Genomic DNA, 46,319 nt, shown 5'->3' with positions numbered 1-46,319 from the left:
ACGAAACAGCGCCGATGATAGTGTAGCATTTGCTATGTGAAAGTAGGACATTACCAGGCTTCAAATTGTAGAAAGCCCGAATCTAACGATTCGGGCTTTTTTACGTCTGCAGAAAAGTGAAGTGTGCGCAATTAATGTACACTCGTCAACACCTAGCATGTAGGTCGAGCGTAGCGACTCCCGACGCTAGAATCACAACAAAAACCCTCAATACCCCATTCGGCCAATAAATTAGCATTTGCTACGTGACTTTCTACTGCGTAGCGCACCGACTTCACATTGTAGCGAGCCCGGATCTAACGATTCGGGCTTTTTTACGTTTGCAGAAAAGTGAAATATGAGTAACTAACATTACGCACTCGATTTCTCTCCAATTTATCTAAATGTACAAGTCGAGTAGAATAGCTCCTTACTTCAGTACTAAAGTTTATAACCAAATCTAACAACTATTTAAAATAGTCCGTAAGCTTGAGTTTCTTCACTTTCAGATTCTTCTAGTTGTGTTGGTTTAAATATTACGCTTGGATCAATTAATACACTGTGCTTTTGTGTAAGCTTGATTAATCCTCGCATCATATTTTTAGTTTGTGGGTCTAGATCAAAACCAACCTCAGTGAGCTTATCTAGTGGTTTAATGTCTTCTTTTTTATAGTCGATATTATCTTCGACTTTATCTACCAATAACCCTACGTGTGGGTTTAAGCCGTCTTTAGTGGTAAAAACAATAATAGGTTTATAGTCTAAGGTTATTTGCTCTTTAGCTGATTCGAATAAACGCTCTAGCTGAATTAGGTTACTACGCTTAATTTTTTCGAGCAGAGCTGATACTTGTTTATAATCGCTTTGATTATGAGCTGATATAGCTTCTTTTACCGTTTCTAGCAATGATTGGAAAGGTTCGTTAAGTCGAGACATTGTTAGTTTTAAGTCTTCATTATCGGTGTTGAACTCTTTGTAAAACAGAACAAAATCTTGTAGTTCTGCATCATTGCTTGAAATAGAAGCCGAGCTATTTAGCAAGTTACTTTGAAGGGTATTGAACCAGTTTAATAGTTTTTCTTGCCATGTTCTTAGTTGTTTTAGTACATGCGCATTACTTTGTTCGGTTGAGATATTATTTAAAATAATACCTAAATCAAACACAGGCGTTGGTATATCCATATAATCTTTAACACCAATAAAGCTTTTATTATTGTTGGGTAAAGTTGTTAGATTATTGTCAAAGCGCTCTGTTAATAAAATATCGAGTATTTTAAGTGAAATTGTTTTGCAGCCCACTTTAAAGTTTATTAATTCCATGCCTTTATCTTAATTTACCTGTTAATGCTTTAAGGATAGAACAAATTAAATAAATAGCTTAAAGATGGATAAGATTTAATAGAGATAGGTAACTAGGAGTTATTAGATGGCACTAGTGAGGTTTTTTATGGCACGTTTAAATTGATTCTCAAGCTGCTTTTTTCCTAATAAACCTAAGTGTTGAATCACTTTTTCATTACATTCATTTTGCAGCACTAACTTTATTAAAAGTTGTTTATCAGACTCTGTTAATTGAGACATACAAGAAGGAGACTGATTCACTACCTGCCAGAGAGTCGCAGAGATATTAAATTGAGTGAAGTTACTGTTTACGAGTAAGGCTAATCGTTCGCGAGTCTCGGGGCTTACTAACTCATCGCTAAATCCTTCAATTAAAATACTTACAAGTTGCCAATCTAGTGTTTTAAAATGTGTTAAAAGAGCATAAAAAAAGTCGTTTTTAAACTGCTTTTTCAAAGGTTGGATAATTGCACTTTTATTGCTTAAGCATTTAACCACAAGCGCTGAATGTTCAGCTGTGCTTTTATCGCGTTGATAACCCAGTTTTACGGTATCAAACCCTTGTTTTTGCCAAAAGTTAAGTAGCTGCGCTGTTGCGCCAAAGCTTGCACCAAACCAACTACATTGGCTTTTTACTTGCGACTCGCAATAGCTAAGTAGCTTTTTACCAAAACCCATATTGTGAGAACTCGGATCAATCGCTATTCGTACAACGCGAGCGCTCAACTGTGTTAAGTAGTCATTATTAAAACTAAGTTGTGAGAGGGTTTGAGCCATTAAATGACCCTGTGGGCGGCGCTCTCCGCTTATAACCTGTAGAGCAAGTTCTTCACTTAAACCACCTTCTATTGCGATTAAACATACACCAACTAATCGATTGTTAATTTTGCTGATGAATATTCGTTGCGATGGTGCGTCTAGTAGTTGGCGTAAATCGTTTACACTACTTTGATAGTGAGCCAATGCAAGCAGGGCAATAACTTGTTGCAGTAAAGGCTCATTGTTTACAAGGGATTGCTGAGTTATTTCGCTGTGAACTGGCTGCTCTAATTGCTCACTACTTAACTCTTTATATTGTGCATCGAGTGCAAGCAAGGTGCGAATGTGCTTCTCGAGGGGATCGTGTTTAGCAAAACGCAGTGGCTCATCAAGCGTTACAACTTTAGAGGCTTTATAGTGCGCTTTTATATAGTTACTAAAGCGAATGGTATAACCCCTACCATTGCCCTCATACCCAACCAGTGTACTTGCAAAGACTATACGAGGGTAATGAGCTAGCATTTTTAGCAATAACGGTACAGGGATCGCGGCAGCTTCATCAATGAGTAATAAATCGCACTCAGGTAATGCATTTAATAACGCGTCAGGTGCAACGTAGTGCAAGTTGGCGAGCTGTTTATGTTGAGCGTTGTATTGCAGGTCTAACTCGTTGGCTAAATGTTTAAAGCTACTATGGGTCGCTTTAAACTGAGTGCTGCAAATAATTACTTTTTTATCAGTCAATTTTGCGGCAGCTAAGCCAAGTGCTGCCGATTTGCCTCTACCTCTATCAGCATTAATGAGTAAAGGCCTGTTGGCACGACCATTAGCTATTTTTACTATTTGTTCAACGCAGTTTTGCTGTGGTACATAATCAATTTTATTATGCGTAACAGAGCTGACGAGATTACTAATACAGCCATTTTTTTCACTAAAATGAAAAGCGGGTAATTGCTTAATAATAGCCGCGAAACGTTGATTAAATAAACTGTATTCAATACTCTGACCGTGTGATTGCACTGTACTTAATGAGGGGTCTTGCCAAGAGGCTAAATCATTTAATTCGGGCAGTAATAAAAACAGTATACCGCCTGCTTTAACGGTGCCGGTAAGTGCTGCAAGTTTATCAGGGTGTAAACCACTAAAACCATCGTAAACAGCATGAGCAAATTCTTGCCCTAAAATTTGGTGAGTGCGAGTAGGCCAGTACGAATTTTTAATCGCGCACTGCTTTGATACAACAAGTGTATTGTTTTCATCTATTAATGAGTTAAGTAATTCATAACACCAAGCAGGGCTGCCCGTAATCAACACTAGCTGACGATGATACGCGCCAGCTAGTTGTTGTTCTAACTCATTTAGGTGAGCTTTATACAGCTTGTAATCGTGCATAGGCCGTTACTAACCATTTACTGCCAAGGTCATCAAAGTTAACTTGTACGCGAGATTGCGCGCCACTGCCTTCGTAATTAAGTACGGTACCAACACCAAACTTAGCATGCAAAACTCGTTGCCCTAAGTTAAAGCCACTGTCTTCAAATGCGGCATGGCTAACTGATGCGCTAAAACGCCCGGCGGCAGGCGGGCGAGAAACCTGTGTTTTAATACGAATTTCTTCAACGCAGTCCTCAGGTATTTCGCGTAAAAAGCGTGATGGGCTATGGTATTTTTCTTGCCCGTATAAACGGCGACTCTCAGCATGGCTAATGTATAACTTATCCATTGCTCGTGTCATGCCTACATAACAAAGGCGGCGCTCTTCTTCCAAACGACCAGACTCTTCGTTACTTTGCTGAGAAGGGAACATGCCTTCTTCTACGCCCACCATAAACACTAACGGAAACTCTAAGCCTTTAGCTGAGTGAAGTGTCATCATTTGAACGGCGTCTTCGTGCTCTTCTGCTTGTCCTTCACCCGACTCAAGTGACGTATGTGCTAAAAAGCCTTGTAAAGGCGAGCTGTATTCTTCGTCTTCAGGAAGTTCGTACTGGTCACATGCGCTAATTAGCTCTTCTAAGTTTTCTACGCGAGCACGGCCTTTTTCACCTTTTTCAGCTTGGTACATTGCCATCAAGCCTGAGGTTTGAATTGTGTACTTGGCTTGCTCATGCAAAGTTAGATCGCTAATTTTATCTTCTATTTGTTCGACTAGTTCTACAAACTTACTTACTGCACCAGAGGCACGACCAGATAAGTGCTGTTGTTCTACAATTGCTTTTGCGGCATACCAAAGCGGTAACGATTCTGCTCGTGCACAATCTCGTATATGGCTCAATGTTTTATCACCAATACCGCGTGCTGGCGTATTAATTACACGCTCAAACGCGGCATCGTCTTGACGATTACCTACTAGGCGTAAATACGAAAGCGCATCTTTAATTTCTTGTCGTTCGAAGAATCGCATACCACCATAAATACGGTATTTTAAGCCTTCTTGCAGCATGGCCTCCTCAAGTACACGAGATTGCGCGTTACTACGGTATAAAATTGCGGCATCTTGTAGGGCATTACCTGCATTTAACCAGCTTCGTAGTTTGCTACTTACAAAGCGTGCTTCGTCTAACTCATTAAATGCTGCATAAATAGAGATTGGCTCGCCGTCGTTACCGTCGGTCCACAAGCTTTTACCCATACGTTCTGAGTTATTTTGAATTAATGCGTTAGACGCTTTCAAAATAGTCGCTGTTGAGCGGTAGTTTTGTTCAAGACGAATGGTTTCTGCGCTAAAGTCAGTTAAAAAACGTTTAATGTTTTCGATTTTAGCACCACGCCAACCATAAATGCTTTGGTCATCGTCGCCTACAATCATAATGCTGTTAGTATCGCCAGCAAGTAATTTTAACCAAGCATATTGAATGGTATTTGTATCTTGGAACTCGTCTACGAGCATATGCGCAAAGCGTTGCTGATAATGACGCAGTAACGTAGGGTTATTTTTTAACACTTCGTAGCTGCGTAGTAATATTTCAGCAAAATCAACTAGGCCCGCTCTATCACAGGCCTCTTGATAGGCGGCATAAACACGCAGCATCATTTGCTCATTAATATCGTATGCTTGAATATCTTTAGGGCGAAGTGCTTCATCTTTTTTGGCGCTTATGTACCAGCCAAATTGCTTAGCGGGCCATTTTTTATCATCAATATTCATCGATTTTAATAAGCGCTTGATCATCCGAAGCTGATCGTCAGAGTCTAAAATTTGAAAGGCTTCTGGTAAATTAGCTTCACGGTGATGAGCACGTAAAATACGATGCGATAAACCATGGAAAGTACCAATCCACATACCACCTACAGGCGCTTTTAGTGTTTCTTCAACGCGGCCACGCATTTCTTTAGCGGCTTTATTAGTAAATGTAACTGCAAAAATACTGTAAGCGGAGGCTTGCTCAACTTGCATAAGCCACGCAATACGATGAACTAACACTCGTGTTTTACCAGACCCAGCACCTGCTAATACCAGCATGTTTTGTAGTGGGGCTGCAACGGCATCGCGTTGTTTGTCATTTAAGCCATCGAGTAATTGTGAAACGTCCATCGTTACGCCTTTTTAATCAATATTGTGGGCAGTATAACAGGTGTTTTTGTTAGGCTAAATAAAATACTGTTTTTATAAACAGCTATTTATAAAATAGTGTTCAAAACGAGTAACTTGCTAATTAATTAAGCGAATAAAAAAGTGTAAACGGATAACAATAATTGCTAATTTGACCTAATTTTAGCAAAATCTACCAACTCTCTAAATCTAGACTAATTTAACTATTTGATTTGTAAGCTTTAATAAATTGGCATAGAGTGTGTAGGTAAATAATTATAAAATCAAATAAATACAGAGGTTAGTATGGCAGATCAAGGTTCTGGCGGTAACGTAATTGCAGCATTATGTAATATATTTTTTCCTGGTTTAGGGCAGTTAGTGCAAGGGCGTATTTTAGCGGCTATATTTTTTGCACTCGCTATTATAATAAGTTACGCACTAATTTATGTGCTTGTAGGCTTTGTACTTGTGCCTATTATTTACTTATGGTCGATCATTGACGCAGCGCGTTATAGATCGCGAAGTTAACGGTTTTAAAGTTGAGTAAAATAGCGCCCATGTGGCGCTATTTTACTTTATATGTCCTGTGGTTTACGGGCGTTTACGTATATAATTACGCAATTAAAGATTTACAGGCAAACCCTATGGAATATCAATTTATTCGCGACCCTATTAGTGGGCTACGTATTAAAATAAGCAGTGAACACGCTATTATTGGTCGCTGGCTAAACGAAGAAATAGGCAAAGACAAAGTAGCCATGGTGCAAGCGCTTATTGCATCGGTAAGTTCAAGCTATGAGCCGCTAACGCTAAAAGGCCAAGAAATAGATTTAATATTAACGAAAGACGAAGCATTATTTGAAGCCCATGCACTTCATCAAGACAGCGAAGACCTAATAGCGTATCAAGATGACGATTTAGCGCTTGAAGAAAATGGTTTAAGTAGTGGTTGTGGCTTTGAAGATTTCATTGATTTAATTGATTCATGGCATGAGTTTACGACGTCACGATAAACATAACTAGCACACTAATAAAAATATACAGCAATGCACAATCAGCATTTTATCTGTATTATTACACCAACGAAAATTACGCCAACCAAAACGACAGGAATTGATATGTCTGCCAATTTAAACAAGCTAGTAGTGATGCTAGAAATGCAAAACGCCATGAATACTAAAGTACATGAGCAATGGTTTACTCAAGGGTTTGAATGGTACCGCGCTATTTGGGTTGAGTGTGCTGAAATGCTAGATCATCATGGTTGGAAATGGTGGAAAAAACAAACACCAGATACTGAACAAGTTATTTTAGAGTTGGTTGATATTTTTCATTTTGGTCTATCGCTTAGAATTGACGGCGAAACTAGCTACGAAGACTTAGCAAAGCAACTTGAAACTGAGCTTAGTAATGCTCAACAAGCTGATGACTTTAAACAAACACTAGAGATATTAGCGGCGTCTGCTGTTGCTGATAAAACGTTTAATGCAGGTGCTTTTGCCGGCTGTATGGCGCAAATAGGTATGGATATTGATGATTTATATCGCGGCTACGTAGGTAAAAATACGTTAAACTTTTTCCGCCAAGATCACGGTTACAAAGATGGTAGCTATATTAAAGAATGGAATGGGCAAGAAGATAACGAGCATTTAGTTGAAGTAGTTAAAAGCCTTGATACAGAACATGCAGATTTTGCAAAGTTAGTATATCAAGGGCTAGAAGCGCGTTACCCAAAAATTTAAGTCACGTAAGTTGAGTTAGATAATCTTACGATAGTCGGTAACACTTAGGTAATCGGCTATTTCGTTATGTGGTTGTTGGCTATCTGGGTTAGCAACTGCAAGTAAGTGCTCAATGCCGTATTCTCGTGCGGCATTCAAAACCGGCACACTGTCATCTACAAACAAAGTGCGCTGCTTATTAAACCCTAAGTCTTTTTGTACTTGGTGCCACAAACTTTGTTGCTCTTTACTTACTCCATATTCATGAGTAGACACTACGCCATCTAGGTAGTTATCAATCGCTGTATGCTCAAATTTAAGCATGACACTCTCAGGGTGGGCGTTGGTAAGTAAAATTAACTCTTTGCCTGCTTTTTTAAGCTCAGTTAAAAAATGAGGTACGTCTTCGCGCATTTTAATTAAATGCTGAGACTCTCGTTTAAGCTCCATTATAGGCAAGCTTAATTGCTGCTCCCAATAATCTAAACAATACCACTGTATTTGACCGCTCACAGCTTGATAGCGTTTTAAAATATCTGCTTTAGCTGCATCTAGGCTAATGCCCCTTGCTAATGCGTGTTGCGCAGGAATAACGTTAAGCCAAAAATGACTGTCGTAATGTAAATCGAGTAATGTTCCATCCATGTCGAGCAAAACGGTATCGATTTTTGACCAATTTAACATAGGAATTTCAACTTATAAGGTTTATTATTGAACTAACTGCCATGATAGCAAATTAACGCCAATGACACAGAAAAAGCACCCAACACCACCACAAATCCTCAGTAACAATGTTGTCGCTAAAAGCCGCCTGTTTACTGTGGAGTCTTTAGAGCTAAAGTTTTCTAATAACGAAGAGCGTCAGTATGAGCGAATTCGCGGCGGTGGCCGGGGAGCAGTGATGATTGTTCCGTTAAGTGCAGACAACGAATTACTACTTGTACGTGAATACTGTGCGGGCACAAACGATTACCAGTTAGGTTTTCCTAAAGGCTTAATCGATCCGGGCGAAACGCCAGAGCAAGCTGCTAACAGAGAGCTTAAAGAAGAAATTGGCTTTGGTGCTGAGTATTTTAAACCATTAAGAACAGTAACAATGGCGCCGAGTTACTTTAATGCCACTATGCATATTTTATTTGCTAAGCAATTATACCCACAAACCCTTATTGGCGACGAACCAGAGCCGCTTGTTGTTGTTAAGTGGCCATTAACTCAGTGGCAGTCATTATTAGACCAAGAAGATTTTACCGAAGCACGCAGTGTTGCAGCTTTGCTATTATTAGATAAGTATTTAGCGTCTGGAGCTGCCGATGAATAAATTAATCGAACCGTGTATTGAATTAGCTGAGCGTGCTGGCGATGCAATTATGGCCATTTATAAAAAAGGCGATATTGGCCAACAAGAGAAATCAGATAATACGCCTGTTACCAAAGCTGACTTAGCAGCAAATGACGTACTGGTTGCTGGATTAAAAGTCTTAGCGCCCGATATCCCAATTATGTCGGAAGAAACACCTATACCTGCACTTGCCGACAGACAGGACTGGCAGCGTTATTGGTTACTCGATCCGATGGATGGTACAGGCGAATTTATTTTAGAAAGTGGCGACTTTGCAGTAAACATTGCATTGATTGAAAATAATCATCCTGTGCTTGGCGTTATTCATTGGCCTGCAAAAGGTGTGACTTATTTTGCTACAGCTAAAAATGGTGCCTTTAAACGTGAAAACTCAATTGATAAGCAAATATCTGTAGCGCCGCCAGAGAACTTGACGCTTGCAGTGAGCCGCCGCCAAAAAATAGAAGCGGTGAGTCAGTATTTAAATAGTCAGTTTACAACTATTGCTATTGGCTCGTGCTCATTAAAAGCTTGTACTGTTGCAGAAGGTAAAGCAGATTGTTTTTTAAGAATTGGTCCAACGGGAGAGTGGGATACAGGTGCTTCACAAGTTATTGTTGAAGAAGCCGGTGGTTGTATTACCGATGCAGAATTTAACCCGCTAACGTACAACCAACGCGAGAGTACTGAGAACCCTGACTTTATAGTGATGGGGCATCCAGACTGGGAATGGCAAAAAATGATTAATCCGCATCAAAGGTTGAGCGCAGAATAGCAATTTGATTGCTTTTTGTTCGGTTGAACAACTTTAATTAGTTTAGGCCTTGCATTAAATGTTTATTCCTATATAGTAGCGCTCTCTTCAAGGCAGGCTCGTAAATATTACGAAAATGTTTTAAAGAAATTACAGGCGCGGGATGGAGCAGTCTGGTAGCTCGTCGGGCTCATAACCCGAAGGTCGTCGGTTCAAATCCGGCTCCCGCAACCAATTTTTTATAAGATTTGGTTACTGTAAACTCTAGCTTAAGAGATAAAATAAAGTAGTCGATAGACTTAAAATACACAGGCGCGGGATGGAGCAGTCTGGTAGCTCGTCGGGCTCATAACCCGAAGGTCGTCGGTTCAAATCCGGCTCCCGCAACCAATTCTTTAATTGGAAGCCAAGTTGTAATGTAAGCAACTTTAAACAAGTCTACAAATTTCAGGCGCGGGATGGAGCAGTCTGGTAGCTCGTCGGGCTCATAACCCGAAGGTCGTCGGTTCAAATCCGGCTCCCGCAACCAATTTTTTATAAGATTTGGTTACTGTAAACTCTAGCTTAAGAGATAAAATAAAGTAGTCGATAGACTTAAAATACACAGGCGCGGGATGGAGCAGTCTGGTAGCTCGTCGGGCTCATAACCCGAAGGTCGTCGGTTCAAATCCGGCTCCCGCAACCAATTCTTTAATTGGAAGCCAAGTTGTAATGTAAGCAACTTTAAACAAGTCTACAAATTACAGGCGCGGGATGGAGCAGTCTGGTAGCTCGTCGGGCTCATAACCCGAAGGTCGTCGGTTCAAATCCGGCTCCCGCAACCACTGAAATTAAATACATAAAAAGCTAAAACAAAATCGCACTCTTTATCGAGTGATTTTTTGCGTCTGCAGTTTAATTAATTCCTATAATTATAAAACTCACCGTTACTACGCAAAATACTCTGCATAAGTAAGCGAAGGTCGTCGGTTCGCTTTTTACAAACTCATGCTCCCGCAACCACTGAAATTAAATACCTAAAAAGCTAAAATAAAATAGCACTCTTTATCGAGTGATTTTTTACGTCTGCAGTTTAATAAATTCTTATAAATTTAAACCCACTGTTACTGCGCAAAATACTCTGCATAAGTAAGCGAAGGTCGTCGGTTCGCTTTTTATAAACTCAAGCTCCCGCAACCACTGAAATTAAATATCTAAAAATTTAAAACAAAATCGCACTCTTTATCGAGTGATTTTTTGTGTCAGCAGTTTGATAAAATACCTTATATTCTGCTTTATTTAATGACTTTACTCTAATATCTGTGACGTTTAACAAATAACTTATTTTTTAAAAAAGAGTATTTTATGTTAAAACGGTTAAAAGATTTTAAGTAACAATACACATCACATGACAGAACTTTATCACTGGTTTGATTTAATAGGCATTGCGGTGTTTGCTGTGTCGGGCACTTTGCTAGCGTACGAAAAAAAAATGGATGGCTTTGGAGTCGTAGTTTTAGCGACGGTAACTGCTATTGGTGGTGGTACAGTGCGAGATCTAATTTTAGATGTTCCTGTGTTTTGGTTACACGATCAAAGTTACTTTTTTGCCATACTAGCTTCAGTATTTGTTACAACACGCCTTATAAATAAACAAAAGCCGATACCTCATTATATTTTACAAACAGCGGATGCGTTTGGTTTAGCTTTTTTTGCAGTAATGGGGGCGCAAAAAGCGCAGCTTGTTGGTATGCCCGATATGACAGCGGTAATTATGGCTGTAATTACAGGCTGCTTTGGTGGATTAATTCGAGATGTGCTTGCACGCGAGATCCCTATGCTATTAAAAGGTGAGCTTTACGCTATTACCTGTATAGCGGGTGGCACTGTTTATACGCTTGGCATTAGTTTTTCGTTAGTAACCGAAATGGCGATGGTATTAGGTATGTTAATGACCTTATTACTTCGTTTAGCTGCTATAAAATGGCAAATCACATTACACGTTTTTAAATATCCTGACTAAACTGGTGTAATCACACCATTTACTAGGATAAGGAATGTCGTTAGCTCGTATATTTTCTCGTGCTCAAGTGGGTATAAATGCCCCTGAAGTTATTGTAGAAGTTCACCTAGGAAATGGTTTACCCGCTTTTCATATAGTAGGCCTGCCCGAAGCGTCCGTTAAAGAATCAAAAGATAGAGTACGTAGCGCACTCGAAAACTCACAATTTGGTTTTCCCGATCAACGAATAACTGTAAATTTAGCCCCTGCCGATTTGCCAAAAGATGGCGGACGGTTTGATCTTGCTATTGCGGTGGGTATTTTAGTCGCCTCTGGGCAAATAGTGTGTCCTGATATTCACAAGTACGAGTTTTATGGTGAGCTTGCTCTTAATGGTGAGGTGCGTGGTGTAAACGCTATTTTACCTTCGGTACTTGCTGCAAAAGAGCAAGATCGTTGCTGCTTTTTACCTATTGCAAACGACAGCCTAGCAAGCCTAGTTAATGGCGTTAAACGCAAAGCCGTAAGCTCTATTCAAGAAGTGTGGGGGGATTTACTTAATCAACAACCCTTACCATTAAATATAGAGTATCCCGACTGCACACAAGCCCCTGACTTTTTACTTGATTTAAGCGATGTGAAAGGTCAGCCCGGTGCAAAGCGAGTACTCGAAATTGCTGCAGCTGGCGGGCATAATTTATTATTTTTAGGTCCACCAGGCACTGGTAAATCAATGCTTGCTCAGCGAATGGCAACTATAATGCCTACTATGTCGGACGATGAAGCTATTTCGACTGCCGCGCTTTACTCCATTATTGGGCAATCCATAGATTTAACTAATTGGCGACAGCGGCCATTTCGTAATCCGCATCATACATGCTCAGCTGTTGCTTTAGTGGGTGGCTCTTCAAACCCGAAGCCCGGTGAAATTTCATTGGCGCATAATGGCGTACTTTTTTTGGACGAATTACCGGAGTTCGAGCGTAAGGTGCTTGATTCACTGCGTGAGCCAATGGAGACCGGCACGGTTACTATTTCACGTGCAGCAAGGCAAATGGAGTTTCCGGCGCAGTTTCAGCTTATTACAGCATTAAATCCAAGCCCAACAGGGAGCCATACTGATAAGCGGGCAACTCCCGATCAAGTTATGCGTTATTTATCGCGAGTATCAGGACCTTTTATTGACCGTATTGATTTGCAAATAGAACTGCCTCGTCTAACGAGCGTTGAACTACAAAGTACTCAGCCAGAGGAAAGTAGTGCTGAGGTTAGAGCAAGAGTTGAAGCGGCTTATTACCTACAGCTAAAACGCCAAGGTAAGGTTAATGCGAGGCTTAATAATAAAGAAATGAGTGTGCACTGTGTACTGGCGCCAGCAGAGTTGCAGTTTTTAGCTAGAGCAAGCGAGAAGTTATCTTTATCGCCACGCTCTTACCATAGAGTAATTAAGGTGGCGCGTACAATTAGTGATTTAAAAGGCGCTGAAAACATTAGTTTAAATGAGCTTAAAGAAGCACTTAATTACCGCGCATTTGAGCGCCTTATTGCGCAATTAACTAAGTATTAAATAGAAAGCATATAGCCTTTACCGCGAACGGTAACAATACGTTTTTGATCTTTTTCGTCATTTAATTTTTTACGTAAACGACCAATAAGCACATCAACAGTACGATCGTTTGGGCTCCAATCGGGCTGGCCTATTTCTTCTGATATTTTTTCACGGGATGTGGCTTTACCTGCATTACTAATTAAGCAAATAAGCACTTTATGTTCGGCTTCAGTTAAGCGTGACTCAACGCCCGCAGCAGTAATTAGTGTGCGGTTATCGGGGTGAAGCTTAAAGTCAGCATATTCTATAAATTCTTCGCTTTCGTCGTCTTCTAGGTTAACGGCAACACGCTTATAGAGCGCGCGCATGCGAAGTTCTAACTCAAGTAAATCGACAGGCTTACAAATATAGTCATCAGCACCTTGTGCAAGGCCTGCAATACGATCGGCTTGGGAGTCACGACTCGATAATACAATAACGCCAATATCGGTAAGTGTGTTTAATTCTTTTGCCAGCTGAAGCCCATCACGCTTTGGCAAAACAATGTCAATTATGGCTAATGATATAGCACCGCGCAGGTTTACCCGCTGCCTTACAATGTTAAGTGCATCAGCGCCAGTTGGGTCTACCTCTATTGTAAATTCGGTATCTGCAAAGTGATTTTGGATGCGTTTAACGAGTAGTTCATCGTCTTCAACCAATAAAACATTAATAGCCATAGTACTTTATTTTGAATGCTTATAGCTCTGTATGGTAGCACCATTAGGTAAATGCTGAGAAGGGGGTTTATTAGTTTTAAGTAACTTAATATTTCAAAGGTGTATAAGACGTTATTAGAGGATGAGGTTAGCACCTTTAAACTAATTAAAAGGTGCTAAATAATTAATACTACTATTAATAAATCTGTATTAAGTCGTTATTTTAAAGGTTCAGGCTCAGTCATTTTTATACATTGAGTCCCACCATTGAGGTTCATCTTTTAGCTTTTTATCAAAGTATGCGAGCATGGTGTTCCACCAATCAAATCGTTTATCGCGTGCAAAAATTTGGTGGTCGGCGCCTTTGTATTCGATTAACTCTACGTCCTTATTAAGCAGTTTAAGCGCAGTGTACATTGTTAAGCTTTCGCCAACAGGTACATTGGTATCACTATCACCATGAAGAAGTAGCATAGGTGTTGTTACTTTGTCGGCATGAAACACAGGGCTGTGCTTGCTGTAAAGCTCAGGGTTATTCCACGGAAAGCTATTTTTTGATGCTTCGCCAGAATATAAGTAGCCCCACCAACCTTCACCCCAATACGAGGTAATATTAGAAATACCCGCATGAGCTATTGAAGCACTAAATATATCGGTTTTAGTTGCCAATAACATGGTCATGAAGCCACCGTATGATGCCCCTAAATTTCCTACCTTTTCACTATCAACATAGTTGTATTTCTTTAAAAAGGCTTGCGTGCCTTCGATAATATCGTCTGCAGTGTAGTCGCCCCAGGCATTAACATGCTGCGCTGAAAACTTTTGTCCAAACCCTGTTGCGCCAGTAGGCTGTACTACATAAACAACGTAGCCATTTTCTGCCCATAAGTTAAACGGATAACGACCTGTAAAACCACGCGTAACTGGTGAAGTGCCGCCGTAGTAATACACGAGCGCCGGGTGCTTTTTAGTTTTATCTAAGTTGCTAGGAATATAAACGCGGCCAGTGATTTCGACACCATGTTTATTTTTAAAATTAAACTCTTCTAATGTAGGGAGTCGTGTATTTGCATAGCTACTTGGTTTTGAATCCCATATTAAATCTGTTTTATTTTTACTTACGTTAAGGCGCTTTAGCTGTTGTGGCGCTAAAGCGTTAGTGCCACTTAATAAAATTTCGGTATTACGGTCGTGTGAGTAACTAAATTGTTCAACAATATCCAATCCTGTATTTAACTTTTTAAAGCGCTGTTTACTTAAATCAAATAGGTAAAGCGGTTGAGTGTCTTGCTCTGTTACTTTAATGAGCGCATCGCCGTTTTCTAAAACTTGCAGTTGGCCAATAGCAGAATCGAACTGCTTACTGAAAGCTTTTACATTTTTACCGTTTTCGGTAAGTAAATACAGTTGCCCGTCGTAGTTATTGGCAAGCATTGCTTTTGGCAATGCTCTGCCTGCGCCATTTTTAAAATCGGGGCCTGCAATTACATAAATATCTTTATTTGCGTATTTGGCTAAATTAAATGTTTTGAATTTACCAAGCGATGAAAGCTTGTTTGATTTTAAATCGAGTTCGGCTAACTCTGTTTCAGGGTGGGTTGATGCTTGCATTGCCATTACTGGGCGGCTCATTAATATTTTGCCACGGTTACTATTTGAATCTTCAAGGCTGTAAGAAAGAGGACCTTGGCTAAGTGCTTTTGTTAAACCACTTTTAGTATCAAGCATGTAAATTTGGCTGGTGGTACGTGCATACGACCAACGATCTTGTAGACCTTTATAGTGCTTGGTTAAGCTGTTAGTGCTCTCAGGTGATTTAGACCAGCTAAACAAAAGACTGGTGTCGTTATAAAAGGTAAAGCCATTGGCTCCTTCTAAATCGTTTGCTAATGTTTTTATTGAGAAGTTTTTACGGCTAAGTTGTTTAAGTTCACCATTTAACAAATACACTAAAAATTGGTTATCTGGACTCCAAATAATGTTACTTGGTTGGCCTGCTTCGAAGCGATAAAGCGTTTGATTATCTGAATCTTTAAGTACAGTAACTGTATTTGCTTGGTTTTGTGTTTTATCGCTATAAGTGCGAGTAGTAGTAACGTACTGCTTAGCATTAGGTGCGAGTGATAATTGGCTGATTGTAGGGGCATCAAACAATTGTTTTGCAGATAAGCGTTTTGTTTTTGAGGCGCTAAGCGTAATTTTATCAACGTCGCTTTTAGGTGCAAAATCAAGCATTACATCGTGCCAATTAGCTACTTGTTGGGCTACTATTAAAATAGAGTGAGTACTGTTATTTAAAGCTAACTTATAGCTATTTTTATCGCCTGTTTGTAGTTCGCCATTAATAAATAACTGACCTTGCTCAATCCCTTTTAAGGTAAGCGTACCTTGTGTAAAGCGGGTAGTTTCAATATTAAATTTTAGTGCCTGTAACCCACCTAAAGTGAGCGCATTGATTTTATTAAACGGCTGCCAGTTTTGTTTTTTCCCAAATACAGAAAAACTATCTGAGTCTGCTTGTAGTTGCGGCAATAGGTTGTTAATAATCGCACTGCCATGAGGTGTCTGAAAAGGCTTTAACTGCATATCTTCGGCAAGTGGGCCGATAAACTGAATTTTTGATTTATCCAATGGTGCAGCTATTGCAGCAAAGCTTAAGCTGCTAAGCGTTAAAAGAGTCGCTGCGTACTTAAATAGCTTATTTTGATGACACCATGGTGCGCTAAATTTCATTATTATGCCTATTATTATTGGAAGTTTGGCCAAATATAGCATGTATTGATACCATGCTCACATATCCAATATAGAGGAGAGAAAGTGACTTTACTGATAGTTTATATGGTAGTGGCGATTGTTATTTCGTTTTTATGTTCTGTGATGGAGGCTGTGTTATTAAGTATTTCGCCCAGCTATGTTGCATCACTTAGGAAAGATCATCCTGAGCTTGCTAAACAGCTCGAAAAACTTAAAAACAATATAGATCAGCCTTTAGCTGCTATTTTAACTTTAAATACGGTTGCCCATACTGCGGGTGCTGCTGGGGTAGGCGCACAGGCAGCTGTCGTGTTTTCCGATGCGGCTGTAGGTATTGCATCAGCCATTATGACATTCCTCGTATTAATTCTTTCTGAAATTATTCCTAAAACCTTGGGGGCTAATTACTGGCGAGCTCTAACGCCAAGTGTTACTTACGCTTTGAGGTTTTTAGTTATATTGCTAAAGCCTTTTGTATGGTTTGCACAAAAGCTAACAAATTTAATGGGTCCAAAGCACGATGAGGCATACTATATTCGTCAAGAGATAGAGGCAATGGCTGATATAGGTACGGAGTCGGGTGCATTACATCAGGATGAGTCCGAAATAATTCGTAATTTATTGCATTTTAGACATGCAAAATTATGCGACTTAATGACGCCTCGAACTGTAATTTTTAAAATCCACAAAGACTTAACAGTAAATCAGTATTTAAACGATCACGGCTCGTCGTCATTTTCTCGTATATTGGTATTTGATAAAGACAGCGACGATATTGTTGGGTTTGTGCATAAAAACGATATTATGCTGGCATTTCACCGTTTAGGTACCGATTACAAAATTAGCAAATTGATTAAGCCTATTTATACGGTGCCGAGTTCTCAAAATGTATCGTCGTTACTGCAAACTCTTTTAACAAAGCGCACGCATATATGCCTAGTTGTAGATGAGTACGGTGACGTGCAAGGTATTGTAACGCTAGAGGATATGATTGAAGCTTTAATGGGGCTAGAGATTGTAGATGAGCGTGACCAATCTACTAATATGCGCGCAGTAGCAAGGCAGCGTTGGCACAAACGTTTAGCAAGCAGTGCGCATATAGTCAGTGAAGAAGATAAACACACTCGGGGTGATAATTAGTTAACCAGCCCCGATTAAATATTAATACCGCTTTAAGCGGGGCTGCCATCAGTTTTCAGCCAATCTTTAGCCCAAGATATAAATTCGTTTTGTGGTTTAGGGCGGCTAAATAAAAAACCTTGTATGGCTAGTTTTCTTCTATAATGCCTTAAATAAACGAGCTCTTCTGGTCGTTCAACACCTTCTGCTACTAAGTCTAAATTATCTTTACTCGTAATATTAAATAACGAACTTACGACCACTTGAGAAAATAAATCTGTTTCTATATGGCTAATAAGTGAACGGTCTATTTTAATTTCAGTAAAAGGAAGATTTCGAAGCTGATTCATATTAGTAAAACCAACACCAAAGTCGTCTAGCGATATACCAAAGCCATGCATTCTTAATCTGTTTAGTGTTTCTAATTGCATGAGGCTTGAGAGTGCATGTTGTTCTGTTATTTCTATAATTATATTACTAGGCGTGAGTTGGTTTAATTCTAAAATGAGCAGTAATTTATTAGGGCAGTTTAAGTCGTCGAGCTGAGTTGGCGATAAATTAAATGCCATTTTAAAATCATGACCTAGTTGCGCTTTCATATTTTTGAATTCGCTGGTGGCCTTTTCAAAAAGAGAAAATGTAATTTGATTAATTAAGTTGTGTTGTTCGGCAGTGTTTATAAAACGGTTAGGTAAAATAATATTGCCGTCTTTACTTGATAAAATACGTGCTAAGACTTCAACGCTTTCAATTTTATTGTTATCAGCGTTTATTTTTGGTTGGTAAAAAGGCGTTATTTCATCGTTTTTTAATGCATCAATAAGCTCATCTTTTGAAATGGCCGACTCTTTTAATAAAGTGTGGCTGTTTAATTGCGCCACTTTAATAAGTAACCTACTAACCTGAGACAGTTGCACTGGCTTTGAAATATTACCAATGAGGTGAGCGTTATGTTGTTTCGCGAGATTGGCAGCTAAGCTAATAACTTTATGGTCCATTTCAGAAACAATTATAATACCGCCTTGATAATGTAACTCTCCTAAGTGGCGGATTAGTTCCATGCCGTCCATTTCGGGCATATTGAGATCAGTAAAAATAGCATCAAAGTAGTTAACATCTTCTTTTACTTTTTCAAGAGCTTCTTTTGCATTCAGGCACGTAGTTATAGTGTTAGACATACCCAATTCGTTAAGTATAGCTTCCATAACGATCAAAATTGCTTTTGAATCGTCAACAACTAAAATATTAGACACTATTTTGTCCACTGTTATCCCTTTCAATGTATCGCTTGGAGTTACTATAAAAGTAGTAGTGTTTTTTTATTTTGTCAGTATCAAATACTTTTATTTTGAAAATAGTTACCTAGCACCTTCACTCGTGTTTTTAAGCTGATTAGGTATACTAGCGCCATTATTTTAAACGGTCTTAATTATGATAAGAATAGATCTTACCTTAGCCGAGCAACCATTTTCGCTTATGGTGTCTGGGCAAAAAATTGTGCAAGTGTTTCATGGACAACAAGCCATTACCTTTGATAACCCTCGTGAAAACTATTATCAGTTTACTTACGACAACAAAGTAATTGGTATTGATACTGGAGCGGCGGAAGAGCAAAGTATTTCGCTTTTTGTGGATGAGCAATTTGCAACACAGCTTGCGCTACCAGCACCTACAAATGGCTCACCTAAAAAAGGCTTTTTAGGCCTGGCTGCATTAGGCTTTAAGCTTTTTAAAAGTGCTAAGGTCATTAAAGTAGTGCTTGCGGGGGCTTCTGTTGCAGGCTATGCGTGGTTATTTAGTATTGAATTTGCACTGATGCTAATTGGTTGCTTAGTCGTACACGAGTACGGCCATGTGCGAGCAATGAAATACTTTGGCATAAAAACCAAAGGTATTTACTTAATCCCATTTGTAGGTGGGCTCGCTGTAAGTGACGACAAAATAACAACTCGTTGGCAAGATGTCGTTATATCATTAATGGGACCCGCATTTGGTTTAATTACCTCGGTACTGGGTGTCGTTTTATATTACGCCACCGAGATGGAAATATTTGCAGGTGTGGCAGTTCTTAGTGCGTTATTAAATTTATTTAACTTGTTACCTATTTTACCGCTTGATGGCGGGCATGTATTAAAAAGTATTAGCTTTTCAATGCGTTCATGGATTGGTTTAAGTGTATGTTTACTCGGTGTACTGTTTGGTTTATGGCTGAGCTACACATTTGGCTTAATGTTACTGGTATTCTTTTTGTTTGTAGGTGCGCTGGAAATTGTATTTGAATGGCGAGGCCGTCACTATTCACATTTAATGCCACTAGATAAATATGGCCAAGGTTTTTCAGCGGTTATGTATGCAATTGTAGTAGCTGGGCATGTAGCTGTAATGATGCACTTTGCCGATTCGGAAAATCCAATATTGAGCCTGCCGATGACTATTTTATCGAGCTAGTATTTTTATTTTTTCTAACTAAATAAGTTAGTTTTTTGCATTAATATTTTATTTTTCGACTTTTATGTTGATTTATTGTTAATTGAATTCTAGTGTAATATAAATTAGAACAATCTTAGCGGATCAACTGGATGTTATTTAGAAAGGAAGCTGTCGCTCAGCAAAGTGAGCGTTTAACTGGTGTGATTACGCTAGCACAACCACTATCAATAAAACTTATCGTATTTGTTTTGGTATGTATTGCGATTGTAGTGATAAGCTTTTTATTTACAGCAGAGTATTCCCGCAAGGAAACAGTACGGGGGTTTTTAATACCCAATAAAGGGATAATCCAAACCTTTGCTAGTCAAGGTGGTATGATTGAGCTGCTATTTGTACAAGAGGGTGATGCCGTTACTAAAGGTCAGCCGTTGGCGACCATTATTGTGCAGCAAAATAACAGCCAAGGCATAGCCTTGAGTACCCAGCTTGTTGAGCAGCTAAGTATGCAAATACAGTTGCTCAATGATGAGATAACACAAAACCTTACCCTACAAAAGCAAGAGTCACTTAACTTGCACGCGCAAAAACGTGCACTTACTAATGAGCAAGCTGCATTACAAAGTCAACTTGCTCTAGCTGATGAAAAATTAGGGCTACTTAACCGCCAACAAAGCAACCTTAATCAACTTAATAAAAATGGCTTTTTATCAAACATCGAGCGAGAGCAACAGCAGCAAGCCCTCTTAGATGCTAAGCAAGAAAAACAAAACCTAGCGCGCTTGCTTATGCAGCAAGAAAATCAATTAAGTCAACTTAGTTTTAATATTGCTAACGTGCCCCAGCAGTATACTTTGCGTATAAATAGTCTTAAGCGCCAACAAGCGGATATTCAAAACCAGCTCACACAAATTAAAAGTAACTATCAATATACCATAACAGCCAGTAACAGCGGTGTTGTTACTGGCATTCAAGTGGTTGAAGGCGAAACACTTACCCAAGCCAAACCACTGTTGCATATTATTCCCGAAGGCTCAGAGCTAGTAGCAGAGTTGCTGCTACCAACACGTTCAGCAGGCTTTATACAACTAGGTAACGATACGCGCCTGCGTTTTGATGCTTTCCCTTACCAACGCTTTGGTTTTATTAACAGCAAAATTATCCGCATCGACAAGGCGCTCATTACTCCAAATGAAATACGCCTGCCTATTACCCTGCAAGAGCCAGTGTACCGTTTGCGAGCGACACTCAGCCAACAACAAATGCAGGCCTATGGTAAGGCGTTTGAGTTGAAAAGTGGCATGTTGTTTGAGGCAGATATTATGTTGGAGCAGCGCACATTAATCGAGTGGTTACTAGAGCCACTGTACAGCCTAAAAGGGCGCGTAAGTTAAGTGTAGCGTTTTATAAAATAAAGAAAAATTTGAAAGTTTTGGTGGTTTGCTAAATGCAAACAACCGAAAAAGACGGCCAGCTTTAGTTAACTTTAGCGAGCAGCTAAAGCTAGCCTATTAATCGCTCACCTTTATTGAAGGGGAGCATATTAACAACCCGATGACTTAACTAAAAAGCATCGGATTTATGGAGTATAACATTATGCGTGAATTAAATGTAAATGAACTTAAAGAAGTAAGTGGTGGTCCATTCCCCCTGTTTGTAGCAATAGCAGTCTATGGAGAAGTTGCAAGCTTTGCTGCAATCATTAGTGGTATAGCAACTTATAATGCAATTAGAAAATAGGAGGGTCTTGCAATGAGAGAATTAACAAGTAATGAAATACAAGAAATAAATGGTGGCCCACTACCTTTTATTATTGCTGGTCTATATGCTAGCTCGTCGATTACTGCAGGCGGTTTGGCTACTGCAATTGGGATTGGAGCTGGTTTTGGTGCAATTGTAGGTGGTATAGCTGCAGTATATCATAACGCCGCTGAGTAATTATAATAGAGGAGATAGAAGGGGATTTATTCCCTTCTTTATTTAAAATGAAGCTATCCGCGATCGTATCAATTTTTGCAATGTGTTCTTTGATAGTCCTAGGGTCTGTATATGTAATTATAAAAGACGTAAATTTGCTGCTTAGTGATAATGTAATTTCATACGGTGAGCTAGCTTTCTTTACTGTAACTCTTGGGTTTTCTTTAGCTATTCTAACGGGTATATATAAAAATAAAAAATGGGCGTTATATATTTTTATCTCTATGGTTTTCTTTATGGGAGGTAATTTTATTATTTTAAGATTAAGCCTCAATGGTGCCTTAGAGCTAGTTGATTTTTGGATTATTACTTGTACTTTAGGTGTCTCCGCGATAGTAATACGAGTTATGCTGAAGTTAGATTCAATAGCTATTTTCTCAAAAAATGAGCTTGATTAATAAAATGTTGTTTGACTAAGGTAATTATGAACTCTGCAAATGGACTTATAACTTTTTCATTCTCAAAACCAGTCCCAGTGATTCTCCAATCCGAAATAGCCGAATGCGGCCTTGCCTCAATGGCTATGGTGGCATGTTATCGCGGTCATAAGCTGGATATGCCTGCCATGCGAAAACGCTTTTCGGCTAATCTAAAGGGTATGAACTTACAGCAGTTGATTGAGCTAGGTGATAATTTAGGGCTAGCTAGCCGTGCGCTACAATGCCCGCTTGATGAAGTTCATAAACTGCAAACGCCGTGTATATTGCACTGGGATATGAATCACTTTGTGGTATTGACCAAAGTCTCTGGTAAAGGATCTTCAGCTAAGTTTGCTATAAACGACCCAGCTGTTGGTAAACGCAGTTTAAATAGTAATGAGTTTAGTAAACACTTTACCGGTATTTGTTTAGAGCTGACTCCAACCAGTCAGTTTGAAGCCAAACAAGAACAAGCACAGATGAAGTTTACCCAACTTTGGAGCTCAATGAAGGGCTTAAAAGCAGGGCTAATAAAACTGATTGCGTTGTCACTGGTATTGCAATTATTTGCTTTGATGACCCCTTATTATATGCAGTGGGTGGTGGATGAAGTACTCATTAGTTTTGATGAATCGTTATTAACGGTACTTGCCATGGGTTTTGCTCTGATTGCGATAATTTCAGTGGTGACTAATGCGGTACGAAGTTGGCTAATTTTACGGCTTTCGAGTTTGCTCAATATGCAAATGGGCGTGAATTTGCTCAGGCACTTATTGCGCTTGCCAATGAACTATTTTGAGTCCCGCCATATTGGCGATATTGTCTCGCGCTTTGGCTCATTAGCGCAAATACGGGAGCGCATAACTACAGGGTTTGTAGAAACACTGGTCGATGGCGTAATGGGCATTACCGTATTGATTATGATGCTAATTTATTCGCTAAAACTCACTGCGGTAGTTGTTGGTGCAATTGTACTGTATACCTTGGTACGTTTAGCGCTGTATCGTCCACTACATCAAGCCACCGAAGAAATGATTCAATCATCTGCCAAAGAGCAATCGAACTTTTTAGAAAATATTCGGGGTATGCAAACTATAAAATTGTTTGGTAATGAATCGCAGCGCCAAGGAATTTGGCAAAACCGTTATGCAGAGGTAATAAACAGTGAAATTCGTTTAGGGCGTTTAAACATTAGCTTTGATTCATTTAACAAGCTGTTATTTGGCCTTGAAAATGTATTAGTGATTTACTTTGCTGCATTACTAGTTATGAGCAATAGCTTGTCTATTGGTATGGTACTGGCGTTTATTGCTTATAAAAACCAGTTAACCAGCCGCTTTGCCAACTTAATTGAACAAATCATTCAATTCAAAATGATGCGCTTACACTTAGACCGTATTGCAGATATAGCACTCATGAAACAAGAAGCTAATCGTGACGGTGAAATGGCCTATACAGGTGATGACGAAGGTAAAGTGAGAGGTCAGCTTACGCTCGAAAATATTTGCTTTAGTTACAGTGAAGAGCAAGTGCCGATTTTAAACAATGTTAATTTAACGCTGAATTCCGGTGACTCGATTGCGATTACGGGTCCGTCAGGTGCGGGTAAAACTACGTTGATGAAAATAATGCTAGGGTTATTACAGGCAACCTCAGGGACTGTGTTGCTTGATGGCAAAGATATTACTCAGCTTGGCCTTAAAAACTACCGCAAACAAATAGCTGCAGTAATGCAGGATGACACACTGCTAGCTGGCTCAATCGCTGATAACATCAGTTTTTTTGACCCACAGCCGAATTATTTAAAAATAGAGACGTGTGCTCGTCATGCGGCTATTCATGATGATATTACCAAAATGACTATGGGCTATAACTCATTAGTTGGGGACATGGGATCAAACTTATCGGGCGGGCAGGTACAGCGTTTACTTCTTGCTCGCTCATTGTATCAATCGCCCTGCGTGTTGTTTATGGATGAAGCAACTAGTCATTTAGATAAAGACAACGAAGCGAAAATAAGTGAACAAATTCAGCACTTACCCATCACGCGGATTATGATTGCTCATCGCCAAGAAACCATTAACATGGCCAGCAAAGTCTATCAACTGAAAGAGGGTAGGTTGGTGGAGCTACAACAGCAGAACGAGAGTGCATAAAATGACCAGTGCTTGTGTTTTACACGCCTTTTTATTATGTTTACATTTAATAAAAGCTCAATACCAGCGATATAAAAACCCCAGTTACAAATAACTGCACAACACAAAATCCCATAATATCTTTTGCTTTTAAGCCTGCGATAGCAAGGACGGGTAATGCCCAAAAAGGTTGAATTAAATTAGTCCACGCATCACCCCATGCAACGGCCATTGCAACGCGAGATATATCGGCGCCTAGCTCTTGCGCTGCGGGTATTACAATGGGTGCTTGTACAGCCCATTGGCCACCGCCAGAGGGAACAAACATATTAACGAGTCCTGCACTTATAAAACTAAAAAATGGCAAGCTATCAGCATCTGCAACGGCAATAAAGCCACGTGATATCTGTTGTGCTAATCCGCTATCAACCATTACCGCCATGATGCCGGCATAAAAAGGAAATTGAATAACAATGCCAGCCCCGCTTGGAATTGCTTGTTGCAAACTGTTAAGTAAATTATGGGGTGTTTGATGCAGCGTAATAGCTAAAAACAAAAATACGGCAATAACGCTATTAAGGTTTAAGTTTCCGCCAGCAATAAAAAAGTAATAACCTAAATATGCCAAACCTAATAAGCCAATTGTCATACCGAGTAGTTTACTTTGTTCTAAATGTTGGGCGGGTCTGGTTATTGTTGTGGGCTTAGGTGTTGTCTCTTGTAAAAGAGCTGGGTCGATATATACGCTTTCTTGCTCGCTTGGCAGCATATAGCGATTAACGAGCGGCATAATAATGAATAAACCAACTAATATGGCTATATTAAAGCCCGCAAATAAAGTGTGCTCTGTACTAATAATACCAATGCTGGCCTCTGAAAAGTGACTATCGGTTGCGATAGTTAAAGGAATCGAACCGGCTAATCCGCCATGCCATACAACAAAACCTGAGTAAGCGCTGGCTACTAATAATCGATAATCTACACGAGTATGTTTAGCAATTGCTTTGGCAAAAAGAGCACCAATAACTAAGCCAAATCCCCAATTTATCCAGCTCGCTAAAAGCGAAATAAGCGTTACCAATATAATTGCTTTAGGTGCTGTATTTGCGAGTGTTGCTAGTTTTTCTAATAACTTACTTATAGGTGGCGTACTTGCCAACATGTAGCCTGTAATTAACACTAGTAGCATTTGCATAGCAAAACTTAATAAGTTCCAAAATCCACCTCCCCACGCTTGTAATACTTCAATGTTGGTTGCGGTTGTAAATAAGCTCGCACTAATAAGAGTAATTATTGTAAGTAAAATTACAAATATAAAAGGGTCGGGAAGATAGCGCTCTACAATTTTAGTAAAAGGGCGGGCTATTTTATTAAGCATAAGCACAACTGTTTTGGTTATTATTTTAACGCTAATTAATCATGAAAAATCACCATTGGCAAACAGCATTTAGTCTTATATTTGTGGTTAAAAGCTTAAACATTGCTTAAAAGCATCGCTTACAGTAACGTACTGTTTATAGATAATTTACTAACGAAGACTTTGTATTATGCCGGTGATATTTAAAAGGCTAGCGTTACTTGTTCGCGCTCATATAGATCAGTTGAGTTGGCAAGCAGTGGCATTAGCTATTTTGACTCATATGCTATTAACATGGAGCTTACTATTTATAGCGAATGAGAAAGCGTTAACCTCGCTTACTACCTTTTTTTACTATTACACAGTAACAACATCAACAGTGGGATATGGTGACTTTAGTCCAACTACTGATCTTGGTCGTTGGGTGGTAGCATTAATACAAATTCCATTTGGTTTAGCTTTATTTGGTGTTTTGCTAGGAAAAGCAGGACAAACTGTTACTTACTTAATTAGGCGCGCTATGACTGGTGATAAAAACTTTGCCCACAGTAACCACCATATTATTATTTTTGGTTGGCACGACACTCGTACAAAAAAGATGATTGATTACATTTTGGCAGATACGAAACGAACCGATCGTCGTATTTTACTTGCGGTAACCGAGCAAATGGATCATCCTTTTTTAGCTAACGAAAGCGTCGATTTTGCACGTTTAACCAGTTTTACAAACTTAGGAGAGTTAGAGCGTGTTGCTATTCGCCGTGCCGATAAAGTGATTATTGATGGGCAAGATGATGACCAAACATTTACCACAGCACTGCGCATAAGTCGCTTAGTAAAAGATGATTGTCATATAAGTGCTCACTTTTTAGATGAAACTAAAGTTGAGATGATGTTAGAGCATTGCCAAAATGTAGAATGTAGTAGTGCAAAATCAGCTGAGATATTAGTACGCTCAATGCAAGATCCAGGTTCGAGCCGTGTGCAAGAGGAGCTGCTATCTACTTTGCACGGCGATACACAATTTAGCTTGAAAGTACCAAGTGGCTGCAAAGATATGGAGTTTGGTACTTTGTTTCATCATTTTAAGCTTGAGCATGATGCAATACTGTTAGGTGTTGCCCATAATTTAAGTGCGCAAAATATGGATTTAAACCCACCATTAGATTACAAAGTAAGTGAAGGCGATATTTTGCACTATATATCGGTAGATCGAGTATTAAGTAGTGAAGTAGACTGGTCGAGCCTAGAAAAATAATGAATGAAGTTGTATTTTTAATTGTTGTTTTAAGTGCTTACATATTACCTGTCGTTATTGTACTCAACAGTAAGCGTACACAGGGTCATGAAAAGAATGGCTGGCTAATGGGAATCATTATATTTTCTTGGTTAGGTTTAATGATGTACTTTACCATTGTGCCCAAGCATAGGCACAAAAAGAAAAAGGCTAAATAGAGTAGTTAGCCTTTATAGCCGTTTTAGTTGGAATAATTACTCTTCCAACTGTTTGAGTTTATGCTCAATTAGAGGGTCGTCAGGTAGAAGTTGCTGGGCGACTTCTAATAGCTGAATAGCATCATTAGGGTGCTCATCTTGGTGCTTAAGTGCCACATCTATTAATGGCTGAATATCAATTTTTGCTTGATGCTCTTGTACATACACTTCTTTTTCATCAGCTAAAATTTTATGCGCTGTACTCAATAATGCTAAACGATGGGGGGAGTCTGCATTAGCCGTATTGAGACTTTGATAATAATCTTCTTTTAAGCGTAAGGTTTTGGTTTGCAGGCGAAACTGTGCAATATCGATTTGCTGATGTTGAATGAAATCAACGGCTACTTGCTTATAAAACCCAAACTTATTCAAATATGTAGCGTGTGTGCCATGTCCCATACCAAATACTCGCAAGTGAGTTAACTGCTTATAGCGCTTGGCGTGCATTCGGTCTATACGATTAGTAGGATCGTAAATAATATAGCCTTGGGCATCTCCTAAATCTAGATCGTGATAATCTTGTTGCCAGTCAAACTGCTGAGCTATATCGGTACTAGAGCGGTCATCCCAGGGTACTAATTCTTTATTTTTAGTACTTACCGGGTGAAAGAACAGTACTTGGTTTAGCTTTAATAGTTTAGCAAAAGCGCCAACAGCAAATCCGCCACGGCTTAAGCCATAGCCTAATCGACAATTAAACGGCGTAAGTAATGTTGATAATTGCTCGAGAAAAAAGATTAAATTACGATTACGAAACCAATTACTTTTACCTAAATGCTGAAAAGCGATTACGTTTACGTTTTGTTTTTGAGCCAAGTGATAACCCCATGGTGCAAAATCAGGGTGAAGATCTTGCTCTTGCACGTTAGTGCCTGCGGGTGAAAAGGTAAAAAGCAGGGGCTTATTAACGTCAACAAAATCATACTTAACAAATACATCGCCGAGTAAATCACTACCCGTCATGGGTAATCGAGTTTGTTGCTCATTGCGCGGGAGAGTTAACCATTCATCTAACCAATACAGTAATTTCATTAATCCTCCAGCTATAAGTCAGCATAGATCATATCAAACTCAATGAAATTAGGTCAAACCGAGAGGGTGTTACTGCGCCATTTTGATTATTTCATCCCAGTCATTTTTAGTAACAGGCATTATTGATAGTCGTCCGCCTTTTTTAAGTGCGATTTCAGTAATGTTATTATTGGCTTTAATATCTTTAAGGCTAATTAATTTTTTTAAATGGCTTTGATAAGTAACTTCAACAACAACCCAGCGTGGTTTGTCGCTGGTGGCTTTTGCATCGTAATAGTCGCTACTTAAATCAAATTGAGTGGGGTCTGGGTAGGCTTCTTTTGTAACCTCGGCAATACCCGCTACACCTACGTGTTTACAGCTTGAATGGTAAATCATCACTGAATCACCGACCTTAACGCCATCACGCATGAAGTTTCGCGCTTGGTAATTACGCACGCCTTCCCAAAGAGTCGTTTGTTTTGGTGCGTTTTTTAAATCATCTAATGAAAACGCATCGGGTTCAGTTTTAAATAGCCAGTAAGCCATAACAGTATTCCTAACAAATATTTACTTCCCACTATTGTATAGTATCATTTGGATACTAGGGTAATGAGGAAGAAGTAATGAGCCAAGTATTAGATGATTTATTGTCGTTGTTAACACTTGAAGAAATTGAGAAAGGTTTATACCGAGGGCAAAGCCAAGACTTAGGCTTTGGTGCTGTATTTGGCGGTCAAGTTATGGGGCAGGCACTTTCTGCAGCTAAAGAAACTCTACCCGAAGGGCGTATAGTTCACTCATTGCATTCTTACTTTTTACGCCCAGGCGATCCTGCTAAACCGATTGTTTATGATGTCGAAACTATTCGTGATGGGAAGAGCTTTAGTACTCGCCGAGTAAAAGCGATTCAGTACGGTAAGCCAATTTTTTATATGACAGCGTCGTTTCAGGGTGAGGAAAATGGCTTATCGCATCAAGCAACAATGCCTGATGTCCCCGCACCTGAAGACCTGCGTTCATCGCTTGAGTTTTATCAAGAAAATGCTGCGCATATTCCAGAGGTGATCCGTAATAAGTTTACGCGTGAAATGCCGATTGAAATGCGACCAGTTACTTTTCATAATCCATTTAAACCAGAAGCTATGGAGCCGGTAAAGCATATTTGGTTTAAAGCTAATGGTGAAATGCCAGACGATCAACGCATTCATAATTATTTACTTGCTTATGCGTCTGACTTTGAGTTTTTGCCAACTGCATTACAGCCACATGGTGTATCGTTTATGCAGCCAAATATGCAAGTAGCGACTATTGATCATGCAATGTGGTTTCATCGCCCATTTAGAATGGATGATTGGATTTTGTATTCAATTGATAGTCCAAGTGCGAGTAATGGGTGTGGTTTGGTACGCGGGCAGTTTTTTGATCGCCAAGGCAACTTGGTTGCCTCAACAATGCAAGAAGGGGTTATGCGTCAGCGCTAACCCCCTTTTATAGATATAGTGCTAGTTACACTGATCTTGTACTATATCGCTGATTGACTGCCAGACGCGTGCTGGCAGTAATGTTTTAAGGTGTGCATAGGTTTCACAAAGTTGTGTACTACCTACTAAGCCCTTATCACCTTCTGTTATTAATGATTCACCACGCAAGTTTTCAATAAAACTAACAAGTACTTTTTTGTCAAAAAATTCGGGTGTTTTAATACCATGCAGTGTGCCTAAACGTTGCGCTAACACTTGGCTTTCTCGCTCTAACTCAGCTTTTTCAATGCCATCACTTGTTTGAATAAAACCAATCACAATAGCGTATCGTTGCAGAGTAAAGCTAAGTGCTCGCCCAAGCATCTCTAGCTTAGCTAAGCAGTCATTACCGTTTGTTATATGAATATTGTCACCATCAAACTCAATTAAGTTTTGATCTGCAAAGTTCGCTAAAATACGTGTAATGTAGTTTTCATCAAGAGGCTGTAAATACCATTCTTTAGCAAATAACGGATAAAACGTTTTTACAAGTTGCTGGCATTGCTCAATAGTTGTGCTGTGTTGTTTAAATAGATGTAGTGCAATTAAGCTTGGTACTGCAAACAAGTGTAAAATGTTGTTTCGGTAGTAATTAAACAGTACTTTTTCTTTATCGCTAATAGTAATAATTTCGCCAAATTCATCACTGATAACTTCAAACTTATTCAGCTTTAATGCATGCGTTAGTAATTGCTCTGGTGTTTCGTCTGGCGCGGTTACTTTATCGCTATAGCTTGCATCGCGTTGTAAACGCAGGTAAAAATCAAGTTGTGCTAATAGCTTTGGTTTGCTCAATGCTTGTTTATCGTTAACCAGCAATATCATCGCTAGTAAGTTAACCGCATTAAGCGCCGCCGCATTATTAATTTTAACCATCACTTGGTCGGCAAGCTTAGTTACTTGTGGCGCTAACCATTGCGGCTTTTGCACGTCGGTTGGGTGTATTGAATCACGCCAATCTGGTTGGTTATCGTTTAAATATTGGTTTATAGAGATTGGGTCACCAAAGTTTAAATTACCACGACCGTAGTTTTTAAGGTTTTTGATTGCCTTAAAAATTCCAAAAATAGATTCGCCTTTTTTATCTTTACCATCTAGTTCTTTAAGATAAGTATTAATTTCCATTACATGCTCATAGCCAATATACACAGGAACAATAGATATAGGTCTGTCTATTCCGCGTAGCATGGCTTGTAAGGTCATTGAGAGCATGCCGGTTTTAGGCGGTAGCAAACGCCCAGTGCGGCTTCGTCCGCCTTCTGTATAAAACTTAACAGAGTAGCCTTTAATAAATAGCTGGCTTAAATACTCTTTAAATATGGCTGAGTAAAGCTTATTACCGGCAAACGAGCGACGAATAAAAAATGCACCTGAGCGTCTAAATATACCGCCAGCAGGGAAAAAATTAAGATTTACACCCGCAGCAATATGCGGTGGTACTAAACCTAAATGATAAATAGAGTAGGTAAGCAGTAAGTAGTCCATGTGGCTACGATGACAAGGCATATAAATAATTTCATGACCTTTATCGGTTAGCTCATGAATTTGTTCAGCATGTTTAATGTCTATACCGTTATAAAGCTTATTCCACAACCAGGTTAAAAACCTTTCAGCTACACGTATCATCGCCTCAGAGTAATTAGCCGCTATTTCATCAAGTAGCTTAAGTGCATTTTGGCGCGCTTCGGTTTGACTGATATTTTTAGCTTTAGCTTCATCTTGAATTGCTTTTTTTATTGTAGGTGATGCTAATAATGAATTAAATAATTGCTCGCGAGAGGGCATTTTAGGGCCCGTAGCTGCAAGTTTTTGACGCTTAAAATGTACACGTGCAACACGTAACAACTTATGTGGTAATTCACTTACGTCTGCTTTCTCATTCACTAACAGCGATAAGTCGAGAGGCTGACTAAAGCGAATAAAGTTATCGCGACCTGAAAACAACACGACAAAAATCTTTCTAAACCAGCTAGGAGTTAGGGAGTGCGTGATTAAAGTGCGCAATCCTGGCTTTTCTTTGCCTGGGTCGCGTCCCCATAAAATAGTTACCGGAACAACTTGTACATTTTGCTGTCCGCTTTGTATGAGGTACTCAATAATTTGCTTACCTTGAGCTAAAGCATTGGTTGGCTTAGCTTCATCACCAAACAGTGGCGGCGGGTTTTTAATGCCAATAAAGCGGTCTAAATTTTGGTTGCCTAATACTTGCTCTTCGGTTGGACTAGGTAGGCCATTTTTTTTACAAGCATGTGCAAGGGCGGCTAAATCAAATCGCGAATTTAGGCGCACTATATAAAATGTAGGATACTCAGGGTTTAGATCATACTGTTTAATAGGATTTTCTGGCAGCACTTTGCTTTTCACAAATAAGCGGCTAAATCCAGCAGACATAACATTTAAACAATAATTAAAAATACGCATCGACTCACCATATTGAGAGTATTAAGGGCAAAATTAGCGCAGTAGGATACCATAATATCTAAAAATCACTTAGTTTGCGTAATTAAGGTGTTAACTTGTTTATTGACTAGCAAGTAGAGCTATTAGTTCAAGTATAGCGAATAAGCATTTATGGGCGCTTATTTAATCAAATTTACAGCCATTGCATTGTTTCTAAATAGTTGTTGCATTTATCACCAATACCTCTATAATACGCAGGCTTTCAAAATTCCTCTGGGAATTAGAAAGGATAAATTAAGCTTGGATTTCAAGCTAATAAACAGGAGTTCCGATTTGGAACTCAACGTAGATATAATCAAACAGCCGGCATCTTAAGTTTTAAGATTGTTTCGGTCGTTTTTTTATGCTCTTTTATATGCTCTTTATATTGAGGTTAAGAATGTCAAATCAACGCATTCGTATTCGCCTAAAAGCTTTTGACCACCGTTTGATTGACCAATCAACGGCAGAAATCGTGGAAACTGCGAAACGCACTGGCGCACAAGTACGTGGACCAATTCCACTACCTACACGCTTTGAACGTTTTACTGTACTAACTTCACCGCACGTTAATAAAGATGCGCGTGATCAGTACGAGATCCGCACCCATAAACGTCTGATTGACATCGTAGAACCAACTGACAAGACTGTAGACGCGCTTATGCGTTTAGATCTTGCTGCTGGTGTTGATGTTCAAATCAGCCTGGGTTAATCGAAAGATTAGAGAGGTTTTAGGAAAATGGCATTAGGTCTAGTCGGTCGTAAAGTGGGTATGACACGAATCTTCACTGAAGATGGTGTATCTATCCCTGTGACAGTTATTGAAGCGACACCTAACCGCATTGCTCAGATCAAATCTGACGCAACAGACGGTTATAACGCGCTTCAAGTAACCGCAGGCACTAAAAAAGCAAGTCGTGTAAACAAAGCTAAAGCGGGTCATTTCGCTAAAGCTGGTGTTGAAGCGGGTCGCGGTCTGTGGGAATTCCGCCTTAACGGTGGTGAAGGCGATTTTGAAGTAGGCGCTGAGCTTACTGTTGAATTATTCAACGAAATCAACAAGGTTGACGTAACCGGTACTTCTAAAGGTAAAGGTTTCCAAGGTGGTGTTAAGCGCTGGAATTTCAGCATGCAAGACGCTACACATGGTAACTCTCTATCTCACCGTGCTCCTGGTTCAATCGGTCAAAACCAATCACCTGGTAAGGTGTTTAAAGGTAAGAAAATGGCCGGTCATATGGGTGCTGAGCGTGTAACGACTCAAAACTTAGAACTAGTTCGCGTTGACGCTGAGCGTAATTTGCTTTTAGTTAAGGGTGCAGTACCTGGAGCTATTGGCGGTGACGTTATCGTTAAACCAGCTGTTAAAGCATAAGTCCTGGAGATTTAGTGATGGAATTAGCAATTAAAGACGCTTCTGGCGGTCTTGAAGTTTCTGAAGCTACTTTTGGACGTGAGTTTAACGAAGCATTAGTACATCAAGTAGTTGTTGCATACGCAGCAGGCGCTCGTCAAGGTACTCGTGCTCAGAAGACACGTTCTGAAGTAAGCGGTGGTGGTAAAAAACCATGGGCTCAAAAAGGTACTGGCCGTGCACGTGCCGGTACAATCCGTAGCCCAATTTGGCGTTCAGGTGGCGTTAGCTTTGCAGCTAAACCACAAGACCACAGCCAAAAAGTAAACCGTAAAATGTACCGTGGTGCGATTAAAAGCATCTTATCTGAATTAGTTCGTCAAGAGCGTTTAATCGTTGTTGAAAGTTTTGCTCTAGCAGCACCAAAAACTAAAGAACTAGTTGCTAAGCTTAAAGAACTTGAGCTTAAAGATGTTCTTATCGTGACTGAAGAAGTAGATGAAAATCTTTTCTTATCGGCACGTAACCTTTATAAGGTTGACACACGTGATGTAGCTGGTATCGATCCTGTAAGCTTAATTGCTTTCGATAAGGTACTTATTACAGCCGCTGCTGTTAAGCAACTTGAGGAGGCGCTAGCATGATTCGCGAAGAACGTCTTTTAAAAGTGATCCTTGCTCCACATATCTCTGAAAAAAGCACAATTGCTGCTGAAGAAAACAATACTATTGTTTTTAAAGTAGTAAATGACGCAACTAAAGCTGAAATTAAAGTAGCAGTTGAGAAGCTTTTTGAAGTAGAAGTAACTGGTGTTCGCACACTTAACGTTAAGGGTAAAACAAAACGTACTGGCGCACGTTTCGGTCGTCGTAGCGACTGGAAGAAAGCTTACGTTACTCTTAAAGAAGGCAGCGAGCTAGACTTTGTCGGCGGCGCCGAGTAATAAGGGGATAGAATTATGGCACTTCAAAAGTGTAAGCCTACTTCTGCGGGCCGTCGTCACCTAGTTAAAGTGGTTAACTCTGATCTACATAAGGGTAAGCCATACGCACCACTTTTAGAGAAAAACTCTAAATCAGGTGGTCGTAATAACAATGGTCGTATTACGGTTCGTCATATCGGTGGTGGTCATAAACAACACTACCGTTTAATCGATTTTAAACGTACTAAAGATGGCATTCCAGCTACTGTTGAACGTTTAGAATACGATCCAAATCGTAGCGCAAACATCGCTCTTGTATTATATGCAGACGGTGAGCGTCGTTACATTATCGCACCTAAAGGCTTAAAAGCTGGCGATGCAATCCAGTCTGGTGTTGATGCACCAATCAAACCTGGTAATGCATTACCAATGCGTAATATGCCTGTAGGTTCGACTGTTCACAACGTAGAATTAAAACCAGGTAAAGGTGCTCAAATAGCACGTTCTGCTGGTGCATACGTTCAAATCCTTGCTCGTGATGGTCAATATGTAACATTACGTCTTCGTTCAGGCGAAGTTCGTAAAGTTGAATCTGATTGTCGTGCGACTCTAGGTGAAGTAGGCAATGCTGAGCATATGCTTCGTTCACTTGGTAAAGCAGGTGCAAATCGCTGGCGTGGTATTCGTCCGACAGTTCGTGGTGTTGCCATGAACCCGGTAGATCACCCACACGGTGGTGGTGAAGGTCGTACATCTGGTGGTCGTCATCCTGTGTCTCCATGGGGTAAACCGACTAAAGGTGCGAAGACGCGTAAGAACAAGCGTACGGATAAATTTATAGTACGTCGTCGTACTAAGTAATATTGAGGAATAGCCATGCCACGCTCTCTCAAGAAGGGTCCTTTTATAGACCTACACTTGCTGAAGAAGGTAGAGAAAGCTTTGGAAAGCGGTGAGAAAAAGCCAATTAAAACTTGGAGCCGTCGTTCAATGATCATACCTAACATGATCGGATTGACCATTGCTGTCCATAATGGTCGCCAGCACGTACCAGTTTTCGTTTCTGACGAAATGATCGGTCACAAACTAGGTGAATTTGCACCAACTCGCACTTACCGTGGCCATGCTGCGGATAAGAAAGCGAAGAAACGATAAGAGGGGAAGATAAATGCAAGCATTAGCTAAACATAAATTCGCCTCTGGTTCGGCGCAAAAAGCACGTCTAGTTGCAGATCAGATCCGCGGGTTACCTGTAGATCGCGCACTAGAAATCCTGGCGTACAGCCCTAAGAAAGCCGCTGTATTAGTTAAGAAAGTACTTGAGTCTGCTATTGCTAACGCAGAGCATAACGAAGGTGCTGACATTGATGAGCTTCGTATAACAACGATCTTTGTGGACGATGGTCCTACAATGAAACGTATTATGCCTCGTGCTAAAGGACGCGCAGACCGCATCCTTAAGCGTACAAGCCATATCACTGTTATGGTTTCAGATAGCTAGGAGTATAAGTAATGGGACAAAAAGTTCATCCTACTGGTATTCGCCTAGGTATATCTAAACCTTGGGTTTCTACCTGGTACGCGAGTTCAAAAGATTTCTCTGCACAGCTTTTTGGCGATCACAAAGTTCGTACATTCCTTACAAAGGAATTGAAAACGGCTTCTGTGTCTAAAATCGTTATTGAGCGTCCAGCAAAATCAATCCGAGTAACAATCCACACGGCTCGTCCGGGTGTTGTTATCGGTAAAAAAGGCGAAGACGTAGAAAAATTACGTCAAGCGGTAACTAAAATCGCTGGTGTACCTGCTCAGATTAATATCTCTGAAGTACGTAAACCAGAACTAGATGCACAACTAGTAGCAGACGGCATTGCCTCTCAACTAGAACGTCGTGTTATGTTCCGTCGCGCTATGAAGCGTTCGGTACAAAATGCAATGCGCATCGGTTCTAAAGGGATTAAAGTTGAAGTTAGCGGTCGTCTTGGCGGCGCTGAAATCGCACGTTCAGAATGGTATCGTGAAGGTCGTGTACCTCTACATACTCTTCGTGCTGATATCGATTACGCAACTTCTGAAGCCTTAACCACTTATGGTATCATTGGTGTTAAAGTTTGGATCTTCAAAGGCGAAGTTATTGGTGGTTTACCACTAGTACAAGAGCAAGAGAAGCCAGCTAAACGCGCACCAAAGAAAGCCAAGAAAAGTGCTAAGTAGAGGTAGCGACTAATGTTACAGCCAAAACGTACAAAATTCCGTAAAATGCACAAAGGCCGCAACCGCGGTTTAGCGCAAAACGGTAACAAAGTAAGCTTCGGTACTTTCGGATTGAAAGCAACTGGCCGTGGCCGTATGACTGCTCGTCAAATCGAAGCAGCTCGTCGTGCTATGACGCGTCACGTGAAACGTCAAGGTAAAATCTGGATTCGTGTCTTCCCTGACAAACCGATTACAGAAAAACCTCTTGAAGTTCGTATGGGTAAAGGTAAAGGTTCTGTTGAATATTGGGTTGCTGAAATTCAGCCTGGTAAAGTACTTTACGAAATGGAAGGTGTTTCAGAAGAGCTTGCTCGTGAAGCATTCGACCTTGCTGCTCGTAAATTGCCATTCAAAACAACTTTCGTAACTCGGACGGTAATGTGATGAAAGCTAGCGAACTAAAAGACAAAAGCGTAGAAGAGCTTAATGCTGAACTTCTAGGACTACTTCGTGAGCAATTTAATATGCGCATGCAAGCTAGCACTGGTCAGTTAGCTCAGACACACACGCTAAGAACAGTACGCCGCGATATCGCGCGTGTAAAAACAGTTATTAACCAGAAGGCAGGTCAATAATGAGCGATAAAATTCGTACTCTTCAAGGCCGTGTAATCAGCGACAAGATGGAAAAATCTTTCACTATCGCTATCGCACGTTATGTGAAGCACCCAATCTATGGGAAATTCATTAAACGTACGACTAAGTTACACGTACATGACGAAAATAACACAGCAAAAGCGGGTGACGTAGTTACTATCCGTGAATGCGCACCAATTTCTAAGAATAAATCTTGGACTTTAGTAGACGTTATTTCTAGTCCAAAACAAGCTTAATTTTTTAATTAAGTTAGTTTTGTAAAAAAGCCCCGGCATTAGCTGGGGCTTTTTGTTTTTAAAGCACCTGCAAACAGTAAACTAGGATGAGCGGGTCACCTGGATTAGTCTTCTATCTGAAAATACAAAGTTATCTTGGGGAGTAGTGAGAGTTTCATTTACCAGTTACTTTTTTGCTAGCAGAACCATCTGCTGAATCAGAAGAAGTTAGATAATAAACTTACATATCTCAGTTAATTTAATGCCAATATGGGGTCATCTAATTCGTGGTGTTACTTTTCTTTTACAGTCTTTTAGTCTGAGAACTCACTTACCTTATTTTATTACAATAATACAGTTTCAAAGTATCGAAAATAGACATCCATACACAACTTTCATTATCAGCTTATCTGTTTTTTATGTCTAAAACCTCAATTTATCGCCTTAAATTAATATTCTGGTATGATTAGCAAATATGCGCTTTTGAATGAATTTTTGAGGTAGTAATGACGCGTAGTTTTGAATTTCATTTGACTGATGAAGTAGCCACGGTCGCAATGGGTAATTGCGTTGCTGATATTATAGAGCAAGGTGCGGTTATTTATTTACATGGTGATTTAGGCGCTGGTAAAACAACGTTTACTCGAGGTGTAGTGCAAGGCTTTGGACATACAGGCAAAGTTAAAAGCCCAACGTATACACTTGTTGAACCTTATGAACTCGAGCGCGCAAATGTTTATCATTTTGATTTATACCGCTTAGGTGACCCTGAAGAACTAGAATACATGGGAATACGCGATTATTTTTCACCAGATGCAATTTGCGTTGTTGAGTGGCCAGAAAAAGGTGGTGAATTTATTCCTGTGCCTGATTTAGATATTACTCTAAGCTATATGGGTAACGAACGTAAAATTGTTATTAATAGCGCCAGTGAGCGTGGTGTAGCAATTGTCGAAAAACTAAATAACAAATAATAATATAGTTAAGGCAGTAATTATCAAATGAGCCGAGGTGTAGTTAAACTCTTTATTTACCTTATGGTTATTACCATAAGCTTGCCGCTGTGGGCCAAAAATACAATTAATAGTGTACGCGTATGGCCGTCCCCTGATAGTACGCGTGTGGTATTTGATTTAAATGATAAGCCTGACTTTAGCTATTTCATGCTTAAAAACCCAAGCCGCTTAGTAATTGATTTAGAAAACACTAGTGAATTAAAAATACTACCAGGTGTACCACCAAAACATCAAATAGTGAGCAAGCTACGCTACTCAAAACCTAAAAATAAGCACAGTGTTCGGTTAGTGTTTGAATTAAACGCACCAGTAAAGCCAGTTGTATTTGCTTTAGCGCCTACAGGCCCTTATAAAAACAGGCTCGTTGTTGATTTATACAATAAAAGCCAAGCTGCCACAGTTGTTTCTCCTGCTCAAACAGCAGCTAAAAACCGCCAGTTAAGCCAAGAGCGCAATATTGTGATTGCAATTGATGCGGGTCATGGCGGCGAAGATCCAGGTTCAATTGGTCCATCTGGCACGTACGAAAAAACAGTAACACTGCAAATTGCAAAACGTTTAGAGCGCATGATTGATGGCGAACGTGGGATGATTTCGCGCATGGTACGAAGCGGTGACTACTTTGTAAAACTTAATACGCGTACCAATCGTGCTCGTGAAAAAAAGGCCGACTTTTTTGTCTCTATTCATGCTGATGCATTTACGAGCCCGGGACCAAATGGTGCCTCTGTTTGGGTGTTGTCGTTAAGGCGTGCTAATTCAGAGATAGGTAAATGGATAGAAGATAAAGAAAAGCACTCTGAGCTTTTAGGTGGCGCTGCGGATGTAATGAAAGATGCCGCTAACGAAAAATACTTAGCGCAAGCATTACTTGATATGTCGATGGATCACTCTATGAAAACCGGCTTAAACGTAGCTGACGAAGTGGTTAAAGAGCTACGTAAAGTTGCTAAGCTGCATAAAAAAGATCCCCAACATGCGAGTCTTGCTGTACTTAAATCACCAGATATCCCATCAATTTTAGTAGAAACAGGGTTTATATCTAACCCACGAGAAGAAAAGCTGCTTAAAAGTGCTAACCATCAAGAGCGTTTGGCTAAAGCTATATTTACTTCAATTAAAAATTATTATTTAAAAAATCCACCCGATGATTCTTTATTTGCCAAATTAAAATCGCAATATCCAACAAAGCATAAAGTCCGCCCGGGTGAGTCTTTAAGTATGTTAGCGAGTCGCTATGGCATTACGGTCACTAAATTAAAACAAGTTAATAAGCTTAGCTCTAATACTTTATTTATTGGGCAAGAGCTCGATATACCGCAAAGCTAAATCATCACTAAAATATATCTGTTAGGAAATTAATGAATATTGAAATATTACCCGCGCGTTTAGCTAACCAAATTGCCGCAGGCGAAGTGGTAGAGCGCCCAGCGTCGGTAGTAAAAGAGTTGGTCGAAAACAGTTTAGATGCTGGCGCTACACGTATTCAAATAGATATAGAGCGTGGTGGTCATAAGCTTATTCGTATTCGCGACAACGGCTCAGGGATAAGCAAAGATGAGCTAACGCTTGCACTTTCTCGTCACGCTACGAGTAAATTAAAATCTCTAGATGACCTTGAAAATATTTGTTCACTTGGTTTTAGGGGCGAAGCGCTTGCGTCAATTAGCTCTGTATCGCGTTTAACGCTGAGCTCAAAACCTAAAGAGCAAGAAGCAGCCTGGCAAGCATTTGCAGAAGGTCGCGATATGGCCGTGCAAGTAAAGCCTGTAGCGCACCCTGATGGCACAACGATTGAAGTAAAAGATTTATTTTTTAATACCCCAGCAAGGCGTAAGTTTTTACGCACCGAAAAGACTGAATTTAGCCACATTGATGAGTTGATAAAGCGTATTGCGCTTAGTCGCTTTGATGTCTCTATTACACTAACTCACAACGAAAAAGTAGTAAGGCAGTATCGTGCGAAGACAGATCCCTCTCAGGCTATTACACGTGTAGCGCAAGTTGCAGGTAAGGCTTTTGCTGAGCAAGGTCTGCATATTCAATCAGGAGAGGGTGGCTTACAGCTGCATGGTTGGGTACTGCCTGTAGGTTCAGCTAATACGACTCAGTATACTTATGTTAATAATCGTATGATGCGCGATAAACTTATTCTGCATGCTATACGCCAAGCATTTGAAGAAGTAAGTGGAACACAAGAATTACCCGGTTTTGTCATTTATATTGATATAGACCCTCGCCAGGTTGATGTAAATGTTCATCCAGCTAAGCATGAAGTGCGCTTTCATCAAGGGCGCTTAATTCATGATTTTATATTGCAAGCGATTAAGCAGGTAGTAGTACCACTGCAAGGCGAATTTAGTAATGCACCGGTGAACACCGAAACTGAGTCCTCGCCAGCGTCCATGAGAACAACGCATAGCATTGCTAATAATATTCAGAGCGAAGCCGTGTTTGATTACCCTAAATCGCAATTACAGCCCTCTTATTCTGGAAGTGCTGGTAGCTCATCATCAGGCACTAGAACTGGTGGAGGTAATGGGGGATATCGGGCTACACCAAGTACGAGCCATCATGATGTAAACGCGTTTTATCAAGGTGTGAGTGAGCAACACGCTGCGCATTTTGATAATGTAGCAAACATACCCGTAGCACAACACCAGTTAGAGTCTGCGCATAATGTTTTAAAGACAGTTTCAATCATCAGTGTTAATGAAGGTGCGTGTGTATTTAGTGTTGAGCAGCAATTGTATTGCTCACATTTCAAATATGCATTGGTAGATGATTGGCATAATCAAATTAAAGAGTCCGGAAGTTTAGAAGGGAAAGCCCTTTTGCTGCCCGTAAGAGTAAACTTATCAAAAGAAGATTGCTTACTTATAGAAGCTCAGCAATCGTGGTTTACTTTACTTGGTTTTGAACTCGTAATAGAAAAACAGTTTGTAATGGTTAAAAAATTGCCAGCGTGCTTATATTTACTTGATGTAAGTACAGCGATAGGTGAGCTACTTGATGGGTGTAAAGCAGATCTTGAAAATATAGAGAATTGGTTAGAGTGGCAGATAAAATGTGTACCTCCCCGGTTTTATTTAAGCAATGTGTTTTTAGCGCAACAAATGCGCTTACAAAATAATCCGCAAACTATTGAACGCTTACGCGAAAAAGCAGTTAAAATAGAGCTAAATCACTATTTAATGCAATTAGATTAAGGTATCAGTGTTGAGTAATTTACCAGTCATATTTTTAATGGGTCCAACTGCTGCTGGTAAAACAGCATTGGCAATCTCACTGTGCGAGCATTTAAATACAGAAATAATCAGCGTTGATTCAGCGTTAGTGTATAAAGATATGAACATTGGTACTGCAAAACCCGATGCAGAAGAACTTGCTAAAGCTCCGCATCATCTGATCGACTTACTTGACCCGAGTGAAACATATTCAGTTGCTGATTTTAGGCGCGATGCAGTACAAAAAATTGACGAATTTCATAGACAAGGTAAAGTGCCTGTATTGGTTGGAGGTACAATGTTGTACTTTAAATCTTTAATTGATGGTTTATCGCCTTTGCCTGAAGCAGATACAGTAATAAGATCAGAGCTAGAAGCACAAGCTAAAGAATTTGGCTGGCCTCATTTATATAAAGAATTAGTTAAAGTTGACCCAAAAGCAGCCGAAAAAATAAGTGAGAATGACTCACAAAGAATTAATCGAGCTTTAGAGGTTTACAGGTTAACTGGTAAGACCATGACTGAGTTGCAAAAGCAAAAACAGCCGGCTTTACCTTATACTTTTCATCAATTTGCGATTGCACCGCAAGAACGTAGCGAATTACATCGCCGAATTGAAGAAAGGTTTAAAATAATGATTGATCAGGGGTTTGAAAATGAAGTTTCGACCCTATATCTACGTAAGGATTTACACCCCAATATGCCTTCTATTCGTTGTGTTGGTTATAGACAAATGTGGGATTACCTTGCGGGTGAAACAAGCCATGATGAAATGGTTTTTCGTGGCATCGTAGCAACACGTCAATTGGCAAAACGTCAGTTAACGTGGCTTCGTAGCTGGCCTGATGTTACTTGGTTAACAACGGGTGACGAAGAAAACTTGCATCGTGTAGTAAGTTCGCTAAGCTAGTAGTAGTTGAATATTGTTTTTTATCAAATAAGTTCAGCCACTTAATTATAATAACACCTAGAACGAAGGAACAATAACATGGCAAAAGGCCAATCGTTACAAGACCCATTTTTGAATGCACTACGACGTGAGCGCATTCCAGTATCAATCTTTTTGGTAAATGGCATAAAATTACAAGGCAAAATTCAGTCATTTGACCAATTTGTTATTTTACTAGAGAACACCGTAAATCAAATGGTTTATAAGCATGCAATTTCAACAGTTGTCCCTGCTCGCGCAGTTAACTTCCAAGCAGTTCAAGGGAGTGAAGACACTGAAGAACCAGAAGCTGGTAACTTTTAATTAGGAGCATAATGTTTGTTTGACCGCTATGAATCCGGCGAACAGGCAATTTTAGTTCATATCGACTTACCTAAAGAAGGGGATCGTGAAGATCTTCATGAATTAGAAATGTTGGTATCTTCTGCTGGTGTTAGTAGTTTGGCGGTTGTGCAAGGCAGCCGTCAAGCACCACATCCGAAACTATTCGTCGGTACCGGTAAAGCAGAAGAAATAGCTGAGATTGTCAAAATCCACAATGCAGATGTCGTAATTTTCAATCATCAACTCAGGCCGTCACAAGAGCGTAATTTAGAGCGTGTTTGTCAGTGTCGTGTGCTTGATAGAACGACGCTAATTCTTGATATTTTTGCCCAACGTGCACGTACCCATGAGGGTAAGCTGCAGGTTGAATTGGCACAACTTCGCCATATGTCGACTCGATTAATTCGGGGCTGGACCCATCTTGAACGCCAAAAAGGCGGGATTGGTTTACGTGGACCTGGTGAAACCCAACTTGAAACAGATAGACGATTACTTCGTGCCCGAATTCAAAATATCCGTGCGCGTTTAGCTAAAGTAGCAGTGCAACGCGAACAAGGTAGGCGAGCTCGTAATCGTAACGAAATACCTACGGTATCGTTAGTTGGCTATACCAATGCGGGTAAATCTACATTATTTAATCGAATTACGAATTCAGATGTATACGCGGCCGATCAGTTGTTTGCAACGCTTGACCCGACTCTACGTAAGCTTGAATTAGGTGATGTTGGTCCTGTTATCTTGGCTGATACAGTGGGCTTTATTCGTCATTTACCGCACGACTTAGTTGCTGCTTTTAAAGCAACGCTAACTGAAACTCGTGAAGCTGATTTACAGTTACATGTAATTGACGCAGCAGACTCTCGTCTTCAAGAAAATATTGAACAAGTACAATCGGTGCTTAAAGAAATTGAAGCCGATGAAGTACCACAGCTATTAATTTATAATAAAATTGATGCGCTGGATAACGTAAGCCCACGTATTGATCGAGATGACGAAGGCCAACCTATAAGAGTATGGCTTAGCGCTCAGACTGGTGAAGGGTGTGAATTACTTAGTGAGGCTATTAGTGAACTGCTTGCTAAGAAGATGTTTAACGAAACATTATTTCTTACGCCATTGTATGGTCGCCTAAGGGCTGCATTGTTTAGTTTAAATGCAGTACATGAAGAGCGATTTGATGAGCAAGGTAATTGGCTGTTAGATGTTAGAATGCCAATGGTTGAGTGGAATCGTTTAATTAAAGAATTTGGTCCTGAAATTGCTGGTTTTATCAACCGTAATTAAAAATTGACGTTTTAATGTCGGTTTTTGTATGAGAAACGCGGTAGATTTGTTAGATTTAACACAATTTCCTAATTTATTTAGATAACAATGGAGTATAGCTATGGCCTGGAATGAACCGGGTAATAATGGCAATGACAAAGATCCGTGGAATAATAAAGGCGGACGTGATCAAGGCCCACCTGATTTAGACGAGGTGTTCCGCAAGTTTAGTAACAAGTTCGGTGGCTTATTTGGCGGGAAAAAATCCGGCAATGGTAGCGGCGGTGGACTTGGCGGAGCCGGTATTTCATTCATACTTATTATCGCCGTTATTGTATGGGCGTTAAGTGGTATTTATACGGTTAAAGAAGCCGAGCGTGGTGTGGTTCTTCAATTTGGTAAATATGACCGAATTGCTGATCCTGGTCTGCGTTGGAAAATGACGTTTATTGAAACGGTAATCCCAGTAGATATTGAAGCAGTTCGTTCATTATCGGCTTCTGGTTTTATGCTTACTGAAGACGAAAACGTAGTGAGCGTTGAGTTTCAGGTGCAATACCGTGTTATTGACCCATACCTTTATGAATTTAGCGTAACTAACGCTGATAGTAGCTTAGAAGAAGCACTAGATAGTGCACTACGTTACGTTGTGGGCCATGCAAAAATGGACCAAGTATTAACTAATGGCCGTGAGGTTGTTCGTCAAAATACATGGGATGAGCTTAATAAGATTATCGAACCATATAACTTAGGTTTAATAGTTACTGACGTGAACTTTAAAGACTCTCGTCCGCCAACTGAAGTTAAAGATGCATTTGATGATGCGATTGCTGCACAAGAAGATGAAGAACGTTTCATTCGTGAAGCAGAAGCATATGCTCGTGAAATTGAACCGCGTGCTCGTGGTCAAGTAACGCGTATGACTCAAGAAGCGGAAGGTTACCAAGAGCGTATTACATTAGAAGCACAAGGTGAAGTAGCTCGTTTTGAAAAGCTACTACCTGAATATCAAGCAGCTAAAGAAGTTACTCGTGAGCGCTTATACATTGATGCAATGGAAGAAGTGTTAGGGAGTAGTTCTAAAATATTGGTTGATGTTAAAGGCGGTAATAACATGCTTTATTTACCACTTGATAAGATCATGGATAAGCAAGGGACAGCAACACGTGTTGCACTTCCAAGCTCTAGTGATATTCAAGATTTACGCAATAAAGTAAATACGTCGCGCAATAGCTCTGTTAATAGTGGCAATGACCGCTTTAACAACGACCGCTTCAATGATGGGAGATAATCATAATGAAAAACTTTAGTTTAGTAATACTATTAGCTGCCATTGTTATGTCTTTCTCATCGGTATTTGTTGTACCTGAAGGGCAAAAAGCAATTGTAATGTTATTTAGTAAAGTACAAAAAGACAGTGACGATCAAGCGATTGTATATGGCCCAGGCCTACAATTTAAGGTGCCATTTTTTAGCCAAGTACGTCGTATTGATGCACGTATTCAAACGCTAGATGGTGCGCCGGATCGCTTTGTTACTAGTGAGAAAAAAGACTTAATTGTTGATTCGTTTGTAAAATGGCGTGTTAATGACTTTAGCGCTTTTTACTTACGTGCCCGTGGCGATAAGCAATATGCTGAAACGCTACTTAAACAAAAAGTAAATAATGGTCTTCGTACAAACTTTGGTACACGTACAATTCGTGAAATTGTATCAGGTGAGCGTAGCGAGTTGATGGAAGAAGCGTTAGTACAAGCTTCTGAAAGTGCACGTGAGCTAGGTATTGAAGTACTAGACGTACGTGTTAAGCAAATCAACCTACCACAAGAAGTGAGTAGCTCTATTTACCAACGTATGCGCGCTGAGCGTACTGCTGTTGCAAAAGA

At 39.9% G+C, this 46,319-nt stretch carries 47 protein-coding genes and 5 tRNA genes (1 of these 52 only partly in view); 41 read left to right on the top strand and 11 right to left on the bottom strand.

Annotation, left to right across the window (positions count from 1 at the left end):
* Positions 1–450: 450 nt before the first annotated feature.
* From I6F48_RS14855 to uvrD, 3 genes are all read right to left on the bottom strand, one after another.
* A complete protein-coding gene (locus I6F48_RS14855; protein WP_165727087.1) occupies positions 451–1,299 on the bottom strand; it encodes a chemotaxis protein in 849 nt (282 codons plus the stop codon).
* 102 nt (positions 1,300–1,401) lie between these two features.
* A complete protein-coding gene (locus tag I6F48_RS14850) occupies positions 1,402–3,471 on the bottom strand; it encodes a GNAT family N-acetyltransferase (RefSeq protein ID WP_197119728.1) in 2,070 nt (689 codons plus the stop codon).
* Positions 3,449–5,614: a DNA helicase II gene (uvrD, locus tag I6F48_RS14845; RefSeq protein WP_007586555.1), complete on the bottom strand. Its 2,166-nt coding sequence runs from the start codon at positions 5,612–5,614 to the stop codon at positions 3,449–3,451. Before uvrD ends, I6F48_RS14850 begins: the two co-directional genes overlap by 23 nt.
* A 303-nt stretch (positions 5,615–5,917) precedes the next feature.
* On the opposite strand from uvrD, the gene I6F48_RS14840 reads away from it, so the two are divergent.
* The 3 genes from I6F48_RS14840 to I6F48_RS14830 all read left to right on the top strand — a co-directional run bounded on the left by I6F48_RS14840 (position 5,918) and on the right by I6F48_RS14830 (position 7,356).
* Entirely contained in the window at positions 5,918–6,142 is a 225-nt protein-coding gene (locus I6F48_RS14840; protein ID WP_002963009.1) for a hypothetical protein, read from the top strand.
* A 116-nt stretch (positions 6,143–6,258) separates the two neighbouring features.
* Positions 6,259–6,627, top strand: a complete 369-nt coding sequence (locus tag I6F48_RS14835) for a YacL family protein (RefSeq protein WP_024592461.1) — start codon at positions 6,259–6,261, stop codon at positions 6,625–6,627.
* Positions 6,628–6,732: 105 nt separating this feature from the next.
* Positions 6,733–7,356 (top strand): dUTP diphosphatase, encoded by a 624-nt coding sequence (locus tag I6F48_RS14830; protein ID WP_165726845.1) that lies wholly within the window; start codon positions 6,733–6,735, stop codon positions 7,354–7,356.
* A 15-nt stretch (positions 7,357–7,371) separates the two neighbouring features.
* Here the strand turns inward: I6F48_RS14830 and yrfG are convergent, their stop codons facing one another.
* Positions 7,372–8,019: a GMP/IMP nucleotidase gene (gene yrfG, locus I6F48_RS14825; RefSeq protein ID WP_007378908.1), complete on the bottom strand. Its 648-nt coding sequence runs from the start codon at positions 8,017–8,019 to the stop codon at positions 7,372–7,374.
* 61 nt (positions 8,020–8,080) lie between these two features.
* On the opposite strand from yrfG, the gene nudE reads away from it, so the two are divergent.
* The 9 genes from nudE (at position 8,081) to I6F48_RS14780 (ending at position 12,976) form a co-directional block, all read left to right on the top strand.
* A complete protein-coding gene (gene nudE / locus I6F48_RS14820; RefSeq protein WP_007586548.1) occupies positions 8,081–8,653 on the top strand; it encodes an ADP compounds hydrolase NudE in 573 nt (190 codons plus the stop codon).
* Positions 8,646–9,449, top strand: a complete 804-nt coding sequence (cysQ, locus tag I6F48_RS14815) for a 3'(2'),5'-bisphosphate nucleotidase CysQ (protein WP_007586545.1) — start codon at positions 8,646–8,648, stop codon at positions 9,447–9,449. Before nudE ends, cysQ begins: the two co-directional genes overlap by 8 nt.
* A 136-nt stretch (positions 9,450–9,585) precedes the next feature.
* Positions 9,586–9,662: transfer RNA gene (locus I6F48_RS14810), tRNA-Met, on the top strand.
* A 79-nt stretch (positions 9,663–9,741) separates the two neighbouring features.
* Positions 9,742–9,818 (top strand) — tRNA-Met (locus I6F48_RS14805).
* 62 nt (positions 9,819–9,880) lie between these two features.
* A tRNA-Met gene (locus I6F48_RS14800) sits at positions 9,881–9,957 on the top strand.
* A 79-nt stretch (positions 9,958–10,036) separates the two neighbouring features.
* Positions 10,037–10,113, top strand: a tRNA-Met gene (locus tag I6F48_RS14795).
* Between the two features lie 62 nt (positions 10,114–10,175).
* Positions 10,176–10,252: transfer RNA gene (locus I6F48_RS14790), tRNA-Met, on the top strand.
* A 563-nt stretch (positions 10,253–10,815) separates the two neighbouring features.
* The gene (locus I6F48_RS14785) at positions 10,816–11,430 is read left to right on the top strand and encodes a trimeric intracellular cation channel family protein (protein ID WP_007587018.1); all 615 of its coding nucleotides are present in this window, start codon (positions 10,816–10,818) and stop codon (positions 11,428–11,430) included.
* A 34-nt stretch (positions 11,431–11,464) separates the two neighbouring features.
* Positions 11,465–12,976: a YifB family Mg chelatase-like AAA ATPase gene (locus I6F48_RS14780; protein WP_165727089.1), complete on the top strand. Its 1,512-nt coding sequence runs from the start codon at positions 11,465–11,467 to the stop codon at positions 12,974–12,976.
* Here the strand turns inward: I6F48_RS14780 and I6F48_RS14775 are convergent.
* Together I6F48_RS14775 and I6F48_RS14770 are read right to left on the bottom strand one after the other, a co-directional pair.
* Positions 12,973–13,677, bottom strand: a complete 705-nt coding sequence (locus tag I6F48_RS14775) for a response regulator transcription factor (RefSeq protein WP_002957913.1) — start codon at positions 13,675–13,677, stop codon at positions 12,973–12,975. The two genes, I6F48_RS14780 and I6F48_RS14775, sit on opposite strands and share 4 nt — an antisense overlap.
* Positions 13,678–13,893: 216 nt before the next feature.
* Positions 13,894–16,389: an alpha/beta hydrolase family protein gene (locus tag I6F48_RS14770; protein WP_197119727.1), complete on the bottom strand. Its 2,496-nt coding sequence runs from the start codon at positions 16,387–16,389 to the stop codon at positions 13,894–13,896.
* Between the two features lie 84 nt (positions 16,390–16,473).
* On the opposite strand from I6F48_RS14770, the gene I6F48_RS14765 reads away from it, so the two are divergent.
* A complete protein-coding gene (locus I6F48_RS14765; protein ID WP_007587021.1) occupies positions 16,474–17,550 on the top strand; it encodes a hemolysin family protein in 1,077 nt (358 codons plus the stop codon).
* Positions 17,551–17,582: 32 nt separating this feature from the next.
* On the opposite strand, the gene I6F48_RS14760 is transcribed toward I6F48_RS14765, so the two are convergent.
* Positions 17,583–18,794: an EAL domain-containing response regulator gene (locus tag I6F48_RS14760; RefSeq protein ID WP_197119726.1), complete on the bottom strand. Its 1,212-nt coding sequence runs from the start codon at positions 18,792–18,794 to the stop codon at positions 17,583–17,585.
* 166 nt (positions 18,795–18,960) lie between these two features.
* On the opposite strand from I6F48_RS14760, the gene I6F48_RS14755 reads away from it, so the two are divergent.
* The 6 genes from I6F48_RS14755 (at position 18,961) to I6F48_RS14730 (ending at position 24,508) form a co-directional block, all read left to right on the top strand.
* Positions 18,961–19,977, top strand: a complete 1,017-nt coding sequence (locus tag I6F48_RS14755) for a metalloprotease (protein ID WP_165727092.1) — start codon at positions 18,961–18,963, stop codon at positions 19,975–19,977.
* 131 nt (positions 19,978–20,108) lie between these two features.
* A complete protein-coding gene (locus I6F48_RS14750; protein WP_165722370.1) occupies positions 20,109–21,350 on the top strand; it encodes an HlyD family efflux transporter periplasmic adaptor subunit in 1,242 nt (413 codons plus the stop codon).
* Positions 21,351–21,552: 202 nt separating this feature from the next.
* Positions 21,553–21,696, top strand: coding sequence for a class IIb bacteriocin, lactobin A/cerein 7B family (locus I6F48_RS14745; protein ID WP_007587027.1), 144 nt, complete (start codon positions 21,553–21,555; stop codon positions 21,694–21,696).
* Positions 21,697–21,708: 12 nt separating this feature from the next.
* Positions 21,709–21,894 (top strand): hypothetical protein, encoded by a 186-nt coding sequence (locus tag I6F48_RS14740; protein WP_007587028.1) that lies wholly within the window; start codon positions 21,709–21,711, stop codon positions 21,892–21,894.
* Positions 21,895–22,028: 134 nt separating this feature from the next.
* Positions 22,029–22,331, top strand: a complete 303-nt coding sequence (locus I6F48_RS14735) for a hypothetical protein (protein ID WP_197119725.1) — start codon at positions 22,029–22,031, stop codon at positions 22,329–22,331.
* Between the two features lie 26 nt (positions 22,332–22,357).
* Entirely contained in the window at positions 22,358–24,508 is a 2,151-nt protein-coding gene (locus I6F48_RS14730; protein ID WP_197119724.1) for a peptidase domain-containing ABC transporter, read from the top strand.
* 46 nt (positions 24,509–24,554) lie between these two features.
* Here I6F48_RS14730 and I6F48_RS14725 read toward each other — a convergent pair whose 3' ends face one another.
* Positions 24,555–25,865, bottom strand: coding sequence for a short-chain fatty acid transporter (locus tag I6F48_RS14725; protein ID WP_165740426.1), 1,311 nt, complete (start codon positions 25,863–25,865; stop codon positions 24,555–24,557).
* 169 nt (positions 25,866–26,034) lie between these two features.
* Between I6F48_RS14725 and I6F48_RS14720 the strand changes: the two genes are divergently transcribed.
* Both I6F48_RS14720 and I6F48_RS14715 read left to right on the top strand, forming a co-directional pair.
* Complete coding sequence (locus I6F48_RS14720; protein ID WP_165727094.1) at positions 26,035–27,102, top strand: potassium channel family protein; 1,068 nt, start codon at positions 26,035–26,037, stop codon at positions 27,100–27,102.
* On the top strand, positions 27,102–27,299 hold the full coding sequence (locus I6F48_RS14715) for a PLDc N-terminal domain-containing protein (protein WP_007587044.1): 198 nt from the start codon (positions 27,102–27,104) through the stop codon (positions 27,297–27,299). Before I6F48_RS14720 ends, I6F48_RS14715 begins: the two co-directional genes overlap by 1 nt.
* 36 nt (positions 27,300–27,335) lie before the next feature.
* On the opposite strand, the gene I6F48_RS14710 is transcribed toward I6F48_RS14715, so the two are convergent.
* Together I6F48_RS14710 and I6F48_RS14705 are read right to left on the bottom strand one after the other, a co-directional pair.
* Positions 27,336–28,370 (bottom strand): hypothetical protein, encoded by a 1,035-nt coding sequence (locus I6F48_RS14710; RefSeq protein ID WP_007587047.1) that lies wholly within the window; start codon positions 28,368–28,370, stop codon positions 27,336–27,338.
* A 69-nt stretch (positions 28,371–28,439) separates the two neighbouring features.
* Positions 28,440–28,898 carry an EVE domain-containing protein gene (locus tag I6F48_RS14705; RefSeq protein ID WP_024592465.1) on the bottom strand — a complete coding sequence of 153 codons (459 nt, stop codon included), beginning with the start codon at positions 28,896–28,898 and terminating at the stop codon, positions 28,440–28,442.
* 77 nt (positions 28,899–28,975) lie between these two features.
* Here I6F48_RS14705 and tesB point away from each other — a divergent pair, with 77 nt between their 5' ends.
* Positions 28,976–29,833, top strand: coding sequence for an acyl-CoA thioesterase II (gene tesB / locus I6F48_RS14700; RefSeq protein ID WP_165727095.1), 858 nt, complete (start codon positions 28,976–28,978; stop codon positions 29,831–29,833).
* Between the two features lie 21 nt (positions 29,834–29,854).
* On the opposite strand, the gene plsB is transcribed toward tesB, so the two are convergent.
* A complete protein-coding gene (gene plsB / locus I6F48_RS14695; RefSeq protein ID WP_197119723.1) occupies positions 29,855–32,293 on the bottom strand; it encodes a glycerol-3-phosphate 1-O-acyltransferase PlsB in 2,439 nt (812 codons plus the stop codon).
* A gap of 418 nt (positions 32,294–32,711) precedes the next feature.
* Here plsB and rpsJ point away from each other — a divergent pair, with 418 nt between their 5' ends.
* The 19 genes from rpsJ to hflC all read left to right on the top strand — a co-directional run.
* Positions 32,712–33,023 carry a 30S ribosomal protein S10 gene (rpsJ, locus tag I6F48_RS14690; RefSeq protein ID WP_002957900.1) on the top strand — a complete coding sequence of 104 codons (312 nt, stop codon included), beginning with the start codon at positions 32,712–32,714 and terminating at the stop codon, positions 33,021–33,023.
* Between the two features lie 27 nt (positions 33,024–33,050).
* Positions 33,051–33,686 (top strand): 50S ribosomal protein L3, encoded by a 636-nt coding sequence (gene rplC / locus I6F48_RS14685; RefSeq protein WP_002957898.1) that lies wholly within the window; start codon positions 33,051–33,053, stop codon positions 33,684–33,686.
* A gap of 17 nt (positions 33,687–33,703) precedes the next feature.
* On the top strand, positions 33,704–34,309 hold the full coding sequence (gene rplD, locus I6F48_RS14680; RefSeq protein ID WP_002957897.1) for a 50S ribosomal protein L4: 606 nt from the start codon (positions 33,704–33,706) through the stop codon (positions 34,307–34,309).
* A complete protein-coding gene (gene rplW / locus I6F48_RS14675) occupies positions 34,306–34,608 on the top strand; it encodes a 50S ribosomal protein L23 (RefSeq protein ID WP_002957896.1) in 303 nt (100 codons plus the stop codon). Before rplD ends, rplW begins: the two co-directional genes overlap by 4 nt.
* 15 nt (positions 34,609–34,623) lie before the next feature.
* Positions 34,624–35,448 (top strand): 50S ribosomal protein L2, encoded by an 825-nt coding sequence (gene rplB / locus I6F48_RS14670; protein WP_002957895.1) that lies wholly within the window; start codon positions 34,624–34,626, stop codon positions 35,446–35,448.
* A gap of 15 nt (positions 35,449–35,463) precedes the next feature.
* On the top strand, positions 35,464–35,742 hold the full coding sequence (gene rpsS / locus I6F48_RS14665; protein ID WP_004588689.1) for a 30S ribosomal protein S19: 279 nt from the start codon (positions 35,464–35,466) through the stop codon (positions 35,740–35,742).
* A 13-nt stretch (positions 35,743–35,755) separates the two neighbouring features.
* Positions 35,756–36,088: a 50S ribosomal protein L22 gene (gene rplV / locus I6F48_RS14660; protein WP_002957892.1), complete on the top strand. Its 333-nt coding sequence runs from the start codon at positions 35,756–35,758 to the stop codon at positions 36,086–36,088.
* An 11-nt stretch (positions 36,089–36,099) separates the two neighbouring features.
* Positions 36,100–36,801: a 30S ribosomal protein S3 gene (rpsC, locus tag I6F48_RS14655; protein WP_002957891.1), complete on the top strand. Its 702-nt coding sequence runs from the start codon at positions 36,100–36,102 to the stop codon at positions 36,799–36,801.
* Between the two features lie 12 nt (positions 36,802–36,813).
* Positions 36,814–37,227 (top strand): 50S ribosomal protein L16, encoded by a 414-nt coding sequence (gene rplP, locus I6F48_RS14650; protein WP_002957890.1) that lies wholly within the window; start codon positions 36,814–36,816, stop codon positions 37,225–37,227.
* The gene (rpmC, locus tag I6F48_RS14645; RefSeq protein ID WP_002957889.1) at positions 37,227–37,418 is read left to right on the top strand and encodes a 50S ribosomal protein L29; all 192 of its coding nucleotides are present in this window, start codon (positions 37,227–37,229) and stop codon (positions 37,416–37,418) included. The genes rplP and rpmC overlap by 1 nt, the downstream gene beginning before the upstream one ends.
* On the top strand, positions 37,418–37,675 hold the full coding sequence (gene rpsQ, locus I6F48_RS14640; RefSeq protein WP_002957888.1) for a 30S ribosomal protein S17: 258 nt from the start codon (positions 37,418–37,420) through the stop codon (positions 37,673–37,675). Before rpmC ends, rpsQ begins: the two co-directional genes overlap by 1 nt.
* Before the next feature lie 485 nt (positions 37,676–38,160).
* Positions 38,161–38,628 carry a tRNA (adenosine(37)-N6)-threonylcarbamoyltransferase complex ATPase subunit type 1 TsaE gene (tsaE, locus tag I6F48_RS14635; protein WP_007586392.1) on the top strand — a complete coding sequence of 156 codons (468 nt, stop codon included), beginning with the start codon at positions 38,161–38,163 and terminating at the stop codon, positions 38,626–38,628.
* A 27-nt stretch (positions 38,629–38,655) separates the two neighbouring features.
* The gene (locus tag I6F48_RS14630; RefSeq protein WP_197119722.1) at positions 38,656–39,999 is read left to right on the top strand and encodes an N-acetylmuramoyl-L-alanine amidase; all 1,344 of its coding nucleotides are present in this window, start codon (positions 38,656–38,658) and stop codon (positions 39,997–39,999) included.
* Between the two features lie 32 nt (positions 40,000–40,031).
* Positions 40,032–41,879, top strand: a complete 1,848-nt coding sequence (mutL, locus tag I6F48_RS14625; RefSeq protein ID WP_165740848.1) for a DNA mismatch repair endonuclease MutL — start codon at positions 40,032–40,034, stop codon at positions 41,877–41,879.
* 10 nt (positions 41,880–41,889) lie between these two features.
* Positions 41,890–42,807 carry a tRNA (adenosine(37)-N6)-dimethylallyltransferase MiaA gene (gene miaA, locus I6F48_RS14620; RefSeq protein WP_197119721.1) on the top strand — a complete coding sequence of 306 codons (918 nt, stop codon included), beginning with the start codon at positions 41,890–41,892 and terminating at the stop codon, positions 42,805–42,807.
* 78 nt (positions 42,808–42,885) lie between these two features.
* Positions 42,886–43,149, top strand: a complete 264-nt coding sequence (hfq, locus tag I6F48_RS14615; RefSeq protein ID WP_007586402.1) for an RNA chaperone Hfq — start codon at positions 42,886–42,888, stop codon at positions 43,147–43,149.
* A gap of 15 nt (positions 43,150–43,164) precedes the next feature.
* Positions 43,165–44,454, top strand: a complete 1,290-nt coding sequence (gene hflX, locus I6F48_RS14610) for a ribosome rescue GTPase HflX (RefSeq protein WP_197119720.1) — start codon at positions 43,165–43,167, stop codon at positions 44,452–44,454.
* 100 nt (positions 44,455–44,554) lie between these two features.
* Positions 44,555–45,724 (top strand): FtsH protease activity modulator HflK, encoded by a 1,170-nt coding sequence (gene hflK / locus I6F48_RS14605; RefSeq protein WP_010554352.1) that lies wholly within the window; start codon positions 44,555–44,557, stop codon positions 45,722–45,724.
* A gap of 5 nt (positions 45,725–45,729) precedes the next feature.
* Positions 45,730–46,319 carry the 5' portion of a protease modulator HflC gene (hflC, locus tag I6F48_RS14600; RefSeq protein WP_010554353.1) on the top strand. The gene runs 289 nt beyond the window's last position, so only the first 590 of its 879 coding nucleotides appear in the window; its start codon is at positions 45,730–45,732; the stop codon falls past the right edge of the window.

Source organism: Pseudoalteromonas sp. SWYJ118 (assembly GCF_015864505.1).
GTDB lineage: Bacteria > Pseudomonadota > Gammaproteobacteria > Enterobacterales > Alteromonadaceae > Pseudoalteromonas > Pseudoalteromonas arctica.
The sequence above is the reverse complement of the archived record's forward strand: the minus strand, read 5'-3'. Positions and strand labels throughout refer to the sequence as shown.

Coding starts and splice junctions, on each gene's coding strand:
- I6F48_RS14855 (WP_165727087.1), bottom strand. CDS start 1,299: ATGGAATTAATAAACTTTAAAGTGGGCTGCAAAACAATTTCACTTAAA.
- I6F48_RS14850 (WP_197119728.1), bottom strand. CDS start 3,471: ATGCACGATTACAAGCTGTATAAAGCTCACCTAAATGAGTTAGAACAA.
- uvrD (WP_007586555.1), bottom strand. CDS start 5,614: ATGGACGTTTCACAATTACTCGATGGCTTAAATGACAAACAACGCGAT.
- I6F48_RS14840 (WP_002963009.1), top strand. CDS start 5,918: ATGGCAGATCAAGGTTCTGGCGGTAACGTAATTGCAGCATTATGTAAT.
- I6F48_RS14835 (WP_024592461.1), top strand. CDS start 6,259: ATGGAATATCAATTTATTCGCGACCCTATTAGTGGGCTACGTATTAAA.
- I6F48_RS14830 (WP_165726845.1), top strand. CDS start 6,733: ATGTCTGCCAATTTAAACAAGCTAGTAGTGATGCTAGAAATGCAAAAC.
- yrfG (WP_007378908.1), bottom strand. CDS start 8,019: ATGTTAAATTGGTCAAAAATCGATACCGTTTTGCTCGACATGGATGGA.
- nudE (WP_007586548.1), top strand. CDS start 8,081: ATGACACAGAAAAAGCACCCAACACCACCACAAATCCTCAGTAACAAT.
- cysQ (WP_007586545.1), top strand. CDS start 8,646: ATGAATAAATTAATCGAACCGTGTATTGAATTAGCTGAGCGTGCTGGC.
- I6F48_RS14785 (WP_007587018.1), top strand. CDS start 10,816: ATGACAGAACTTTATCACTGGTTTGATTTAATAGGCATTGCGGTGTTT.
- I6F48_RS14780 (WP_165727089.1), top strand. CDS start 11,465: ATGTCGTTAGCTCGTATATTTTCTCGTGCTCAAGTGGGTATAAATGCC.
- I6F48_RS14775 (WP_002957913.1), bottom strand. CDS start 13,677: ATGGCTATTAATGTTTTATTGGTTGAAGACGATGAACTACTCGTTAAA.
- I6F48_RS14770 (WP_197119727.1), bottom strand. CDS start 16,389: ATGAAATTTAGCGCACCATGGTGTCATCAAAATAAGCTATTTAAGTAC.
- I6F48_RS14755 (WP_165727092.1), top strand. CDS start 18,961: ATGATAAGAATAGATCTTACCTTAGCCGAGCAACCATTTTCGCTTATG.
- I6F48_RS14750 (WP_165722370.1), top strand. CDS start 20,109: ATGTTATTTAGAAAGGAAGCTGTCGCTCAGCAAAGTGAGCGTTTAACT.
- I6F48_RS14745 (WP_007587027.1), top strand. CDS start 21,553: ATGCGTGAATTAAATGTAAATGAACTTAAAGAAGTAAGTGGTGGTCCA.
- I6F48_RS14740 (WP_007587028.1), top strand. CDS start 21,709: ATGAGAGAATTAACAAGTAATGAAATACAAGAAATAAATGGTGGCCCA.
- I6F48_RS14730 (WP_197119724.1), top strand. CDS start 22,358: ATGAACTCTGCAAATGGACTTATAACTTTTTCATTCTCAAAACCAGTC.
- I6F48_RS14725 (WP_165740426.1), bottom strand. CDS start 25,865: ATGCTTAATAAAATAGCCCGCCCTTTTACTAAAATTGTAGAGCGCTAT.
- I6F48_RS14720 (WP_165727094.1), top strand. CDS start 26,035: ATGCCGGTGATATTTAAAAGGCTAGCGTTACTTGTTCGCGCTCATATA.
- I6F48_RS14715 (WP_007587044.1), top strand. CDS start 27,102: ATGAATGAAGTTGTATTTTTAATTGTTGTTTTAAGTGCTTACATATTA.
- I6F48_RS14710 (WP_007587047.1), bottom strand. CDS start 28,370: ATGAAATTACTGTATTGGTTAGATGAATGGTTAACTCTCCCGCGCAAT.
- I6F48_RS14705 (WP_024592465.1), bottom strand. CDS start 28,898: ATGGCTTACTGGCTATTTAAAACTGAACCCGATGCGTTTTCATTAGAT.
- tesB (WP_165727095.1), top strand. CDS start 28,976: ATGAGCCAAGTATTAGATGATTTATTGTCGTTGTTAACACTTGAAGAA.
- plsB (WP_197119723.1), bottom strand. CDS start 32,293: ATGCGTATTTTTAATTATTGTTTAAATGTTATGTCTGCTGGATTTAGC.
- rpsJ (WP_002957900.1), top strand. CDS start 32,712: ATGTCAAATCAACGCATTCGTATTCGCCTAAAAGCTTTTGACCACCGT.
- rplC (WP_002957898.1), top strand. CDS start 33,051: ATGGCATTAGGTCTAGTCGGTCGTAAAGTGGGTATGACACGAATCTTC.
- rplD (WP_002957897.1), top strand. CDS start 33,704: ATGGAATTAGCAATTAAAGACGCTTCTGGCGGTCTTGAAGTTTCTGAA.
- rplW (WP_002957896.1), top strand. CDS start 34,306: ATGATTCGCGAAGAACGTCTTTTAAAAGTGATCCTTGCTCCACATATC.
- rplB (WP_002957895.1), top strand. CDS start 34,624: ATGGCACTTCAAAAGTGTAAGCCTACTTCTGCGGGCCGTCGTCACCTA.
- rpsS (WP_004588689.1), top strand. CDS start 35,464: ATGCCACGCTCTCTCAAGAAGGGTCCTTTTATAGACCTACACTTGCTG.
- rplV (WP_002957892.1), top strand. CDS start 35,756: ATGCAAGCATTAGCTAAACATAAATTCGCCTCTGGTTCGGCGCAAAAA.
- rpsC (WP_002957891.1), top strand. CDS start 36,100: ATGGGACAAAAAGTTCATCCTACTGGTATTCGCCTAGGTATATCTAAA.
- rplP (WP_002957890.1), top strand. CDS start 36,814: ATGTTACAGCCAAAACGTACAAAATTCCGTAAAATGCACAAAGGCCGC.
- rpmC (WP_002957889.1), top strand. CDS start 37,227: ATGAAAGCTAGCGAACTAAAAGACAAAAGCGTAGAAGAGCTTAATGCT.
- rpsQ (WP_002957888.1), top strand. CDS start 37,418: ATGAGCGATAAAATTCGTACTCTTCAAGGCCGTGTAATCAGCGACAAG.
- tsaE (WP_007586392.1), top strand. CDS start 38,161: ATGACGCGTAGTTTTGAATTTCATTTGACTGATGAAGTAGCCACGGTC.
- I6F48_RS14630 (WP_197119722.1), top strand. CDS start 38,656: ATGAGCCGAGGTGTAGTTAAACTCTTTATTTACCTTATGGTTATTACC.
- mutL (WP_165740848.1), top strand. CDS start 40,032: ATGAATATTGAAATATTACCCGCGCGTTTAGCTAACCAAATTGCCGCA.
- hfq (WP_007586402.1), top strand. CDS start 42,886: ATGGCAAAAGGCCAATCGTTACAAGACCCATTTTTGAATGCACTACGA.
- hflK (WP_010554352.1), top strand. CDS start 44,555: ATGGCCTGGAATGAACCGGGTAATAATGGCAATGACAAAGATCCGTGG.